Genomic DNA, 57,671 nt, shown 5'->3' on the forward strand with positions numbered 1-57,671 from the left:
CGCAGTGCGAGCCGATCGAGTACCCGAAGCCGGACGGCAAGCTGACGTTCGACCGGCTGTCGTCGGTGTTCATCTCGAACACGAACCATGAAGAGAACCAGCCGGCGCACCTGACCTTGAAGGATGCGAACGTGCCGGTGAACGTGAACCTGCGCACGTATGCAGGGCCGGAAGGACGTTTCTGCCCGGCGGCGGTGTACGAGTTCGTGAAGAACGACGACGGCAGCGATCGCCTCGTGATCAACGCGCAGAACTGCGTGCACTGCAAGACCTGCGACATCAAGGACCCGACGCAGAACATCGTATGGGTCACGCCGGAAGGCGGCGGCGGGCCGAATTACCCGAACATGTAACGCAACGTATCCCCGCGCCTGCGGGCGCGAACGAACCGGAGTGAGACGATGAGCAATGCAGCGAAAGAAGTCGTGGTGGTGAGCGGTGTCCGTACCGCGATCGGTGATTTCGGCGGCAGCCTGAAGGATTTCTCGCCGACCGACCTTGGGGCGAAAGTCGTGCGCGAAGTGCTGTCGCGCGCGAACGTGTCGGGCGATGCGGTCGGGCATGTCGTGTTTGGCCACGTCGTGAACACCGAACCGAAGGACATGTATATCGCGCGCGTCGCGGCGATCGACGGCGGCGTCGCGCAGCACACGCCCGCGCTGACCGTGAACCGCCTGTGCGGTTCGGGCCTGCAGGCGATCGTGTCGGCCGCGCAGACGATCATGCTCGGCGACGCCGACGTCGCGATCGGCGGCGGCTCGGAAAACATGAGCCGCGCGCCGTACACGGTGCCGGCCGCGCGTTTCGGCCAGCGCATGGGTGACGGCAAGCTCGTCGACATGATGCTCGGCGCACTGCACGACCCGTTCCAGACGATCCACATGGGCGTGACCGCCGAGAACGTCGCCGCGAAGTACGGCATCTCGCGCGACGCGCAGGACGCGCTGGCGCTCGAATCGCATCGTCGCGCGGCGCGCGCGATCGCGGAAGGGCGCTTCAAGGACCAGATCCTGCCGATCTCGATCCGCACGAAGAAGGGCGAGGTCGCGTTCGACACCGACGAACACGTGCGTCACGACGCGAGCGCGGACGATTTCACGAAGCTGCGCCCGGTGTTCAAGAAGGAGGACGGCACGGTGACGGCCGGCAACGCGTCGGGCATCAACGACGCGGCCGCGGCCGTGCTGATGATGAGCGCGGACGCCGCGCGCGCGCAGGGCGTGAAGCCGCTCGCCCGGCTCGTCGCGTATGCGCACGCGGGTGTCGATCCGGCATACATGGGCATCGGCCCCGTGCCGGCCACGCAGAAGGCGCTCGAACGCGCGGGCCTGAAGATCACCGATCTCGACGTGATCGAGGCGAACGAGGCGTTCGCCGCCCAGGCATGCGCGGTCACGCAGGAGCTCGGCCTCGATCCGGCGAAGGTCAACCCGAACGGGTCGGGCATCTCGCTCGGTCACCCGATCGGCGCGACCGGTGCGCTGATCACGGTCAAGGCGCTGTACGAACTGAAGCGCATCGGCGGGCGTTACGCGCTCGTGACGATGTGTATCGGCGGCGGCCAGGGGATTGCGGCCATCTTCGAGAACATCTGATAATCGACCGCTCAGCACCCGAACACACAGGAACTACATGGCCATCGAAATTGTCGGCGTCGTGGGCGCCGGAACCATGGGCAACGGCATTGCGCAGACCGCCGCCGTTGCGGGACTCAACGTCGTGATGATCGACGTCAGCGACGCCGCGCTCGAGAAGGGCGTCGCGACGTTGAAGGGCAGCCTCGAGCGGCTCGTGTCGAAGGGCAAGCTCGACGCAGCCGCACGCGATGCGGCGCTGGCGCGCATCACGACGTCGACCGACTACGCGCAGCTCGCGTCGGTCGATATCGTGATCGAAGCCGCGACCGAGAACGTCGAGCTGAAGGGCCGCATCCTGAAGCAGATCGAGGCCGTCGCACGGCCCGACGCGATCATCGCGACCAACACGTCGTCGATCTCGATCACCGCGCTCGCGGCGCCGCTCGCCGATCCGGCGCGCTTCGTCGGCATGCACTTCTTCAACCCGGTGCCGCTGATGCCGCTCGTCGAGATCATCCGCGGGCTGCAGACGAGCGAAGCGACCGCATCGTCGGTGCGCGAGCTGACCGAGCGTTTCGACAAGTCGCCGATCGGCGTGCGTAACTCGCCGGGCTTCGTCGTGAACCGGATTCTCGTGCCGATGATCAACGAGGCGTTTTTCGTGCTGGCTGAAGGCATCGCGTCGGCCGAGGAGATCGACGCGGGGATGAAGCTTGGCGCGAACCACCCGATCGGGCCGCTCGCGCTGGCCGACCTCGTCGGCCTCGACGTGTGCCTCGCGGTGATGGACGTGTTCGTGAAGGACTTCGGCGATCCGAAGTATCGGGCGTGCCCGCTGCTGCGCGAAATGGTGACCGCCGGGCGCCTGGGGCGCAAGACGGGGCGCGGCGTGTACGACTACAGCAAGTAAGCAGCGCACCGGGAAGTCTTCAACGCGGGTGGCGAGTCGTGCCGGATGGAGGTGTTCATCCAGTGCGGTTCGCCACCCGCGTTTTTCATTGGGGGCGGGCAGGAGAGGTGCGTTGCCTTCGAGACCGCTGCGTCAGCTTGAGCCTTGACAATTCTTGAGAATCACGCGGTTTCGTCTGTGCAACCATCATCCGTGCCTGTCGAACAGGCCCGCCATGTGCGGCATCGAGAAGCGGTGCGTTCGGCTGGGAACGCGCACAAGCGGGGATGAGCGTCGACCGTACTCCGTCGAAAGATAAAAGACAGCTGACGCGGCAACGTGAGCGCCATCGAGCGTTTGCCTGGTTCTCCCCGAACATTCGCGCGGCAACCCCGACACGACAGCATCGCAACGGGACCGGATCCGCGGTGGTGCGTCGCCGAGCGCGCGCGCCATTGACAACGCGGTCGCAACACGCGAAGCTGCGCGCGACCGGCGCATCGGTACGGTCCCGGACGTTCGCGCGCTGGATTTCAGGCGAAAGTCCGGGGCGGAATCGCGCTCGGCCGATCAACGCAATCGAATGACGACAAGATGAAAATAAAAACAGGCCTTTTCGGGGTGTTGCTGTCCATCGCGACCGCAACGGCATATGGATTGGGCGTGCAGAGCGCGCCTGCGGAGCCGGCGGTTTCCACGCCAGCGGCGAATCCGGTCATTAACCTGACGCCCGCACAGATCAGTGAACGTGCGCGCGCATATATTGCGCAGATCGGGGTGGATCCAGACTCGGACAACGGGCAGATCCTGATCGCGTGGTTCACCCGAATCGTGCAGGAACCCGGTTATCTCGCGCGATTGACGACACTGCGCAGCAGCTCGCCCGGGTTGGTCGACACGATGCTGCCGCCGGCCGCGCGGCTGAAGGCCCTGCGGGTGACGGCGGATATGGCGCGCGGATCGCGGAACAACTGCGCGATGCCGGACATCGGCGGCAAGGATCTGGCGGCGCTGGCGAAGACGCTCCCGTCGAAGTCGCTCAAGGGTGTGCTGGAGATGATGGACATCCTGTTGAATCGCGATGGCACGGCGTCCGGGGATGAGCATTACACCGTGGCCGAGTTGCTCGACGTCGACGCACGCATGAATACGATCGAGCTGCCGGCGTCGCTTTCGAAGCCCGGCGCGTCGAAGTCCTGCGAGGCGATTGCGTTTGCCGTCGGTATGATCGACAAGCTTCCGGAGCCGGAACAGCAACGCATCACCTACGAACTCTTCAAGATGATTTCCGGCGGCAAGTCGGCGAGCGAGACCGTGCTGGCCGATCCGGACGCGTATCTGGACGAAGTGTTCGACGAGCGGCGCCTGCAGGAGGCGATTCGCAGCCAGTTGCCGCCGGACGGTAGCCGGCCGCTGCCGTATTCGCGCTTGATCGTGGACGGCGAATGGGTGAACAAGACGACGCCGAAGGCCGCAGGGCCGTATGTCGACACCTACGTCAATAGGCGCAATAACGGCGTGGTCGCTGAATTGATGACCACGCGCGATGGTTCCGGCGCGACTGACTGGTCCTACTTCGGGTTGACGTCGGGTATCGCGGAACTCATGGGCCAGAGCGTTCAAGGCCGTTTCGATGCACAGCGGCTCGGCATGCTGAAAGATGCGTCGGCAATCGCGGTGGCGAACGCGCCTTTGGCCGAGGGCAAACGCATCGAGTTCGCTCTGCCCCAACCGTCGAGCCGCGGCCAACTGACCCGGCGATGCGAGATCGGCAAGACCGAACCGGCGTCGACGATCTTCGGGACGTTGACCGGCAATGCCGTCAATCTCGACTGCAGCGAGGTACGCAAGGATGGGACGACGTCTCGGGTTCGTTCCGCATGGCTGGCCGACTACGGGATCGAATTGAGCAAGACGATCGATGACGAGGCCGGCAGAACCGACGTCATCATCAAGAACGTCACGATCGTGAAGCCATGAGGCCGGTGGGCAAACCTCGGCCGCGCGTTCCGGCGGTGCGGCGGTTCAACTGCGTCGGGCCCGCGCTGAAACGGTCGGTCGGAGCCGCAGGGCTGATGGCGGGGCTGACCATCGGGTTCGGCAGCGCCGCTGCGCCTCGGCCCGGGCCGTTGCCTGCCGCGATGCCGGCAATGCAACGCGCCGGGTCCGTTTCCGTCCACGACGACACGACGCCATGCGTAGTGACGCTGAACGCGGGGTTCGACAGCCTCCTGCTGAAGGACAAACCCGCGCAGATTCGCAGCCTTTGCCGGCAGGAAGCCGAGGCCGGCAACCTGACGGCCCGCGCGCTCTACGGACAGATGGTGCTGCATGGCTACGCGGCTCGACCGGACCTGAAACGCGGGATGACGATCCTCGAATCGGCGGCGAGCGACGGTTCGACGCCGGCCAGGCGCGCACTCGGCTACCTCTACTACGACGGTGTCGCGCTGCCGCGGAACTCTGCGGCGGCATACGCGTGGTTCGCGTCGGCGGCGCGCGACGGCGACGCGGCGTCGGCCAACCAGCTCGGCGGGATGCGCGCGGACGGCGACGGGCAACCGGCCGACAACGCTGCCGCCTACCGGTACTTCGTGAAGGCTGCCGAGGGCGGGTCGGCGGCGGGCGCGGCGAACGCGGGGAAATTCGCGCTGGCGGGGCGCGGGGTGGCGCGCGACCCGGTGGTCGCGGCGGCGTGGCTGTCGCGCGCCGCGGCGGGCGGCCAGGCGGACGGACAGTTCGTGCTCGGCCTGATGCTGGTCCGGGGCGACGGCGTGCCGCGCGATGTCGGCCGGGGAACGACGTGGCTGCGCGCGGCGGCGGACCAGAACCACACGGAAGCGCAGGCGGTGCTGGGCAACCTCTATCTCGCGGGCATCGGTGTGCCGCGCGACGCGCAGCGCGGCTTCAGCCTGATTTCGGCCGCGGCGCGCGCCGGCTCGATCTACGCGCAGCGCAGGCTCGGCGAGTTGTACGGAAGCGGGACGGGTGTGCCGCGCGACGACGCGAAGGCGCGCGACTGGTACCGCAAGGCGGCGCTCGCCGGCGATACACGGGCGCGTTACGCATTGGCGAACCTCTATCTGTTCGGCCGCGGTGGTCCGGTCGACCAAGAGGCCGCGTTGGGATGGATGCAGGGCGCGGCCGACGATGGGCTGGCTGTCGCCGAGAACGATCTCGGCGCAATGCTGCAGAACGGCCTGGGGACGCAGGCGGATCCCGTCGCCGCCAAACCGTGGTTCGAAAAAGCCGATGCGCAGGGCAATGGCGCCGCGGCGGCCAATCTCGCGCGTTACGCGGCACGCGGCGACGGTGAGCCGGTGGATATGCGCAAGGCCTTTCGGCTGGCCACGCGCGGCGCGGATCGCGGTGACGAAGCGGCCGCCCTGATGGCCGCCAACATGGCATGGCGTGGAGAAGGCACGAGCGTCGACCGGACGCAGGCGATGAAGTGGTTCCGGTTTGCCGCGGACCACGGCAACATCGAGGCGGCGCGGTGGGTCGGCCATCAGTACCTGACGGGTACAGCCGGCGTGCCGCGCGACGAGCAGACGGGATTGCGCTACCTGAAGCAGGCCGCCGACGCCGGCGATCCGGCTGCCGGCGTATCGGCCGGGTTCTACCTGAGCGAGCACCACACGTCGTTCGCGGGCAGGACGGGGCTTCAATGGCTGGAGGACCTCGCGAGCCGCAAGGTGCCCGCCGCGTATTCGGCGCTGGGCACGGTGTACTGGCGCGGGCAGTCGGGCGGTCCGCAGCCGGCGATCGCATTCGACTGGTTCTCGCGCGGGGCGAAGCTGGGCGACGCTGCGTCGCAGGCGATGCTATGCGCGATGTATCTGGATGGAAATGGCACGCCGCGCCGTCCGGCCGAGGCCGCGCGCTGGTGCCGTACGGCCGCCGGCAGCAATGTCGGCGCGATGCGCGTCCTTGCGTCGGCCGATAGCGGCCTCGTTGCCGCGGACGAGCGGGCGTACTGGCAATGGAAACTCGCGGATCGCGGCGAGCCGGCGTATCAGTCGTCACTCGGCGATGCGTACGATCTGGGCGACGGCGTCCCGGTGGATTTCGATGCGGCGACGTACTGGTTTCGCCGCGCGGCCGAGCAGGGGAACGTGTCGGCGCAAGGTTCGCTCGCGTGGCATCTGTCGACCGGGCTCGGCGGTCGCACCGACGACTACGAAGCGTTCGCATGGGCACTGCGTGCCGCGCCGACGAGCACCGACGCGAAGCGGATGGTGGGAATCGCCTATCTGCACGGTCGCGGCGTCGCGCGCGATCCGAAGGAAGCGTCCACGTGGCTCAACAGTGCGGCGTCTGCCGGATCGCAGTGGGCGGAAAGCGATCTTGCGCTGATGTACGAAACGGGCGACGGCGTGCCCCGGGACGAAACGGTCGCAATGGACTGGCATCGCCGCGCGGCGCGACGTGGCTCGGCGGTATCCGAGATCGCGCTTGCGCTGCGCAGCCTCGCGCCGGCAATGGACACGGACACGGACACGGGGCATTCGGCCGGCGAGCAGCGCTGGCTGGTGCCGGCCGATCCGGCTGCCACGCTATGGAGCGACTCGCCCGCCAGCGCGATCGCGGCTGCCAACCGCCAGTGGGACGGGCTGTCGAGCCTGAACGAGGCGTTGCGCGGGGATCCGTTCATGCAGTATGCGGTCGGCATGCGGTTCCTGACCGGCAACGGTCTGCCGAGAGACCGAGCCCTCGGCGCCGCGTGGATCGCGCGTTCGCGCGCGAGTTTCGATGCGGTGCCGGGTCTGGAGAGGTATGGCGCTGCTGCAGCGATCGTCGAGGCGCGAATCGCCAAGCGACTGGATGACGGGGAAAAACAGCGTGCCGCCGAGATTGCCGCTAATCTGATCTCGACGTTACCGTGAACAGGGCTGGCTACAGATGACCGGATGATGTGTCCCGGAGCATGGGGTGTTTTTTTCGAATGCAATATTCGCGTCAGTCATTCGCCGCGGATCAACCGCTATTGGTTGGTGCCCGCCGCCCATACCGCTACGCGCGGTTCGCAAACCACGAGTGATGCCGATCCGACGCGCGCGCCGATCAGGTCTGGATCGTGTTCATCACGTTGGCCGGCGTGACGAGATCGAACACCACCGTTTCGGGAATCGCGGTGGCGCCCGGATGTGTGCTCAGGTCGTTCGCCGTATCCCTCGCCTGCCGTGCGCCGATCGCCTCACCGGTCTTCACGACATCCCGGTAGTCGTCGCACACGGCGTCCCGCAGCTTCGGGTCGACGAAACCGTAGTTGTCCTGCATGAAATCGATCGAGTGCTCCAGCACGCCGCGCCCCGTCACCGTTTCGGGATAGGGGCCCTGGCCGGTCATCGACGCGTTGATCTGCACGCCCACATGAAGTTCATGGCACCGAGGGTCGGGTAGGTGGCCGTTTGTGACGGCAGGCAGGCCGGCACGTCGGGCGGTGTCCATTGCGAGGACGGCTTGCCCGCCGGCAACGCGTACATCAGCGTCGATGCGTTGGGCACGAACGCCGCATGGTTGTACGCGCCGTCGTTGACCACCGTGTGCTTCACCGAGAACTGCCAGATGACCATGATGCCATCGGCCGGTGCCGAAGTCGGTCAGTAACAGCACGACGCGAAGCGCCTGACGGAATACGGTAGCGGGCTCGGCACATTTCGTCGTCTTCGCATTCGTTTTGAGCGTCGAGCCGACATTCACGAAGCGTTCCTCAAACCTGGTTGCGCGCTCGGCTGCTGGATCAGATTCGAGCATGTCGATTGTATTTTTAAAATAATCTAAGAATATATTTCACTCGCAGTCTCATTCGGATTGGCGGGTTATCCCCGTCAAATTTGACAGGTGATACTTGCTTGAATTTATCCTACGCTTAACCGTCATTTATGGGCGCGATAGAAATGCGCAACATAATGGGGTGGGGTTTATATTCGTGACATTAAATGGGGCGGGCAATCTTATGAAACCGGTTTATACCGAAGGCCTGGCTCGATTTGCTGGATGTTGCTCGGCGCCCGCTAAATAGCACCGAGAGTCGGAAGTGCCGGCGAAGCTGAAAAGCTTGTGCGGCGTTCCGTTGCGTACAGAGGCCCCGAGAGGCCCCATCACTCAGGCTTTGAACTGGAATTCGACGAGGCAGCGTGGCTCGCGAAGGACTGACATTCCCGGCCGGTTTAAATAAAAACGTAAGCATCATTTAATGGCATTGAAATAAAAATGCCTTTTTAGATTGGTAAGGCAAAGCTGGGTGTGGATCTAATGGATGCTGTTGCCTGATATTTTCCTGATTCAGGGTGCGACCAATAAAGGTGATGGCTCTTGTTTGCTTCGATTTCATGGTTAATTGGTGGTTAAGTTTCTCGCAACCATTATTGTTTTGAATTTTTCAACAATAAAGATCGTAAGTTTATTCTGGAGACGCCGTGAGCACGATACAAACCTCGCAGTGCACGACTCGTGAAATGACAGACGAACGCACCTTGCAGGAAGGGAATTCGGCCGGACATGACGCCATTGCGCTCGACGAATCGGTGATCGAGCACGAGCAATTGGTCGCGAAGGCGGCAGAAGTCGCCAGCGTGCTCGCGGAAGAATCGCGCGCTGCCGATACCGGGCGCCGCCTGACCGAGCGTGCCGTCGACGCGCTGACCGAGGCGGGGCTGATGCGGCTCTTCACGCCGCGCCGGCTCGGCGGCTACGAAGCGGGTCCCGCCACGCTGTTCGACGTCTGCTACGAGCTGGGGCGCGGCTGCTGCTCGGCGTCGTGGGTCACGAGCGTGCTCAACATGGGCAACTACATGATCGCTCACTTCCCCGAGAGTACGCAGGACGACGTGTGGGGCGGCAACCGCGACACGCGCACCGCGCTCATCATTGCGCCTTCGCGCGCCCAGGTCGAACGCGTCGACGGCGGTGTCGTGGTGACGGGGGAGTGGGCTTATGCGTCGGGCAGCCTGCATGCCGAATGGATCGGCGCGCTGATCCCGAAAGGCGTCGATGCGGACGACGAGACGATCAACCTGGTCCTCATGCCGATGAGCGCGCTCGAAGTCCGCGACTCCTGGCATGTCACGGGCATGCGCGGCACCGGCAGCAACACGGTCGTCGCGAACCGGCTGTTCATTCCGCGCCATCGCGTGACGCCTTACGCGCCGATCGTGCAGGGCCGGTCGCGGCCGCCGTCGGAACGGCACCGTTTATATAGCGGCGCGTTCTCGGGCTTGCTGTCGATCGGTCTGCTCGGACCGCAACTCGGGGCGATCGTCACCGCGCTGGAACTCGTGCGCGATCAGGCCCACGAGCGCCGTGTCGCCTCGTCCACGTTCAAGAGCCAGGCTGTTTCGCCGGCGTTCCAGACCGATCTTGCCGAAGCTTCGATGATGATCGACGGCGCGCAACTGCATGCCCGCCGCATCGTCGAAACGGTCGAACACCACGCACTGGCCGGCGTCCTGCCCGACGAAGTGACGCGTTCGCGCTTCCGGATGGAATCGACGCGCGTCACGCGCCTGTGCCGCGAGGCCATCGATCGCCTCATGACGGCCTACGGCAGCGCCGCCTTCATGGAATCCAATCCGCTGCAGCTGATCTGGCGCGATCTGAACGTGGCGAGCCGCCACGCGGGCTTCGGGATGGGCATTCCGCAACTTGTCTACGGCCGCGCGCTCGTCGGCCTCGATCCGCGCGAAATCAGCTACCTCGTGTAATCCCACGCGGCCTCCCGGTTCCCGGCGGGGCGGCCCCCTTTGACTTCAGGAGCTTGCATGTCAGACGTCGAATCCCTCGAAAATCACGCGCACGTCGCGGCCCGGCAGCACAACCGGAAGATCGTGGAGCAGTACATGCACACGCGTGGCGAAGCGCGGCTCAAGCGCCACCTGCTGTTCACGGAAGATGGCGTCGGTGGCCTGTGGACGACCGACAGCGGCCAGCCGATCGCGATTCGCGGCCGCGAGAAGCTCGGCGAGCACGCCGTGTGGTCGCTGCAATGCTTCCCCGACTGGGTCTGGACCGACATCCAGATCTTCGAGACGCAAGACCCGAACTGGTTCTGGGTCGAGTGCCGCGGCGAAGGCGCGATTATTTTTCCCGGCTACCCCCAAGGCTATTACCGCAATCACTTCCTTCACTCGTTCCGCTTCGAAAACGGACTGATCAAGGAGCAGCGCGAATTCATGAACCCTTGCGAGCAATTCCGTTCGCTGGGTATCGAGGTTCCCGAAGTGCGCCGGGATGGCCTGCCGAGCTAACGCATAATCAATGGAGGAGACGAATGGCTGGGATCCCGTCGATTCAACCGTACGCGCTGCCCGATTCGGGCAGCCTGCCCGAGAATGTCGTGTCATGGCGTGTCGACCCGTCGCGCGCGTTGCTGCTCATTCATGACATGCAGAACTATTTCCTTTCGCCGTTGCCGCCGACGCTGCGCGAGAGGTTGACGACCAATGTCGCGTCGCTGCGCAAACGGTGCAAGCAGGCCGGTATTCCCGTCGCGTACACGGCCCATCCCGGGCGCATGACCGAGAAGGAACGCGGTTTGCTGCGCGATTTTTGGGGGCCGGGCATGGAGACGACGCCGGCCGATCGGGACGTCGCCGAGGCCGTCGGCCCGTCCCCGGACGACTGGATGCTGACGAAGTGGCGCTACAGCGCATTTTTTCGCACCGACCTGCGCGAGCGCATGCGGGAGAGCGGCCGCGATCAGCTGATGCTGTGCGGCGTCTACGCGCACATCGGCGTAATGATGTCGGCCGTCGATGCGTTCACGAACGACATTCAACCGTTCTTCGTCGCCGATGGCGTGGCGGATTTTTCCGAAGACCATCATCACCAGGCCCTGGAATACGTGGCCCAGCGTTGCGGCAAGGTGGTGAGCACCGAGGAGGCGCTGGCATGAACGCCGCTCCGAACCGCAACCTTTTCGAGCGCGTCCTCCACGGACAAGCGCCGTGCTTCGCGTTGATCGCGCGTTCGACGGGTAGCGCCGGGGAGCGCGCGACGATCGACGTCTTCGCCGGCGCGGTTTCCTATCCATCCTCCCTGGCCGAGCTTCCGTTGGCCGCGCCGACGGCGGCCGGTGCGGGCCGTCAGGAGCTGCTTGTGCTCGTGCCATACCGGCAGCTGCGCGAGCGCGGCTTCACGACTCACGACGACGGCGCTCCGCTCGTCGCCATCACCTGCGACGAGCACGAAACGGTGCCCGCGCAGCTTGCGCTCGCCGCCATTCCCGATGCCGATACCGCGCTCGGCGAGCGTCACTTCGATATCGACGACGAGGCCTACGCCGAGATCGTCGAGCGCGTCATCACCGACGAGATCGGAACCGGCGCGGGCTCGAACTTCGTCATCAAGCGCACGCTCGAGGGCGATCTCGACGACTATTCGCCCGCGAAGGCGCTGGCGGTCTTCAAGCGCCTGATGCGCCGGGAGGTCGGCGCGTACTGGATCTTCGTGATTCATACCGGGGAACGCACGTTCGTCGGCGCCACGCCGGAGCGCCACCTGACGCTGCATGAAGGCTGCGCGACGATGAACCCGATCAGCGGGACTTACCGATATCCACAAAGCGGGCCGACGATCGACGGGATCAACGCTTTTCTCGGCGATCGTAAGGAATCCGACGAGCTGTACATGGTGCTCGACGAGGAGCTCAAGATGATGGCGCGCATCTGCCCGGCCGGCGGGCAGGTCACGGGGCCGCACTTGCGCGAGATGGCGCGGCTCGCCCACACCGAATATTTCATCGTCGGTCACACGGAGGCCGATGTCCGCGACTTGCTGCGCGAAACGATGTTTGCGCCGACGGTCACCGGCAGCCCGATCGAAAGTGCGACCCGCGTGATCGCGCGGCACGAGCGGGCCGGCCGCGGCTACTACAGCGGCATTGCAGCGCTGATCGGCCGCGATGCGCGCGGCGAGCGCACGCTCGACTCCGCCATCCTGATCCGCACCGCGGAGATCGATCGCGCCGGCCACGTTCGCATCGGCGTCGGCTCGACGCTCGTCCGGCATTCGGACGCGGTATCGGAAGTCATGGAGACGCATGCCAAGGTGGCCGCGCTGTCGAACGCATTCGATCCGCCGGAAGCCGGCCCGGCGCTCGCACAGCATCCATCGGTGCAGGCGGCGCTGCGCGAGCGCAACAAAGGCATCGCGGACTTCTGGTTTCGGCCATATGGCGGGCGACAAGGCGGGATGGCCGATGAGTTGGCTGAGTTGAGCGGTTGCCGCGCGCTCATCGTCGACGCCGAAGATCACTTCACGGCGATGATCGCCCAGCAATTGTCGTCGCTCGGCCTCGCCACCGAAGTGTGCGGCGTTCACGACGCGGTGGACCTTGCGCGTTACGACGTCGTCGTCATGGGGCCGGGCCCGGGAGACCCGAGCGACGCCGGCGATCCGCGCATTGCCCGCCTCTACACGTGGCTGCGGCATCTCATCGACGAGGGCAAGCCGTTCATGGCCGTCTGCCTGAGCCATCAGATCCTGAACGCCATCCTCGGCATTCCGCTCGTGCGGCGCGAGGTGCCCAATCAGGGCATCCAGGTCGAAATCGATCTGTTCGGCCAGCGCGAGCGCGTGGGCTTTTACAACACGTACGTCGCACGGACCGTCCGGGACGAAATGGAAATCGACGGCGTCGGCACGCTGGCCATCAGCCGCGATCCGCGCACGGGTGAAGTGCATGCCTTGCGCGGTCCGACGTTCAGCTCGATGCAATTCCACGCCGAATCGGTCTTGACCGTCGACGGGCCGCGCATTCTCGGCGAAGCCATCACACACGCGATACGCCGCGAAAAGCGCCTGACATCGGTGACGGCCTGACGACTCTTCACGCTTTTTATCGAACCCTACAGGACACGCGTTTCATGATTGTCGACATCGTTTGGTGGAACCTCGACGGTTCCGAACAGAGCATCGAATCGCTGAAGGCGCGTGTGGACGACAGCACCCTCGCGCGCTGGTCGAACGTGCCGGGCTTGCGCGAGAAGCATTGGATCGCCGACGAAGACAGGAATCGTTGGGGCGCGATCATGCTCTGGGACGGCGAGCGTCCGCCCGCGCATCTACTGCCGCCGAACGACGCGCAGACGCTGATCGGCTTGCCGGTTGCCGAGCGGCTGCGCTTCTCGGTGGAGGCAAGCGCCGCGAGCGGTGAGATCGCGGCGCGCATGCGCGCGCTCGAACCGGCGGCATCGCACGCGAATACACACGCGGCGGCGCCGATCCATGCGTCGCATCCCGTCGACTACATCGTCGTTGACGCCTTCACGCGCACGCCGCTCGAAGGCAACCCGGTTGCGGTCTTCCTGGTCGACGTTCCGCTGCCGGCGGAGCGCATGCAGCGGATCGCCCGCGAAATGAATCTGTCGGAAGTGGTGTTCGTGATGCCGCCGAAGCAGGGTGGCGACGTGCACGTGCGCATCTTTACGCCGGTCAACGAGCTGCCGTTCGCGGGCCATCCGCTGCTGGGCACGGCCGTGGCCCTCAGGCACGTCAAGGCGCAGGATCGCTTCGTGTTCGAGACGGGCATGGGGCTCGTGCCGTTCGATGTGCGATCCGATGCGCCCGGCGAGGCTTACGTCACCATGCAGCAGCCGATCCCGACGTGGACGCGCTTTGATCGCGCCGGGCGTCTGCTCGAAGCGCTCGGCGTCGAAGCGTCGGTGTTGCCCGTGGAGGCCTATCGAAACGGCCCGCGCCACGTGTTCGTCACGTTGCCCGACGCCTCCGCGCTTTCCGACGTGCATCCGGACCATCGCGCGTTGGCTGAGTTCGAGGATATGTCGGCCATGTGCCTGGCCCCGGCGGGCGACCACTGGCGCTGCCGGATGTTCTCGCCGGCCTACGGCGTCGTGGAGGATGCGGCGACGGGCTCCGCCGCCGGCCCCATCGCCATTCACCTTGCCCGCCACGGACTGATTTCGTGGGGCGAGCCGCTGCATCTTCTCCAAGGCGTCGAGATCAGGCGCCCCTCGCACATGCATGCGCGGGTGAACGGCTCGGAGCACGGCATCGAGGCGGTCGAGGTCAGCGGTCACGGTGTCGTCGTCGCGCGCGGCCGCCTGGGCGTCTAGCGTCGCCCCCGTCTTTTGCCATCAAGAAAACATAGCCATGAACACCAGTCGATTCGAAAGCCTCACGGGACGCGTCGATGTCCTGTTCCCCGAATATGACGACCCGCCGTCCGAGCCGATCACGCTGCTCAAGCGCTGGCTCGCGGCGGCCGATGTCGCGGGCGTCCGCGAGCCCAAGGCGCTCGCGCTCGCAACCGCCACGTCCGACGGGCGCATGTCTTCGCGCATCATCGCGTTCTCCTCGATCGACGACCGCGGCGTGATTTTCTGCACGCATTCGACGAGCCGCAAAGGACGCGAACTCACGGAGACGGGCTGGGCCTCGGGCTTGCTGTATTGGCGTGAAACCGGGCAGCAGATCATGATTTCCGGCCAGGCGGTTCCGCTCGAGGAAAGCGAGAACGACAAGCTCTGGTTCGGACGCTCGGTGCCGATGCACGCGATGTCGAGCGCCTCGCACCAGAGCGACGAGCTCGTCGACCGCGAAGCGCTGCTCGCGCACGCCGCCGAGCTGCTCGCGCTCGGCGTCGCGTTGCCGCGGCCGTCGCGCTTCGTCGGTTATCGGCTCGAGCCTCACGAGATGGAATTCTGGGCCGCCAGCTCCGACCGGCTTCACCGGCGCCTCAGGTACGAACGCAATGGCGACGATTGGAAAACCATGCAACTCCAACCTTGATTCTCTTGCGGATAAGGAACCTGTCTGTGTCTACTTTCGATATTCCGGTTGGCGTCGGCCAAACCGCACTGTTCATTGCCTGGCAACGTCATGCCGAAAGCCTGCGCCCGGATGCCTTGTTTCACGATCCGTTCGCTGCAGCGCTGATCGAGCAACTGGCCGGCACGCCGACGCACGAGCACGTCAGCGAAGTCGCGCGGCGCGCGAACTTTCCGCAATATTTCGTCGTCCGCACGCGCTACTTCGACGATGCCATTCGCGCGAACCTGAGCCGCGGAATACAGCAGGTCGTCACGCTGGCAGCCGGCATGGACGGCCGTGTGGCGCGCCTGGCCTGTCCGTCCGGCACGCGCTGGTTCGAGCTCGATCTCGACGACATCATCACTTTCAAGCGCGAGCTCATGAAACAGGCCGGATTGCCGCTGCAGTGCGATTGGCGGCCTCTCGTCGCCGATCTGACCTCGGATTGGGCGAGCCCGTTGCGCGCGGCCGGCTTCGATCCCGCCAAGCCCACGATCTGGCTCATCGAAGGGCTGCTGATGTATCTGCGCGACACGGACTGCGATGCGCTGATCCATCAGGTGGCCGACCTGTCGGCGCCGGGCAGCGCGCTCATGCTCGAGCATCTCGCCGCGCGCATGATGAGCGACGAGGGCAAGGAAGCCCGTGCGCGCGTCGAATCGCAGGGCGCTCGTTGGCTCTCGTCCCGCGACGATGTGCGCGACTGGCTCGGCCGATACGGCTGGACGGCGACCGTGCATGCCTCGGACGACCCGACGATAGCCTACGGCCGCAGCGTCGCGCGCATCCCGGCGGGCTGGTTCGCTTCATCGACGCGCACGGCGCCCGGCGGGAGCGGATCATGAATCCGTCGATTCCCATGCGGCGCGACGTGCGCTTGAAGGCGAAGCTCAAAGGCCTGCCGACACCGGACGATTTCGAAATCGTCACCGCCGCCGCGCCGGCGGCCGGCCCGGGCGACGTGCTGGTGCGCAATCGCTATTTCCTGGTCTCGGCTTCCTTGCGCGCGATGATCAGCGAAGGCGCGGAAGACGTGCCCGGTGTGCCGTTTCCGTGTTTGTCGGCGGGTGACGCGCTGATGGGCGAAGCGCTCGGCGAGGTGGTGAACGCGCCTGCCGGCAGCGGGTTGTCGTCCGGCGACATCGTCACGCACTTCCACGGGTGGCGAGACTACGCGGTGGTGCCCGCATGGGGCTGTCAGCGCGTCGGTGAGGCGCTGCCGGAGCCCGCCGGTTATCTCGGCTACCTGGGGCACGGCTGGACCGCCTACGCGGCGCTGACGCGCGGCGTGACGATCCGTCCGGGCGACACGGTGTTCGTCACGAGCGCGGCCGGCGCGATCGGCGCGATGGCCGGACAGATCGCGCGGCGGCTGGGAGCGGGGCGCGTGATCGGCAGCACGAGTTCGCGCGAAAAGGCACGACGCCTGGTTTCCGAGCTTGGGTATGACGCCGCCGTCATGCGTGGCGGCAGCACGCCGTTCGCGGAGCAGTTGCTCGAAGCGGCGCAGGGCGGCATCGACGTCCTGATCGATTCGGTCGGCGGCGAACAATTGCAGGCGGCCGTCACGGCCGCCCGCGAAGAGGCGCGCTTCCTGATCCTCGGCGCGCTGTCGGGCCAGCTTGCCGCGACGGGAACGGGGCGGACCGCGCCTGCCGAAATCGATACCGTTCAATTTCTCCTCAAGCGGATCACGATGCGGGGCTACAGCGCCGACGCCAATCCGGAGGCGAAGGGCGAATGGTTCGAGCGTTTCGCGCAGTGGCTGCGCGCCGGCGAGATCGTGTTCCCGCATACGGTGATCGACGGCCTCGATGACGCGCCGGGCGCGTTGTGCGACACGTCCAGCGGACGTTATCTGGGCACGGTGCTCGTCAAGCTGTAGCGGCACGGAGCGTGGGCGTCGCCTGCAGCCAGGCGACGACACCCGTTCGATCGGCAGCATTTCATTTTGGGAGTGGAACCGTGGAATGCAATCTCTCTTCGGCGCGTGTGGCCGAGAATTGGACGCCGGCTTCCTGGAAGACGAAGCCGGCGTTGCAACAGCCGGCTTATCGCGATGCGGCGGCGCTCGATCGCGCCCTGACACAGCTGCAGGCACTGCCGCCGCTCGTCGCCGCATGGGAAGTGCTGACGCTCAAGCGCAAGCTCGCGGACGCCGCGGCGGGACGATGCTTCTTGCTGCAGGGCGGCGACTGCGCGGAAAGCTTCGCCGATTGCACGGCGCCGATCATCGCCAATCGGCTCAAGGTGCTGATGCAGATGAGCCTGGTGCTCGTGCATGGCTTGATGCTGCCGGTGGTTCGGGTCGGCCGCTTTGCCGGCCAGTACGCCAAGCCGCGCTCGGCGGATACCGAAACGCGTGACGGCGTGACGCTGCCTTGCTACCGCGGCGACATCGTCAACGGCAGCGCTTTTACGAAAGACGCGCGCGAGCCCGACCCGCAGCGCCTGCTCGACGCGCATTCCAGATCGGCGCTGACGATGAATTTCGTGCGCGCGCTGAGCGATGCCGGTTTTGCCGATCTGCACCACCCCGAACATTGGGACCTGGCCTGGGCATCGCATTCGCCGCTTTACGGCGAGTATCGCAAGATGACGCACTCGATCGGCGAATCGCTGCGCTTCATGGAGGCGCTCGCGGGCGAGCCCTCCGGCAGCGATGCGAGAGTCGATTTCTACACGTCGCATGAGGTCCTGCTGCTGAACTACGAAGAGGCGATGGCGCGGCAAGTGCATCGTCATTGGGGCTGGTTCAACCTGTCGACGCATTTTCCGTGGATCGGCATGCGCACCGCGCAGCTGGACGGCGCGCATGTCGAATATTGCTCCGGTATCCGCAACCCGATCGGCCTGAAAATCGGGCCCGGGTTGAGTACCGACCAGTTGCTGCGCACGATCGACGCGCTGAACCCCGCGAACGAGGCCGGCCGCTTGACGCTCATCACGCGCATGGGTGCGGCGAAGATCGAAGCGGAGTTGCCGAAGCATCTGCGTGCCGTCAAGACCGAGGGCCGGCGTGTCTTGTGGTGCTGCGATCCGATGCACGGCAACGGTGAAACGACCCCGGGCGGCGTGAAGACACGGCGCTTCGAGAACATTCGCGCCGAGCTCGAGGCTGCCTTCGACATTCATGCCGCCTGCGGCACGCATCTGGGCGGCGTGCATCTGGAGCTGACCGGGGAAGACGTGACCGAATGCCTGGGCGGTGCACGCAACCTGACTGAGGCCGATCTGGCCCGCGCTTACAAGTCGACCGTCGATCCGAGGTTGAACTACGAGCAGTCGCTGGAGATCGCGATGCTGATCGTGCGCAAGTTGGGTACGACGCCGGTTGCCGAAATCGGCGCCGAGCGGCACGCGGCGTATGCGTAGCGGGGCGGCACTCGACAATTCGGTCGATTGAATTGTTTATAAAATCGATTTAAATCATCAAATAGTTAAGCTAATTAATGACGATATCTTTCATATCGATTAAATTGACGTTTCAATATGTAATGCTATATCTTGGTTGCCCAAAAACAACCGGCATAAAATAAAGTGACGATAAACGAGGTGCTTCAGAAAAACCGCCGCTGGCCGGCCGTCGTCGTGTGGTCGGTATTCGCCGGACTGGCCGGCGCCGCATCGGCCAGTACCGAGCCGGCGCAGCAGATGCAACCCAGGCAGGCGCGCATGCCTCGCGTGCCGCAGAATCTGCCCGTGTCGCCCGAGCAGGCGCAGTACAACCTGCCGCTCAGCGAGCAGGATCGCGCGGCGCTGACCAAACCGTCGCAGCTCAAGCAGCCGGCCACGCGCAGCAAGCGCAGCACGTCGGGCGCCGATTGCCATGATATGTCGGTGGTGACGCAATATCGCGGCGCGGCACTCGCCGATTACATCGCGAATCTTCCCGATTACGAATGCCATTACGGCCTGTTCTCGGTCGATAAAGCGCAGGCCGCACAGATCTTCAATGCCGAAAACGTGCACGCTGTCGCGAGTCGTTTCGTGCAGGAAATCTATCAATACGACGCGAGCAATTTGATCCTGGTCAATTTGCTGATTTATCTGCGTGCCGCTTATTACCAATATGATGTATCGGGCATGGCGAACCCGATTCCGAATCTCGCGGTGTCGCTGCGCCCGTATATCAAGCAAAGCCTGGAGGGCGATGCGCTCTATCGCGACAATTCGCGTGCGCCGAGCACCGCGAACGAGCTGATGAAGCTCATCACGAACATGCGGGACGAAGCGTACTACCTGCCGACGCTGAAGAACCGCATCGCGTCGTACACCGTGAGCGCGGCGAATCCGCAGGCGGCGGCGCCGCTGCTGCAACGCAGTGCGGCGGGCGGCTTCACCGGTTTGCTCACGGTGTTCTTCTACGCGCACCAGCGCAGCGGCGCGCAGCCGATGCTCGACAGCGACGCGACGCTCCCGGAGACGCTCAACCGCTTCGTCACCGCGAACCGCGCGAGCCTGTCGAACACGAGCGCCGCCTATCAGTTGGCCGACGCGGCGCGCGAAACGTTTCGCTTCCTCCGCTATCCGACGCAGAAGCCGCGCGTGAAGAAAATGATCCAGGACATGCTCGCGTCGACGAGCATGACGGGCACGGACAGCGATCTCTGGCTCGCGGCGGCGGAAGCGGTCGACTACGGCGATCCGGGCAACTGCGCGGACTACGGAACCTGCGACTACAAGAAGCGGCTGTCCGACACGGTGCTCCCGAATCGCTACGCTTGCAGCACGGGCGTGCGCGTTCTCGCGCAGGACATGACGAGGCCGCAGCTGCAGTCGGTCTGCACGGCGGTCGCGCGGCAGGACGACTACTTCCACCGGATGATGAAGACCGGGCGCAAGCCGGTCGCGGGCGATCGCAACGACACGATCGAACTCGTCATTTTCGACGACTACGCGAACTATCGAAAATACGCGTCGGTGATCTACGGCATCAGCACCGACAACGGCGGCATGTATCTCGAGGGCGATCCGTCCGCGCCCGGCAACCAGGCGCGCTTCATCGCGCACGAGGCATCGTGGCTGCGTCCCGAGTTCAAGGTGTGGAACCTCGAGCACGAGTTCACGCACTATCTCGACGGCCGCTACGACATGGCGGGCGACTTCTCGGTGAGCACGGCGAAGCCGACCGTGTGGTGGATCGAAGGCGTTGCCGAGTATCTGTCGAGAAGGAACGACAACCAGGAGTCGATCGACGCGGTGCGCGCGGGCGCTTACCGGTTCTCGGACGTGCTCGGCACGCGTTACGCGTCGAGCGACTACGTCACGCGCGCGTACCGGTGGGGCTACATGGCGACGCGCTTCATGTTCGAGCGCCATCGCGCGGACGTCGACACGATCGTGTCGCGCTTCCGGGTGGGCGATTACGACGGCTACGCAAACCATGTCGCGTACATCGGCAATCGCTACGACACCGAGTTCGCCGACTGGGCGCGCAACGCGACGACGGCCGGCGAGCCGCCGGTGCCGGCGAAGCGCTGACCGGCACGGGCCGGCGCCGCGTGATCGGACGCCGGCCAGCGTGGCGCCCAACCCGCCAGGGCAGGGAGCAGGGAGCAGGGAGCGGCCCTCGAGTGCAGGTTCGAGGGCCGCGGCGCGTCGGCATCACGCGCCGCCACCGCGCTAGCGATCCGTGCCGGTATCGGCAACGTAGTTCGCGATACTGAAGAACCGATAGTCGCTCAGCAGGTCCGGCGCCGGGAACCCCTCCGGATGAATCCGCCCGTAAATCGGGCTGTCGGGGCGCAGGCCGGCCAGGGTCAGCGCGAGCGTGAATTCGTTGAACGGCGCCATGAACTGGCGCGACACGAAATGCATGCCCCAGTTGAACACCGACGGAAGCTGCTCGGTGCGCAACCACGTGTCCGGGCCGCCCGGCGCCCGCGCGCACAGGTTCTCCGCCCACGGGCTATGTCCTTCCACGATGAGAAAGCCATGCTTCGCGTGGCGCTTCCAGCGGGTCAGGAAATCGATCAGGTCCGCAGCCGCCACGTAACCGGGAACGAGCCCTTCCGCGTCGCTGTACGCGACCTTGAACGCGCGCTTGATCTGTTCGAGCCCGATCGGCAACGCTTCCTGATCCGATACCGTCAGGGCCCCCGCATAGTGCTGGTCGATCACCGCGCGCAGGCGTGCCCGATCGACGGTGCGAAGATGGCGCTCGAGGATCGCCTCGGCGGCGTCCTTGCGCCGGACGCCCAGCCGACGGTTGTGGACCAGGAACATGAAGGTGTGCAGCAGGTCGCTCAGCCGCGCCGGGCGCACGCTGCCGTCCGGCTGCGTGACGGTCAGGCCGCTGTCGGCCACGGCTTCGTCGTAGCGGTCGGGCTGGGAGATGTCGGCGGCGATCACGCGTACCTGCACGCCGGGGATGTCCTTCAGCGCGGATAGCGTCGCGGTGGCGCGGCCGCGCGCGGATTCGTTGTAGTCGGCGCCGATCACGAGCAGCGGATAGTCGGCGAGGTGCCGGCCGCGCCGCGTCGACGTGATGACGTATTCCGCCAGGCGCTTCACCGCGCTGCCGTCACCGCAGCCCATGTCCGCGATGCCGGCGGGCTGGCGGTCCAGCGGCGTGTCGTCGAACAGCTCGCGCAGGATCTTCGTCGTGATTTCCTGCGACGCCGGCCCCGACCCGGCGCCGCTCGACGCATACACGTTCATCACGCGATCGATGTGGCCGTCGCTGTCGATATCGAGCGGATCGGGGTCGCCGAACAGGAGCTCGTCGAGCAGCGCATACGAACGCAGATACGAAGCGGGCAGCCCCGCATAAGGCGCGGCGATCGGACGGTGAATGCGGCCCGACTCGGTGAGCCGCACCTTCCCCTGGTCGATTTCCACCATGCCGAACTTGCCCATCAGCGCCCATGCCGCGTCCAGGGCGACCGGGTCCGCCTGTGTCCAGGCACCCACCGCGACCCCGCCGGGCTGCTCGACGAGCTTGCCGAGGATGCCGGGCGCCGACTGCGCGTACTGGCCATCAGGCTGCCTGTCGAACACCGGCATGTCGAGCGCGACCCAGGTCGGGCCCAGCAGCAGGCCGTCCATCGCCGTGCGCAGCTGTCCGTTCGCCTGGCGCTCCAGGTCGGTGGTCGGCGGCGCGAGCTCCGGCCAGCCCGCCACGCAGGCCCGCACAAGCCGCGCATACAGCAGGCTGTCCTCGGCCGCCACGCGCGTTCGATGACACAGTGCGTGCAGATGCTGGAGCACCGACGTTGCATCGGCCAGTTGCTCGAACAGCGGCCGGGCGTGCTCGACGCACGCGACGACATATTCGCCGGCGGGCGTGAGCGCATAGTCGGCGTCTTCGTCGCCGCGATCGAGGGTCAGCCAGCCGGCCAGGCTCAGCAGGTTGAAGGCGCCCCACAGAATCCCGAGGTTACGGGTCGGGTCGGGCTGGCGGGATGCCGCGAACGCGCGCATCGCGCGGGGCGCTCCGGCCCGCAGGCCGTCGAACGCGCCGGCAAACACCAGGCGCGCCAGCGTCGGCACCAGCACGATGCCGTTGGCCCAGTTGCAACTGCGCGTGTAGGCCATCACGCGCTGTGCGTCGTGCCGGCCGATGCGCAGCGTGGCCGCGTGCGTGTGTTGTTCGAGCCTGACGGGCAGTTCCTCGTCGAGCACCTCGACGCCGATCGCGGCGCCGGCTGGCAGGCCGAGCAACGTGCGCGTTTCGTCGGGATAGGCGTCGAGATAGTGTTCGAGCTGCCGGGCCAGCGCGGTGGTGGAATCACCAAGGTCGTATCGGGCGTATCGGGCGTGCATGTTGGACGGTCTCACAGGATCGAAGGTTGGGCTGCATGGGATGAAGGGGCATCCGGATCGGCGTGCGCCACGACCGGCGCCGGCGCGGTGCCGCGAGTACGGGGCGCGAGATGGGCGGCAAGCGCGCGAATGGACGGGTAGTCCCAGACCGCGGACGGATCGACGCTCACGCTGAACGCCTCGCTGAATACGATCGTCATTTCGACGGCGAGGATCGAGTCGAAGCCGATCTCGGCGAACGTCGACTCGCGCGTCAAGCGAAGCTTGCGGTGCTTGAGGCGCTCGCCCAGCCACGCGATGAGCCATTGTTCGACGGCATGAACCTGCTGGCGATCGAGCAGGCTCGTCGGCTCGCCCGCGATCGGGGCCGGCGCCGATCCGGCGTCTTCGCCCGCCGGCGTGTCGGGTGTGTCGGGGGTGTCGGGCATGCCGGCGGCCGCGTGCTCGCCGGGATCGGCGTCCAGCAACGGATCGACGAGCTGGCTGGCGCCCGGGACCGTTTGCTCGATCGCGCCGATCTCGAGCCCGATCTGCGCGGCCCAGTCGTTCAATTGCGCCGACGTGGTCAGTGCGGATCGCAGGCCGACCTGCCGCTGCGCCGCCTCGATCGCGAGTTCGTACCGGCGCTGCGCCCAGCGCAGCGCGCCGTCACCGACGCGCTGCTGCGCAGCCGCACGTTCGGTCACCGCGAGCAGCAATCCCCATTGCGCGATCGTGCCGAGCCAGTAATTGACCCAGACGGCGGCATGCGCGGCGCCGCCGAGTTTCGCCGCATTGGCGAGCCCGTCCTGCGACAACCGGGCGCCGAGCTCGCGCAGCTCCGTGGCCAGCACGCCGGCGCCCAGCGCGCTTTCCAGATAACGCGGAAGCTCGTCGCTTCCGTTCAGCAGACGGCTGCCGAGGTGAACCAGCAGCGTTTCGGTCGGCCCCTCGAAGATGCGGGTCAGGCGCGCGTCGCGGAAGATCTGCGGCGCGAAGTTGGTCTCGATGTAACCGCGGCCGCCCAGGAACTGCATCAGCTCGTCGGCGGATTGCGACAGCAGCTCGGAGCCGAGAATCTTCGCGATCAGCAGGCAGTCTTCAGGCAACGCGACGCCGAGGTCCAGCTCGGTGGCCAGGTGCTCGACCAGCGCGTCGAGCCCGTCGATGCGGTCCCGCAGCTCGCCCAGGCGCAGGCGGCTCAGCGGATTGTCCAGCAGGAGCCCGGTGGCGACCTCGCGCCGCGCCCCGTAGCGATGCATCAGCTGCGCACAGCGCTTCATTCCGCCCACGCTGACGGCGGCGATGCCGAGGCGCGCGATGTTCATCGCATGCTGCGCCACGGACATGCCCTGGCCGATGTCGCCGAGCCGGCATGCGTCGCCGATCCGCGCCCGATCCAGATGCAGCGAATTCTGGATCATGCCGCGCACGCCCATCGTCAGCTCCTCGGCGCCGATCCGCACGCCCGGCGTGCCGGGTCGCACCGCCAGGCCGACCATTCCCGTGCCGTCGGCCTGCTTCGCGAACACGTTGATGATCCCCGCCCACGCGGACGAGCCGCTCCAGCGCTTGGTGCCGCTGACCAGCCAGTCGCCGGACGCGGTGCGCTGTGCGCGGGACGCGATCGCGCGGACATGCGAGCCCGCGGCCGGCTCCGTGATCGCGAATGCGGCGAGCATCCGGCCGCTCGCGAGGCTCGGCAGCAGTTCGTCGCGCAACGCGGGCTGCGCGTGCCGCATGATCGGCACGATGCCGAGCGTATTGTTCAGGGCAACGAAAAAAGCCAGCGTCGAATCGATCGCGGCCAGTTGCGCAAACACGCGCGCCATGTCGCGGTGGCCGAGCCCGAGCCCGCCATGCGAACGGTCGATCGGCATGCCGAGCAGGCCCCGGTTGCCGAAATCGAGCACGACGTGCGGCGGTATGGTGCGTCGCTCGTCGATGGTGCGCGAATCGATCCGCGTGCGGGCGTAGTGCCTGAGCCAGTCGTTCAGTTCGTCGACGGTGGCGCCGTCGTCGCGCCGGCGATCGTTGGCCGCCGGCTGGTCGACACCGGCGGCCGGGCGCGCGGGCTGCCCGCGATCGGGCGCCGGCGTTTGCGTGCCGGCGTCGACGTCCCACTGCGCGAGGATCGTCAGCGCGCCGTCGTGCAACTGCGTGCGGCACGTGCTGCGGCGCACCTTGCCGCTCGACGTCTTCGGCACGCTGCCGGGCGACACCAGCACGATCCTGCTCGGCCCGATGTCGAGGCGGTTCCAGATCGCCTGGCGAATCGCGTCGATGAAGCTGTCGAGATTGCCCTTGCGCTGCGTGCGCTCGACTTCGGCCACGACGATCAGGCGCTCCGCGTCGGCCTGGTCGTCCATGAAGGCCGCGCAGCCGTTCGGCACCAGTTCCGGCACGCCGACGATCAGCGCGTACTCGATGTCTTCCGAGTAGTAGTTGCGGCCGGCGAGGATCACCATGTCCTTGAGCCGGCCGGTCACGTACAGTTCGTCATCCAGAATGAAACCGAGATCGCCGGTGCGCATGAATGCCTGGTCTCGGTCGCCGGCCAGCGTGTGCCGGAAGGTCGAATGCGTCTGCTCGTCCAGCCGCCAGTAGCCGGCGGCGACGCTCGGGCCGGCCACGCAGATTTCGCCGATGGTCCGGTCGTCGCACCGGGCGTTGGTCTCCAGGTCGCGCACGATCACCTGCTGTTCGCCGTCGGTGCGGCCCACGCCGACCAGAACCCGCTCGCCCGGGCGGTCCAGCGGCTGCGGCGACACGCCGAGGGTCTCGTTGCGCAGCACCACCGATTGCCGCTGGAGCGCGGCCTGGTCGACGCACAGCGTGCGGACCGGGTGCCGTTCCGTGCGGCCGGCGACGTACAGCGTGCCCTCCGCGAGCCCGTAGCACGGCAGGAACCCGTCGGCGGCGAAGCCCGCTGCCGCGAAGCGTTGCGAGAAATCCGTCAGGGTGCTGGCGCGCACCGACTCGGCGCCGTTGTACGCGGCGCGCAGGCACGACAGGTCGAGCGTCGCCAGCTGTTCGTCGGAGATTCGCCGGCAGCACATCCGGTACGCGAAATCGGGCGCGCCCGTCAGGTCCGCGCGGTACTGGCTGATCGCGCGCAGCCACAGGTACGGATGCTGGATGAACCGTTCCGGGGCCATCAGCACGCTGCGGAAGCCGCCGTACAGCGACGTCAGGATCACGCCGATCAGGCCCATGTCGTGATACGGCGGCAGCCAGCTGACGATCGTGCTCGACTCGTCATAGGCAAGCCATTCGCGTATCAGCCCCAGGTTGTGGATCAGGTTCGCGTGACTCACCATCACGCCTTTCGGTGTGCCCGTCGTTCCCGACGTGTATTGCAGAAACGCGATGTGGGACGGCTGCACGCCGGCGGGCGAATCCACGGGAGCCAGCGCCTGCGCGCCGCCGACGTCGAGCAGCGTGCTGCCGGACGCGTCGGTATCGGCGAGCCAGGTCGAGCAGCGCGCGTGGTCCTCGGCCGAGCACAGGATCGTGTCGGCGCCCGCGTTTTCGACGATGCCGGCGATCCGCACCATATGCTGCCTGTTGCGCGGCGGGTAGGCCGGCACCGCGATCGCGCCCGCATACAGGCACCCCATGAAGGCGCCGACGTAATCGAGGCCCGGCCGGCACAGCAGCAGCACCCGGTCGCCGATGTCGACCGCGTTCTGCCGCAGCAGCGCGGCGACCCGGCGGGCGCGCACGTCGAGCTCGGAGAAGGTCATCGATTCGGCCCGTTCCTGTTCGGGCGGCCCGCTCAGGAACACGTAGGCGGTGTGGTCGCCGCGTGTGGCGGCGCGGTTCTGAAGCAATTCGCCAAGCGTAGTCGGCAAGGTCGCAGTGGTCATGATGTCGTCGGAAGAGGAATGAAAACAGCGAGCAGGGGCGTCGCACCGGCCGGCGCCCGTGCGTTGCCGCGGCGGACATCCGGATACGGCTATTCGGCGCGATGGAACAGGTCGATCATGTGCGTCATGCTTTTGAGGTGCAGGAAACGCGGCACGACCTTTTCGCTTCTTGCCGCGTAACGGGCCGTCCACTGATGGGCCAGTGCCTGCGTGGCGGCGGCGTTGCCGCGAACCGCGCGTGCGTCGGCCTCGCGTGCATCGAGGCACGCGCGCGCATGCCGTGCGGCCGACCGGGCGAGCTCGCCGGTGAGGATGCCGTGGTGCCCCAGGGCAAGCCGCGGTGCATGCAGCTGTTCGATGACGTCCAGCGAGTGCCGGTACGCAAACAGATCCTGAAAGACCAGCGGCAGCCAGTGGGTGGCGTCCTGAAACTCGCCGAGCGCATCCGACACGAAACCGATGTCCAGCTGCGGGCAGTAGTAGCCGAACTGGCAGCGGCTGTGGCCCGGCAGCGCGATCGTGCGAATCTGCATCCCGTCGCCGATATCGAGCTGCGCGCCCGGATTGACCGGGTAGAACGGCAGGTCGGCCAACTCGGTGAAATCGGCGCCGGCGGCGGGTTCCCACGACCGTGACGCGTGCTCGTCGAGCTGGCGGATGGTGCGGCAGGCCGACGGGCTCTGGAACGCATCGAACGCGTCGGGCGAACCGGACACATGGAGCCACGGCATGCGCGACTTGAGCGTCATCAGCAGGCTGCAATGGTCATAGTGCGAGTGGGTGATCAGCCAGTAGCGCAAATGCCGGATGCCGCCGAAGTCCCGCAGCAGATCGTGAAGCTGCTGCCATACGAGCGCCGTCATGCCGCTCAGGCCGCCCTCGATCAGCGTCGCGGCCTCGTCGTTGACGATCACGTACAGCGGCACGTCGGCGGTGCCGATCAGCGCCAGCCGCGGCTCGATCCACCCGGGGGATGCGTTCAGCATGTCGTTCAGCTCCGATAGAGCGCACAGGCCCATGTCGCGCCCGCGCCGTAGGTCACGAGGAGGTTGAGCTGGCCGGCCGGCATGCGGCCTTGCTCGCGGGCGAGGGAGAGCGCGACCGGAAACGCCGCGCTCGCCATGTTGCCCAGTTGATCGACGGAAATCATGCAGCGCTCGCGGGGCAGCCCGAGCCGCTCGATGACCGCGTCGAGGATGCGCAGGTTCGGCTGGTGCGGCACGACCAGGCCGATATCGCCGATCGTCAGCCGGTGCTTGTCGAGCATCTGGCGGCACGCGTCGACGATGCGGCGCGTCGCGTCCTCGAACATCGGCGCGCCTTTCATCCGGAAGTGGTGGCGGCCGGCCGCGATGTCGTCCGCGTCGATGAAGCGCGGGCGTCGCGCGCCGGGCGCCTCGGTGGCGAGCAGGTCGAACTGGGTGCCGTCGGCGCCGAGCGTCAGGTCGATCAGCCCGCGCGCCGGCTCGTCCGTCGCCTGCAGCAGCAGCGCGGCGGCGCCGTCGCTCAGCAGGATCGACAGGTTGCGCCCGGCGTTGCTCGTGTCGATGCGCCGCGACAGCGCCTCGGCGCAGACCAGCAGCACGTTGCGATACAGGCCGCTCGCGAGGAAGTGGCGCGCGATCTCGATCCCGTAGAGCCCGCCGCTGCATTGCGCGCGGATGTCGAAGCACGGCACCTCCCGCAAGCCGAGCCGGGGCTGGATGTAGCACGCCTGCGACGGGTCGTGATGATCGGGCGACAGCGTATTGACGATCAGCAGGTCGACGTCGTGCGCCGTGACGCCCGCGTCGGCCATTGCGCGTTCCGCGGCCGGGCAGGCGAGATCCGCCAGATGCCGATCGGGGCCGAGATAGCGTCGCGCGACGACACCGGTGCGTTCGCGAATGAACGCGTCGCTGGTGTCGATCATGCCGGCGACTTCGTCGTTGCCGACGATCCGCTCGGGCAGCGCATGGCCGAACCCGGCGATGACGAGACGGGCGCTCATGCCTGACCCTCCTGTTCCGTCACGACGGCGACCGTGCCGCCCGCATCGGACACGACGGTTTCGCCCCAGCGCCACAATTGCGCACCGAAGCCCCAGCCCGCGCCCGCGCCGGCAATCACGACCTTGGACCCCGGCCGGATCACGCCCTGCCGGATCGACTCGGCCAGCGCGAACGGCACGGCGGCCGACACGAGGCACGCGCAATCGGCCACGCGAATCACGTACTGATCGGGCCTCAGCCCGAGCCGCTGCGCCCATGAGCGCACGAGCAGCGCCGACGGCTGGTGGAACACCATCGCATCGACGTCGGCGATGCCGGTGCCGCTCCGGTGCAGCAGGCGCTCGACGATATCGGGAATGGCCACCGGCATGAAGCGCGAGATCGCCTCCTGCGCTTCGGGCTTGAGCGTGAAATACACGCCGAACGGGTTGTCGGCGCCGGTTTCCGCGTCGTCGTCGGCCGTGGCCTGCGCATTGCGCCACTGCATCGTCACGAGGTCGTAGCGGGTGGCGTCGCTGTGATACGCGGCATCCAGCCAGTCGGCGCCGTCGGGGTCGGCCGGCTCCGCGACGAGCACGGCCGCGGCCGCGCCGTCGCCGAAGTTCGTCGACGACTTGCTCGTGTAGTCGACCACCGCCGACATGCGCTCCGACGAGCACACCAGCGCCCGTTTCACGCGCCCCTGCTTGATGAGGTTGGCGGCGAGCTGCAGTTGCAGCACGAAGCTCGCGCATTCCATCTCGATATCGGCATCGAGCGCACGCGTGGCGCCGAGCCGGTCGCGCAGCGCGCGCGAGAGCCGCGGCGCGAACCGGCGCCGGCCGTCGTCGAGCGACACGAACGGCGACGTCATGTTGAACAGCACCAGGTCGAGTTCGGCGGGTTCCACGCCGGCACGCGCGAGGGCGTCGCGGGCCGTGCGCTCGGCCAGCGCGAGTTCGGATTCGCCGGCATCGGGGTCGATCATGTGGCGCGATTCGATGCCCCAGAATTGCCACCATTCCGCCGGAATGGGCTCGACGCCCGCGAAGACGGGATCGTCGTTGGGAACCTGGCGGGCCGGCAGGCGGCAGGCGAGACTTGCGATTCGGACGTTGTGCACTGTCAGACCTCCATCGTGCTGCACGCGATGCGCGGCCGGAACGGGTCCAGTGTCATGGCGATCACCGTCCGTTCATCGTCACGCAACGAAATCGAATCTGCGACGCGCGACGCGAGCCACGCGGGCAGCTGGAACGGGTTCGGAATCTCCGCCGCACCGGTGACGACGTCGACGCGGAAAGCATCCCGCGCGCCGGTGGCGATCGACGGCCATCCGCCCAGCCACGATTCGCAGAACAGCGTGGCGGCACGCCGGTCGATGCGGCTTTGCGCCGCGTCGAGCATCGCGTTGACCGCGGCGCCCGCATTGGCCGGTTCGGCGTCGAAGCGGCCGGTGGCGCGATCGAACCGGCTTTCGAAACGGGCCAGCGACAGGCTGCCGTTCACGCGTCGGGGCGCAAGCGCGTCGAGCGTCGCGAACGGCGGGGAATCGAGATCCGCGTAGCGGCTCGCATAAGCGCGGTCATGGCCGGACGGCGTCAGCACGATCGCGCCCGCACCGTCGGCGAAGCCGCTCTCGGCCACCTGCTCGACGTCCGCGAGCGCTTCCGCGCGAACGACGAGCGCGCGCCGATAGCCGAGCTGCCGGCAATGGCTTTGCGCGAGATCGAGTGCGAGCGTCCAGTCCGCATCGAGCAGGTCGAACACGGCCGCATGTCGCGCACGCAGGTCGCGCTGCACGGGGTGCGCCAGCCGCGGGCCCGCGATCGACGGCGCATCCGCCATCCGGCTGGGGGAGATCGACAGGCTGACGATCAGATCCAGTTCCGACGGCAGGCAACCGGCTTGTTGCAGCGCCTGCCTGGCCGCCTTGATCGCGTAGTCGTTCGCGCAGGATTGCGCGGTGGTCGCGGGGGCCGGAATGGCCGCCGCGGCGCCGAGAATTTTCATAGGATTTCTTCGCTTTGGACTGCTTGATTCAGGGAACGCGCCGCGCCATGACCGGCCTGCCGGAGCACGGCACGCCGCAATTTGCCCGATTCGTTGCGCGGCAAACCGGCGGCGTGATAGGCCACGCGATGCGGGCACTTGTATGGCGCAATCACGCTTTTCACGTGCTGCTGAAGCTGCATCGTCAACGCATCCGAGCCGTCGACGCCCGGGCGCAGCACCACGTGCGCGCAGATGAGCGTGCCGCCCCGTTCGTCGACGTGCCCGACGACGCCGCATTCGGCGATATCCGGATGGCGCAGCAGCGCCTGCTCCACTTCGCCGGGCGACACCGTGTAGCCGGAGGTGATGATCATGTCGTCCGCGCGTGCCTGGTAGAACAGGTAGCCGTCCTCGTCCAGGTAGGCGCTGTCGCCCGTCAGGTTCCAGCCGTGCTTGACGTAGTCGCGTTGCCGCGTGTCGTTCAGGTAGCGGCATCCGGTCGGCCCCTGCACGGCCAGGTAGCCGATCTCGTAGGGCGGCAGGCACTGGCCGTGCTCGTCCACGACGGCAAGGCGGTAACCGGGCACCGCCTTGCCGATCGCGCCGTCCTTCGCGCCGGTGTCGCCGGTCGACGCGAAGATGTGCAGCATCTCGGTCGACCCGATGCCGTCGATCAGGTGCAGGCCGGTGCGGATCTGCCACGCATCGCGCGTCCATGGCGGCAACGCCTCGCCCGCCGACACGCATTTGCGCAGGGACGAGATGTCGCACGGGTCGCGCTGGTCGAGATGGTCGAGCATGGCCCGATAGGCCGCCGGCGCCGTAAACAGGATGCTGACCCGATGCCGCTCGACGGCGGCCAGCAGCTGTTCCGGGCCCGCTTTCGGCAACAGCACGACGCTTGCGCCGACGCTGACCGGAAACAGCAGCAGCGCGCCGAGGCCGAACGTGAACGCGAGCGGCGGCGATCCGCAGAAGACGTCATCGGCCGTGGGCCGGAGCACGTGCTGCGGAAAGCAGTGGCAGGCCGCCATCACGTCGCGATGAAAATGGACGGTTGCCTTCGGTTCGCCGGTCGTTCCCGACGTGAACGCGATCAGGCAGGGATCGTCCGCGCGTGATTCGGCGGCCGCGAATGCCGCCGAATGGCCGTCGAGCCAGCGCGCGTGCGGATGCGTGTCGTCCGTGTCGTAGCGTCGAACGTCGCCGCGCCACTGCAGGCTCGCCATCGCCGCGTCGAGTTCGGCGGACAACCCGGCTTCGCAGATGACGTGCGTGACCCGGGCCCGCTCGATGATGGTCGACAGTTCTCCCGCGCGCAGCTTCGGCATCGTTGCGACGGCGATGCCGCCGGCCTTGACCACGCCGAACCACGCGGCGGCCAGCATCGGGTGATTCGCGCCGTGCAGCAGCACCCGATTGCCGGCCACGAGGCCGCCGTCATGGACGAGCAGGTTGGCGATCCGGTTGGCGGCATCGCGCAATTCGCGATACGACCACGTGATGCCCGACCCGGTCGTGATCGCCACCCGATCGCCCCAGCCGCGCTCGTCGACGGCGGTATCCAGCAGCGCGGCGGCGCAATTGAGAAACGGCGGAAACTGCAGCCCCGGCAATTCGAAGACGAACGTCGGCCAATCCTCGGCAGGGGGCAAATTCGCGCGGCAAAAGTCGTCCATCGTCAGCGCTCGCAAGAGTGTGAGTTCGAAGTTCGTGATAGCAGTGCGGTGCCGCGCGGGCCGTGCGCCATGACCGGGCGCGGCCCGCGCAGCCTGAGCCGCGATGCCAAAGAGATGTGGTCGGGGCGGCAGGCATCTGCCGCCGAGCGACGCACGGCGCGCCGGGTCAACCGGATGAAGGCTGGCCGGTTTCGGTGGAGTGATATCGTCTCATTTGATTTTCAAAATAAACAATAATCGATCGGTTTAATTCAAATGCGCCTGGATCTGAAATTCATCGATCAATCTGGGTGGTGTCAAAAAAATATTGGCGCAAGCTTAACGGAATAAATATTGAAAAGTAAATGGAAGAATCGAAGGGCGATTGTCGTTATCGATTGAAATCGATTCCATTGATCATCGTCATTTTTTAATTAATCTGTTCCGGTAAATCATCTGGCGATTTGTTGACGCCGGCGGAGTCTGGCTGCCGCAATGCTGAATAAAGCGTCGCGGAGTTCATCGGCGCGAAACGCACGTCGCTTCACGAAGCGGATTGCGCTGCGCAAAAAAAGAAAGCCCCGCGCTTTCGAGCGTAGCGGAGCTTTGGGTCGGTTTGAATGGGGAATCAGGAATGCAGGCGCCGCGGTCTCGCGCTGCGCCCTTGGGGATTCTTGTAATTATATTGTCGAATATTCAATAACGAGCGGGGAATGGGAATTTCCCGGTTATGAAATTCGTGCGCGGCCTAGCTGTCAAGCACGGAAAGATTTTCCGGCAATGTTTGCTTGAACATCGCGAGAATCCTGCGCGCCGCCTTCGGCGGCAACTCGATCGCATGTCGCACCGCCGCGGCGATCAACACCATCGTCAATTCCGAGAACGCGGCCAACTGCACGTCGGGCACCGCCGGTGCGAGTTCCCGCAGCGCATCCGCCAACAGCCCCGCCAGAAACTCGCCGTCCGCCCGGTCGAGCGCCTGCAGTGCGCGGTCGGCCTGCGTGGCCCGCCAGATGTCGCGCATCAGCGGCTCGTCGACGAACATCCGGTAATAGCTGTCCGTGATGCGGGTGAGCGTGGCGTGCAGGTCGTCGAGCGACTTCATCGCGGCGAGATCGCGCCGCACGCAGTCGTGCCCGGCTTCGTTGTAGCGCTCCGCGAGCGTGCCGATCACGGCCGCCTTGTCCGGGAAGTACTGGTACAGCGAACCGAACGAGATGCCCGTGCGCTCGACGATGTCGCTCATCCGGAACGCGTCGCAGCCTTTCTCGATCATCACCTCCGACGCGCTCGCGAGAATGCGCTCGAACCGCTCGCGGCTGCGCTGCTGCGTCGGTACCAGCCGCGCGCGCGCCGGCGCATCCGCTGCCGCCGCGTCGGGCTGGTCGTTTTGCCCCGATTTTTGTCGGCCCATGCCGCCTCCAGAAAAACTTGACGTTGCTAATGCGAGAGTCTATCGTGTTTTCAAAATGCGAGAAGTTCTCGTATTTAGTCAAAGGAGACGGTCATGTCGGCACTTCCCATCCTCATCGTCGGCGGTTCGGGCAAGACGGGCGCCCGCGTCGATGCACGGCTGCGCGCGCGCGGCATCGCGACCCGGCCCGTGTCGCGCACGTCGGCCGTCCGCTTCGACTGGACGGCGCCCGAGACGTGGCCCGCCGCGCTCGCGGGCGTGTCGGCCGCGTACGTGACCTACCAGCCCGATCTGGCGGTCGCGGGCGCGGTGGACGCGATCGCCGCGTTCGCGCGGCTGGCGCGGGAAAGCGGCGTCGAGCGCGTCGTGCTGCTGTCCGGGCGCGGCGAGCCGCGCGCGCAGGCTGCGGAAGCCGCGCTGCAGGCGTCGGGCGTGGGCTGGGGCGTGGTGCGCGCGAGCTGGTTCAACCAGAACTTCTCCGAGGGCTACCTGATCGACGGCGTGCTGGCCGGCGAAGTCGCGCTGCCGGCCGGCGCGGTGCGCGAGCCGTTCGTCGATGCGGACGACATCGCGGACGTCGCGGTGGCCGCGCTCACCGAGGCGCGCGTCGCGAACCGCGTGATCGAGGTCACGGGCCCGCGCGCGCTGACGTTCGCCGAAGCGGTCGGCGAAATCGCGCGGGCCGCCGGCCGGCCGGTCGTCTATCGCGAGATTCCGGCCGATGCGTTCGTGGCCGGATTGCGCGAGGCCGGCGTACCGGAGCCGGTCGTCGCGCTGCTCGACGATCTGTTCGGCGTGGTGCTCGACGGGCGCAACAGCGCGGTGACGCACGGCATCGAAGCGACGCTCGGGCGGCCGGCACGCGACTTCGCCGACTATGCGCGCGCGACGGCCGCGACCGGCGTGTGGAGCGCACGATCATGATCGCGTTCGTGACGCCCGTCCTGCTGTGGGGCTCGGCCGTCGGCTGCGGGCTGATGGCCGGCGTGTACTTCGCGTTTTCGGCGTTCGTGATGACGTCGCTCGGACGGATCGCGCCGCAAGCCGGCGTGGCCGCGATGAACGCGATCAACGTCGACATCGTGCGTTCGCCGTTCATGCCGCTGTTCCTCGTCACGACGCTGATGGCGCTGGCACTGGTCGTGATCGCGCTGCTCGATCGCGGCCAGCCGGGGGCGATGGCCGCGCTCGCGGGCGGCGTGCTGTACGTGTTCGGCATGTTCGCGGTGACGATGGCCGTCAACGTGCCGCTCAACGATGCGCTCGCCGCGGCCGATCCGTCGACCGCGCACGGCGCCGCGCTGTGGACGCGCTACGTGCACGACTGGACGAGGTGGAATCACGTGCGCACGGTCGCGTCGGCCGCCGCGTGCGTGTTCTTCATCGCGGGGATCGCGGCGCGGTAGCGCCCCCGCCGCGCACGGCCACGCGCTACGCGTAAAACGCCGACGGCGACACCCCGAAATGGCGCTTGAACATCGCCGAGAACGCGCTCTGGCTGCTGTAGCCGTGATCCATCGCGACGGTCAGCACCTTCTCGCCGTGCGCGAGGCGCTTGAGCGCGAGCAGCAGCCGCGCCTGCTCCCGCCAGCGGCGGAAGCTGAGCCCCGTCTCGCGCCGGAACGCGCGATGCAGCGTACGGACCGACAGGCCGAGCCGGTCGGCCCATTCGGCGATCGTGCGCGGATCGTCGGGCGCGGCGACGAGCGAGTCGCAGATCGTCCGCAGCCGTGCGTCGTGCGGCCACGGCAGGTACAGCGGCAGCAGCGGCGCGACCGTCACCTCGGCGAGCAGCAGGTGCATCAGGTGATCGTGGCGCGAGCCCGGCGCGTAGTCGAGCGGCACGTCGACCGCGGCGAGGATCAGCTCGCGCAGCAGCGGATGCACTTCCACCACGCAACTGCGCGCGGGCAGGTGCTCGACCGTGCCCGGTTCGACGAACACGGTGCGCATCTGCACGTCGCCGCTCATCTGCACCGTGTGGTCGAGGCCGGCTTCGAGCCACACGCCGCGCGTGGGCGGCACGACCCACGACGCGCCCTCGGACTGCACGTGCATCACGCCCTCGATCGCATAGAGCAGTTGCGCGCGGCGATGGCAGTGCGTCGGTATCGACGTGCCGTGCGGGTATGCCGCCGCCATCGCCGACACGGGCATCGGCGTCGATTCGTAGCGCAGGTGCGCAAGCGGCGGGGTGGGCTCGAGTGTCCGATTGGCGATAAGTCCTGACATTTTGGCGTGAGACAGGCAGTTGGGCGGGCGGGCACGATGGCGTTCCGATTCACGCCCGCACCCTGTCACGATATTAATCCGTCAAACGCGATGAACAAGCCTCCTTTTCTGTTTCCCTTCTGCGCGATCGCGCTGTGGGCCGGCAACGTGGTCGTGTCGAAGCTGTCGGCATCGACGATCGACCCGTCGGCGATCACGTTCTACCGGCTGCTGCTCGCCGTCGCGCTGATGAGCGTGTTCACGCTGCGCCCCGCGTGGCGCAACCGCGCGGCGCTCGTCGCGCACCTGCCGAAGCTCGCGGTGCTCGGTTTTCTCGCGATGGCGCTGTTCCAGAGCCTGTCCTACGAGGCCGCGAAAACGACGAGCGCGACCAACATGGCGATCATCACGGCGCTCGTGCCGCTGATGACGATGGCGCTCAGCTCGCTGCTGCTCGGCGATCCGCCGGGAGCCGGCATGATCGGCGGCGGGGTGCTGTCGCTCGCGGGCGTCGTCTACCTGATCGCCGAGGGGCACCCGACGACGATCGCCGCGCGCGGCGTGCATGCGGGCGACCTGCTGATGCTGGCCGCGTCGGCCGCGTATGCGCTGTACGGCGTGCTGCTCAAGCGCTGGCGCATCGGCGCGCTGCCGGCGTGGCAGTCGACCTACGTGCAGGCGCTCGCCGCGCTCGTCTTCATGGTGCCGATGCTGCTGCGCTTGCCCGCGCAGGCGGCGTGGCCGACCCGCGCGAGCGTGCCGCTGATCCTGTATGCCGGCGTGCTGGCGTCGGTCGTGCTGCCGTACCTGTGGATGCAGGGCGTGCGGCTGCTCGGCCCGAGCCGCTGCGCGATGTTCATGAACCTGCTGCCGGTGATGACGGCCGGCGGCGCGATCGTGCTGCTCGGCGAATCGCTGCGGCTGTATCACCTGATCGGCGGCGGCGTGGCGCTCGTCGGCGTGGCGATCGCGCAGCGGTTCCGGTTCCACGCGAGTGCGTCGCAGGGAGTACGGCAATGAGCGGCGACCGCGACATGCAGAACCTGATGGCCGCGCTGCCGGACGCGCGCGCATCCGTCGACGGTCAGGCGCTTGCGCATCAGCTCGAACGGATCGCGACCGCGCTCGAGGCACTCGCGGGCACCGGCCGGCCGGCGGCCGTCGATTTCGACGCGGCCGTCGCGTTCCGCTGGCGCGGTTTCGACGGCGGGCCGCGCACGGCGCCGCTCGAACCGGTCGCGGCGCCCGCGCTGACAACGTTCGATGCGCTGCGCAACGTCGAGCGCCAGGTGGCGATCGTCGAACGGAACACGCGGCAGTTCGTGCGCGGGTTCGCGGCCAATCACGTGCTGTTGACCGGCGCGCGCGGCACCGGGAAGTCGTCGATCGTGAAGGCGTGCCTGCACGCGTTCGCGCCGCACGGGCTGCGGCTGATCGAGGTCGGCAAGGAGCGGCTGAGCGATCTGCCGGCGATCGTCGAGCTGGTGCGTGCGCGGCCCGAGCGGTACATCGTGTTCTGCGACGACCTGTCGTTCGAGGCCGGCGAGACCGGTTACAAGGAACTGAAGACGGTGCTCGACGGCTCGGTCGCGAGCGACCTGTCGAACGTGCTCGTGTACGCGACGTCGAATCGCCGCCACCTGATGCCCGAGCAGGCGAGCGACAACGCGAACGTGTCGCGCGCGGAGAACGGCGAGCTGCATCCGGGCGACGCGGTCGAGGAGCGGATTTCGTTGTCCGAGCGCTTCGGGATCTGGGTGACGTTCTACGGGTTCACGCAGGATGCGTACCTGGCCGTCGTCGAAAGCCGGCTCGTGGAAGCCGGGTTCGATGCGGAGCAGATCCGCGCGGCGCGCGAACCGGCGCTGCAGTGGGCGCTGGAACGCGGTGCGCGGTCGGGGCGGATTGCCGGGCAGTTCGTGCGGGATTACCTCGGGCGGCTGGCGGACGAACGCGACGCGGACGAACCCGCGAACGCGCGGCGCGCGGGTTGAGCGGGGCGTTACAGCACCCGTTCCGACAACACGCGGAACGCAACATCCGGCACGACGAAGCACAGCGGTTCGCCGGTCGCGCCGATCCGCGCGAGGAAGGCGCCGCCGCCGACCGGTTCGACCGGTTTCAGCGGCCGGACCGCGTCGATGTCGATCGGCAGGTCGATCGACGCATGGGCGAGGCCGTCGCAGTCCGCGACATGCGCGACGGCCGCGTGCTGCAGCGACAGGTAGGCGACGGCGTCGCGCCAGTTGCCGAAGAACGGCGCGAACGCGGCGGGTAGCGTGTCGTCGTTCGACACGGCCGCCGAGCAGTGGAAATCGGGCGCGCTCCCGGTCCCGCCCGACAGCAGCGTTCGATAACGTCCGTCCTGCACGGCATGGGTGAAGCGCGCGGCGAGATGCGACGGCAGCGCGTCGCTGAAGAGTCGGCTGCCGAGCGCATAGAGCGGATGATCGAACACGTTCTTCACGAACAGCACCGTGCGATCGGCCGGCACGCCGCCCGGCAGCGCATCGACGTAAAGCCGCCAGTTGCTTTGCAGCGGCGACGGGAACACGCGTCGCAGCGGGCCCGCGATACGCGGGCCGAAATGGCGGTGCGCATAGGTGAGGATCGTGAACGGCGTGCGGCCGTCGCGGCTCGCGAGCGTGACGCCGCGCGGCACCAGGTGCGCGACGGCCGCGACATCGACGAGCCACGTGCAGTACACGACGTTCTCGACTTCGCTCGCGAGTTGCAGGAACGGCAGCCGCGACAGCAGCGCGCGGCGTGCGCGCAGCAGCGGGCGGCTCGCGACGAGCCGGTTGGCGAGGCGGCCGACGGGGCCTGCGGACGGGTAAACGAAGGCGTTGTCTTGGCGCATGACCAGCATTGTGCCGATGTCGCGGAGCGGGCGGAAGAGGCGCCTTCGTCGAAACGGTCGGTGCCTGCTTTGCCGATCGGAAATCATGCCGTTGAAGGCAGGTTCAAGGTCGAGCGGTCACGGCCTCGAGCGCAACGTCACATCGGCATTCGGTGTCGCGCCGACCTTTTCCAGTGCGGCCACCGCGGCGTCGTTGCCTTGCAGGATCGCGTTCTGCAGTGCGGTGCGCCCGAGCGCATCGACGTGATCGGGGTTTGCGCCGTGTGCGACGAGCACCGGCAGCATGTCGAGGCGGCCGAACAGCGCGGCGAACGACAGCGCCGTTTCGCCGGCGTGATTGGTCTGGTCGATCGGGCAGTGCGTATCGGCCAGCCGCTTCGCGATCGCGGTCTCGCCCTTGAACAGCGCGCCCATCAGGGCCGTGTTGCCGTGACGATCGCCGAGACACGGGTCCGCGCCGTTGCGCAGCAGATAGTCGAGCGTTGCAGGCTGGTCGCGATAGGCGGCCAGGATGACCGCCGTATAACCTTCGCGTGTCGTCGCGTCGATCGGATAGCGCGCGTCGACGAGTGCCTGCAGGATGTCGATGCGACCGAGGCGCGCGGCGGCGAACCATGCGTCGTCGTAGCGGCGCAGGTCGGCGTGCGCATCGGGGTGCGGCACGGCCGCGGGCGGTGCGGTTGGTGCGCAGGCCGCGAGCACGACGGCTCCGGCGATCGCGAGCGCGCGGGAGAGGGCGGTTCGGAGTCGATTCTTCATCAGCAATGCGCGCCGCGCATGGCCGCGCGGCGCAATCGGATCGATGGGTCGGGACGCGAAGGCCGCACCGGCAGCCTTCGCGGGATTGCCCGATCAGTTCTCGACGAGTTTGTCGGCGAGCGATTTCACGCGGGTCAGGTCGGCGTGCGTGGCACGCGCCAGGCGCGTCCCGTAGTCCGCATCGGCCTTGTAGAAGTACGACAGCATCGCGTACTTGTTCGCGTCGTTCGTCACGTGGTTCAGGTCACCCGACAACGCGGTCACCAGATCCTGCCGCTCCTGCGCGGGCAGCATGCGGTAGTACTCGCCCGCCTGCCGGAAGTTCAGCGTCTTGCGGATCGCGGCTTGTTGCGTCGTGCCGGCAAGCGGCGTCTGGACCGACTTGTACCGCGGGTTCTGCGCGAGTTCGTTCAGCGCCGACGGCTCGTAGTTCACTTCGCCCTTGCGGTCGCCGAAGTTCATTGCGCCGTCCTGGTTGTTGTTCGTGACGGGCACGCGCGGCCGGTTGATCGGCAACTGGTTGAAGTTCGCGCCGAGGCGGTACATCTGCGTATCGGCGTACGAGAACATCCGGCCCTGCAGCATCCGGTCTTCCGACGGCTCGATGCCCGGCACCATCCGCGACGGGGCAAAGGCCGATTCCTCGGTCGACTCGAAGTAGTTGTCCGGCACACGGTTCAGCGTCAGCGTGCCGATCTTGCGCTCCGGCACGCCGGTCCATACCTTGGTGTCGTCGAGCGGGTTGAAGTCGAACGCGTCGAGCTCGGACGGCTTCAGCACCTGGATGTAGAGATCCCACTTCGGCGCGTTGCCCGCGTTCAGTGCGCCGTACAGGTCGTTCGTCATCAGGTTCCAGTCGGCACCGATCGAACCGGGAATGTCCTTCGGGCGCAGCCCGTGCATCCCTTGCGCGCTCTTCCAGTGGAACTTCACGTACGTGTACTTGCCGTCGGCGTTGACGAACTTGAATGCGTGCACGCCGTAGCCGTCCATGTTCCGGTACGAATCGGGCATGCCCTCGATCGAGTACAGCCGGGTCAGCATGCTGGTTGCTTCGGGCGCGTGCGCGAAGAAATCGAACGCGAGGTTCGCATCCTGCACGCCGGTGACCGCGCTCGGCTTGTTCGCGTGGACGAAGTCCGGGAACTTGATCGCGTCGCGGATGAAGAAGATCGGCAGGTTGATCCCGACCAGATCCCAGTTGCCCTGTTCCGTATAGAACTTCACGGCGAAACCGCGCGGATCGCGCGCCTGCTCGGGCGAGCCGCGATAACCCATCACGGTCGAGAAGCGGACGAACACGGGCGTTTTCGTGCCGGGCGTGAAGACCTTGGCCGTCGTCAGGTCGCTGATGTCGGCGCTCGGCACGAATTCACCGAACGCGCCGGTGCCGCGGGCATGCACGACACGCTCGGGGATGCGTTCGCGATCGAAGCGCTGGAGTTTTTCGATGAGATGCGAGTCTTGCAGGAGCACCGGCCCGTTCGGCCCGGCTGTCTGCGAATTCTGGTTGTCGCCGACGGGCGAGCCGTTGTCGCGCGTCAGTTCGGCAGCGTGTGAGGAAGAGGCCAATGCGACGCAGGCCGCGGCAATCATGCTCTGCAAGAAGCGATTCGCGGTGTTTGACATATCGATGAGGTTCCTTGGATGAAATTCGGGGGAAGACCCCGCCGAACTGTAGTCTCGTCGACATGCGCGATGCCAATTGAATCTCTCTAATTGAGTGATAGGGGATCGTTGGTTCTTGCGGATGATTCGGTTAACTAAGTTATTTTGTGGCCGGCTACCAGGTGGCAGACTAACGCAATACGGGCCGTGGGTGCTCCATCGGTCTGAAGCCGTGCGGTTCGTGCATGGAACCGGATCGACGACGCGACGACCATGCCGACTGCCACGCCGCTGAAAATGATCGACAACGCGCGCGGTAGCAGCGGCGGCGGCACGATGCGCACCACCGCAGCCGTCAGCGCCCCGCGTCGTCAATACGCCGATTCGCCGCCGCCCTGGTCGGTGACGATCGCCACCCCCGAGCTCGTGCCGAGCCGCGTCGCGCCGGCCTCGATCATCGCCAGCGCGGCCGCGCGGTCGCGCACGCCGCCCGATGCCTTCACGCCGAGCACGGGGCCGACCGTGCGGCGCATCAGCGCGACATCCGCGAGCGTCGCGCCGCCGTGGCCGAACCCGGTCGACGTCTTCACGAACGCGACGCCGAGATCGCGGCACATCTCGCACACGCGCACCTTCTCGTCGTCGGTCAGCAGCCCCGTTTCGAGGATCACCTTGAGCGGCACCGCACCGCAGGCGCGGTGCACGGCTTCGATGTCGGCCTTCACGTCGTCGGCGCGGCCGCTCTTCAGCGCGCCGATGTTGATCACCATGTCGATCTCGCCGGCGCCCGCCGCGATCGCGGCGGTGGCTTCGAATGCCTTGGCGGCCGACAGCCCCGCGCCGAGCGGAAAGCCCACCACGGCGCAGACGAGCACGCCGGTATCGGCCAGCTCGCGCGCGGCGAGCGGCACGTTCGCCGAATTCACGCAGACCGAGTAAAAGCGATGCTCGGCCGCCTGGCGGCAGAGGTCGCGGATCTGTGCGTCGCTCGCGTCGGGCGCGAGCAGCGTGTGATCGATGGTTTGAGCGAGTTGGGCGTTGGAAAGCGGCATGTTTCAGGACTCCACGGATCGTGTGCCGAAAGGGCACACGGAAAGTTGATGTTTTCACATCGGTTTGTTACAAATACGACATTCCGGCCGGGCCCGCGCGCCCGGCACGACAAGCGACGGACGCGGCGCGCACGCAGGATACTGGCATGGAAACGAAGAAGGGCGAACGAATCAAGACGCTGATGAACGTGCTGCAAGGGCAGAACGCGATTCATCTGAAGGAAGTCGCCGAGCTGTTCGGCGTATCGGAAATGACGATCCGCCGCGATCTCGCGGACAACCCGCACGGCCTCAGCCTGATCGGCGGCTACGTGACCCGCCACTTCGCCGCGCAGCGCAGCGACATCGGCGAGTACGTGGTCAGCGCCGAGAACAACCGGCAGACCGAGGAGAAGCGCCGCATCGGCAAGCTGGCCGCGCAGTTCGTGACGACCGGCGACACGATTTTCGTCGACTGCGGCTCGACCACGCCGTTCGTCGTCGATTTCATTCCGGACGACCTCGAATTCACCGCCGTCTGCAATTCGCTGAACGTGTTCGCGAAGCTGCAGCAGAAGCCGCATTGCAGCGTGATCCTGTGCGGCGGTGCGTACCATCGCAAGAACATGGTGTTCGAGTCGGTGGCCGAGACGGGCATCCTCGATACCGTGCGCGTGTCGAAGGCGTTCATCTCGGCGGCCGGCGTGAGCGACCGCTGCGGCGTGACCTGCTTCAACTTCCACGAAGTCGACGCGAAGAAGAAGGTGATGGAACGCGCGCAGAACCGCTTCCTGCTCGTCGACCACACGAAGTTCGACGAAGTGCGCGCGGCCTATTTCGCCGAGCTGACCGACTTCAACTACGTGATCTCGGACGGGCAACTGAGCGGCCGCTACGAAACGGCGATCCGCGAACACGGGATCGCGCTCGTGACCTGACGCCGCGCGGGCGGGCATCGCGCTTCGCATCGCCTCAGGCATGGCGGGCTTCCGCCGCGCTCAGGTAGCCGGTGACGACTTCGAAGCGGCGCGTCGCGCCCGGCGCGAGGGTCGCGACATGGCCCTTGCGGCGCTCGGCCTGATACCCCTCCGGCTCGCAGGTCGACGGCAGCGCGAACGCGGCGACCTGCTGGTCCGCGTTGTGCAGGATCCACCGCGTCGCATGCGGGAATTGCTCGGGGCGGTACGCGGTGTGGAATGCGCCGCCGTCCGGATGCTCGAGCCGGAAATGCGCGACGCCGCCGGCATCCGTTTCCGCATCGTTCATGAAGAACACGATCTCCGGGTCGTACAGCGCGGGCGCATCGAGCGTGTGAAGCCGTTGCGGGTCGCGCGCTAGCGTGGCCGTGTAGTCGCGCCACGCGGCGGTCGGCTTCACGTGCGCGGGCACGCTGTCGCGCAGCCGCAGCCCGTTGTGCGGCAGCGACTGCACGAAACGGCCGCCGGGCACGTACGCGTAGTTCAGGTGCGCCATGTACATCAGGTCCATCGGCATGCCGCCGAGATTCGTCACGTCCATCGAGATCGTCATCTGCGCGTCGTGCTCCGTAAGCCGCACCGACGGACGCGCCATGTAGTGGCTGCCGAAACCCTGCACGTATTCGTACTCGCCGGTCACTTCGACGAACGCACCGCGCGCATCCGCGCCGATGACCAGGCTCGCGCGGTCCATCGGCGCACACGGCATCTCGCCGTGCAGCGCATGCATGTCGTCCGGCCCCGGGCAGCCGTTGCGCAGCAGCCCGCTGTGGAACATGAAGCAGCCGTAGGTATCGAGGATCGAAGCCGCGCGTTTCGGTTGCCGGAACATGTGCTTCATCGTCAGGTCGCGGCCGTCGAACGCGGCGGCCCAGATCATCTGGCCGAGATACGGCAGCACGACGAGATGGCCGCGCCGGTTCTCGAGCTTCAGCGCCTCGACGCCGGACGGATACGCGAACGCGGTGACGGTCAGGCCGTCGGTGCGGTACAGCGTGCGCGGCGTGTCGCGGAAGTCGTCGCGCCGCAGTTCGATTTCGCCTCGCATGCTCATGCCCCCGACGTGTTGCGCGTGGCGGCGTAGCGCGCGGATGCGTGGCCGTCGGCGGTTGCGTCGGGCGTCGCGGCCGGCAGGTGGCGCAGGCAGTAGAAGCCGTAGTAGACGATCACGACGAAGCAGGCGAGCGGCACGACGAACGCGAGCTGCATGTTGCCGCCCGTGTGGTCGGAGATCAGCCCCTGGATCAGCGGCACGACCGCGCCGCCGACGATGCTCATCACGAGGATCGAGCCGCCGTATTCGGTGTCCTTGCCGAGCCCGTCGATCGTGAGGCCGTAGATGGTCGGCCAGCACGGGCCGAGGAACACGCTCACGCCCACGGCCGCATAGACGGCCGTGATGTTGTGCACGCTGATCGTATACGCGAGCAGCGCAATGCACAGGATGCCGTAGACGATCAGCACCTTGGCGGGGCCGACGCGCTTCATCACGAGCGTGGCGACCAGCTTGCCGACGAAGAACGCGAAGAACGTCGCGAGCAGGTAGTGCGACGCGCCGCGCTCGGTGAGGCCGCCGATCTGCATCGCGAGCCGGATCGTGAAGCTCCACACGCCGACCTGCGCGCCGACGTACAGGAACTGCGCGACGACGCCCGCGACGAAGCGCCGGTTGCCGAACAGGCGTGCGAGCGTGCCGCGCGCGTCGATCCGGTGCGTGGCCGCGCCGGGGCCGTTGCCCTTGCAGGCCGGGTACGGCGTGAGCGCGAACACGATGAACACGGCGACGAGCACGACGATCAGCCACTTGTACGGCTCGAGCGTGGCCTGGATCATCGCGAGCTGGTGCACGTGGGCTTCGGCCGCCGACATCGCGGCAAGCTGCGCGTGCGACGCATCGCCTTCCTTGAAGATCAGGAAGCTGCCCATGTAGACGCCGGCCATCGCGCCGAACGGATAGAACGTCTGCGAGATGTTCAGCCGCCGCGTGCTGGTTTCGCGCGGGCCCATCAGTGTCGAATACGAGTTCGACGCGGTTTCGAGGAACGACAGGCCTGCCGCGATCACGAACAGCGCGACGAGGAACATCCCGTACTTCGCCATCGACGCGGCCGGGAAGAACAGCAGGCAGCCGGTCGTGTAGAGCAGCAGGCCGACCAGGATCGTCGTCTTGTAGCTGAACTTCTTCACGACGGTCGCGGCCGGAATCGCGAGGAAGAAGTAGCCGAGATAGAACGCGGACTGCACGAACGCCGATTCGAAATCGGACAGGAAGAACGACTTCTTGAACTGTGCGATCAGCACGTCGTTCAGGTTCGCGGCGGTGCCCCACAGCGCGAACAGGCAGCACAGCAGCGTGAAGGCGAAGAGCGGCGTGCGGTTCAGGTAATAGCCGTCGGGTGTGTGTTCGATTCTGGCTCGGCCCATGGGTGTCTCCTTCCTGGTTGTCTCGTCGATGAAGGCGCCGTTCAGATGCCGGCGTCGCGGAGGAAGCGTTCGAACGTCGCGGTGTCGGCGTATGACTTCTGCGTGCCGAGGCCCGTGACCGAATGCGCGGCATACGCGGACGCGTAACGCATCGCGTCGAGCGCGTTGCGCGATGCGGCGTAGCAGCGCGCGAAGCAGCCGATATAGGCGTCGCCGGCGCCCGTCGTGTCGCGCGCGTCGACCGGCACGCCGGGCACGTGCCGCACGCCGTCGCGCGAGACCAGCAGCGAACCGTCGCTGCCGAGCGTGACGAGCACGTGCTTCAGCCCGCGCGCGACCAGCGCTTCGGCGGCGCGTGCCGCGGTGTCGCGCGAATCGACCGGCATGCCCGACACGATCGCGAGCTCGGTTTCGTTCGGCACGAAGAATTCGACGGTGCGGATCCGCTCGAAATCGAGATCGGCGACCGCGGGCGCGGGGTTCAGCAGCACCGGAATGCCGTGGCGTGCGCCGAATTCGATCGCGTGATAGACGGTGCCGAGCTCGATCTCGAGCTGCAGCACGATCAGTGCGCATTCGGCGAGCTGCGGCGCGGCCGCGTCGATGTCGGCCGGCGTCAGGTGGCGGTTGGCGCCCTTGACGATCAGGATGCTGTTGCTCGAATCGGGCTCGACGAAGATCGGCGCGACGCCGCTCGGCACGCCGGCGACCTTGCGCACGTGCGTTGTGTCGATGCCTTCGCGCGCAAAGTTGCGGATCGTGTTGTCGGCGAACACGTCGTCGCCGACCTTCGTGACCATTACGACGCGCGCGCCGAGGCGGGCGGCCGCGACCGCCTGGTTCGCGCCCTTGCCGCCGCAGCCCAGTTCGAAATTCGGCGCCTCGAGCGTTTCGCCCCGGGCGGGCATGCGTGCGACGTAGGTCACGAGGTCGACCATGTTGCTGCCGATAACGGCGATTGTCTCCATCTGCGTCTCTTCCTTGGTATGGGGTGCGCCGCGCGGGGGGGTAGGCGGCGGCATGCACGATGTGATAATAAAATCACATTGAATGTGAAAATGCAATCACATGATGTTTGAAGGGTTACGCATCGGCGCGCGATGTGCGATGTGGATGGGATGGTTTCTCGGGGAAATCGACGTGTTGGCCGGTTTTGCCGTCGGATGTCGGATGAATTCGACGCGGCAGGGCCCGGTGCTGCGGATCGCCGCAGCAGGAATGCCGTTCGGGTGTGGGGAGGGGCGCCGGGGGTGACGGGCCGGCTCGACCGATCCGGCGGTGGTTATGCGGGCGCTTTCGCGTGTTCTTGCCCGGCGCTTACGCGTACTCGGCGATCAGCGTATCGAGATTGCGCTGCGCGAGCGGTGTGAGCGGCGCGAATTCCGTCGATTGAAACAGCGGAACCTGCGCGCGCAGACGTTCAAGCGCCTGCTTGCGACCCTCGCGGAATGCAGCCGACGGCGCATCGGGGTCCTGTGCCCACTCGCATGCGATTGCGCGATCGTATTCGCGCAGTCGATCGGGCGCGGCCGCGAGGATCGCGAGATCCGCGTCGAGAAAAAGCCGCCCGGCACGCTGCAGGTCCGGGGCGGACGCGAACGCATCGGGCAGCCGGTGCGATTTCGTCGCGAGTACGAGATCGTGCGCAACGGATACATGCGATGCGTGCGCACGCAACCAGGATGCGCTGCAGTGTGCGTTCGTGATCTGCACGAGCCATTGCGCGCTGCGTGCTTCGTTGTCCGCATGATCCGGCAGCGTCGTCGCGTAGACGAAGTCGTGCGCCCATACCGCAAGCTCGATCGCCGGCCACAGCGGTTCCGCGCGATATGGTGCGAGATGCGCGAACAACTCGGCCAGGTGCGCGAGCGTGTGGTAGTGGCGTTGCGGTTCGCCATACGCGTGCTCGACGAGCGGCCAGACGGCGGCCGTGCCGAAGCAGGTATCGCAGGCGGCGTGCAGCGTGCGGGCGAGGTCGGGGGCGAGGGCGTTCATGAGCGGCGATCGGCTCGGGCTGGCGATGCGCGCAGCATAACAAACGCGGCGGCGTGTGCCGTGCTTGCTGCGTATCGATCCGGCGATAGCCGCGGACTTTGTCGCCGGCATATCGCGGCGTGGCGGGCGGGGCGGCCGCACCGTATTTCCGATCCGGCGGTGGCCGGACGGTAGCGGCCGGTTCGTCGTCGCAACGGGTTGCCCGCGCGCAGCGCGATGCTGGCGATCGCGACGATATTTCAGCACGGCGCGTCTACACGTTGACGACGCCGCGCCCGAGTTCGATCACGCGCCCGCCGACACCGATCTTGCCGTCTGCACTGACCGACAATCGCAGCAGGCAAGGCCGACCGACGGCTTCGCCTTGCTCGACCCGAAACGCGGCGGGCAGGTCGCGGTTCATCGCAAGCAGCCACCCGGCCAGGTTCGCGCAGGCCGATCCCGTCCCCGGGTCTTCCGACACGCTGCCTTGCTTCACGAAGAAGTAACGCGACACCACCGTGCCCGGCCGCTCGGCATCGAACGCGAATACATACGCGGTCTTGCGGCCGAGGCTGCTGGTCGGCCAGATGCCGATGCCCGCGCTGTCGGGCTGTGCGCGGCGCACGGCGGCGGGGTCTTTCAGCGCGACGAGCAACTGGTCGGCGCCGGTATCGACCCAGATTGGCGGGGCGAGCAGGTCGTCTTCCGTCAGCCCCAGCAGGGCCGCCGTCCGGGCATCGGACAACTCGCAAGCCGCCGTCTTCGGCATGCCGGCATGCGGCGCGGTAAACGTCCACACGTCGCCGTGCGCGCCGACGTCGACCACGCCGGCCTTGAATTCGAGCGCGAGTTCGTTGCCCGCGCCCAGAAGGTCGCGCACGACATGCGCGGTGCCGAGCGTCGGATGGCCGGCAAAGGCCATCTCGTAGCCCGGCGTGAAGATGCGAACCCGCGCATGCGCGCGCTCCGATGGCAGCACGAAGGTCGTTTCGGACAGGTTGAACTGCACGGCGAGCGCCCGCATGGTCGCGTCGTCCATGCCGCGCGCATCCTCGAATACGCAAAGCGGGTTGCCGCCGAACGTCGATTCGGCGAATACGTTCAGCAGGCGGAAGGCATAGGCGGTCATTGGACGTTCGCGTCAGTGTGGTGATTCACGTACCGGGGTGGAGTGCGCGCCGCGCGATGCACTCCGCGCGGGCAGCCGTGCAGGGTCGCATGGGTCAGCTCGCCTTGTCGAGCGGCGCAAGCATCGCCTGCATGTCGGGATGCTTCAGGACTTTCCGGTACTCCGCCGGGCTCATCGCGTCGATCAACACGCGCCCGCTCACGTCGGCCTTGATGTACTCGACCGCGAGCAGCGCAATGACCGGGTTGGTCGTCAAGGTGGCGTGATCGGGCGAATGATCGCCGAATTCCGCCACCACGGCCTCGGTGTTGTCCGCCACGGCGACGGCGAGCCGGCGGCCGGACAGCCTGAGCCGCGCGCTGGCACCGCATTTGGCCATGTCGTAGTGGCGCGGCCCGTTGAGCGTGCGATTGCCGTAAATCGCCACGTGCGTGTCGACGCCGCGTGCCGCGGCGGCCTCGAGCAGCGGCCCGAGGGCGTCGATCTCCTCGTCCCAGACGCCCGCGAAGATCTGCGTTTTCGCATTGACGATGACGCGCGCGAAGGCGCTGGCGATCGCTTCCCGCCCGCTCAGCGACCAGACGAGCCCCGGCTCCTGTTGAACCGGCAGCCGGTCGAGCGCGCCCGCGGCCGTTTCGAGATCCGCATTGAAGCGCTTGCGCAAATCCTCGAGCAACGACCGGTGGGGCACGGCCGCGTAGCGGACGGGCTCGGAACGGTTGACGAGCACCGCACCGCGCGCCTCCAGGCGACCCAGCGTTTCATAGATCTTCGAAGGCGGCATGCCGGCGCGCCGGCCGACTTCCGCCCCCGTCAGCGCGGCCTGCCCGACGAGGGCCGCGTAGGCCTGCGCTTCGTACTGGGTGAATCCAAGCCGGATCAACGACGTGATCAGCTCCGTGTTTTCGCTCATGTGTATCGGCTCCGGCTCTTGCGCCCACGGCGACTTGCATGGGCTTGCTTGATTAACTACTGGAGTAGTATACAATCGCTCGAACTTACTACCCAAGTAGTAGGCGACGCTTCTTAACCTGACTGGAGAGATCTTCAACATGCGAAAACGGATCAGCACCGGCTCCCCGTGGGAGCCCAAGGTCGGCTACTCGCGCGCGGTGGTCGTCGACAACACCATCTACATTTCGGGGACGGCCGGCAAAGGCGCGGACGTGTACGCGCAGACACGCGATGCGCTGGCGACGATCGACCGGGTGCTGGCGGACAGCGGGTTCTCGTTGTCCGACGTCGTCCAGAGCCGCCTGGTGGTCGCGGACTTCGACAACTGGGAAGCCGCCGCACGCGCGCACGGGGAGATCTACGGCGATATCCGGCCGGCGTTTTCGCTGGTGCATGCGCTTCCGTTCGTCGATCCGGAGATCCTGGTCGAAGTCGAGGCGATCGCGGTCAGGCCCGCGGCATGACCGACGCCGGCAGCCGCGGGCCGCTGTCCCGCACCGCGACGGCTGCGCTTGCGCTGGCGGCCGGCGTGGCGATCGCCAACGGTTATGCGTTGCAGCCGTCGCTGTCGGCGATCGCGAGCGAGTTCGGGGTGGCGGCGTCGCGCATGGCGGCGCTCGCGTCCGTGACGATGCTCGGTTATCTGGTCGGCCTCGCCGTGCTGGTGCCGCTGGTCGACCGCTTCAGCCCGCGCGTGCTCGTCTCGATGCAGATGGGCGCGCTCGCGTTGTTGCTCGCGTGCGCGTCGTTGTCGCCCGGGCCGCTCGTGCTCGATGCCGCGTTTTTCCTGGTGGGCGCGGCAACGACGGTGGCGGCGCAATGCAGCGCCGTCGCCGGAAAACACGCGGATCCGCAACGGCGCGGCGTGGCGATGGGGGCCGTGTCGGCGGGCATTTCCGCGGGAATCCTGCTGAGCCGTTTCGCGGGCGGCGTGTTGTCGCAATGGTGCGGATGGCGCGGCGCATTGCTCGTGCTGGCCGGATGCGTTGCGCTGGCCGCCGTCGGCGGTGCGGTGCTGTTGCCGGGCGGCCGGCCGGAAGGGCTGCCCGGCCGTGCGAACGCGATCGGTGCGCTTCCGCGGTTGCTGCGCGACAGTGCGCCGTTGAGGCGTCGTACCTGCGCCGGCATGCTGTGGTTCTTCGCGTTCAACCTGGTCTGGGTGGGGCTCGCGCTTCGTCTGGCCGAGCCGCCGTATAACCTGGGTGCCGCCGCGATCGGTGCATACAGTCTCGCGGGCGTGCTGGGCCTCGGCGTGACGCGCGTTGCCGGAAAACTCGCCGATCGATTCGGCGATCGCGCGGTCATCCGGGGCGGGCTTGTCGTGGCGGCCGTGTCGACCTTGCTCCTTGCCGTTGCGCTCGGTCGTCCCGGATGGCTGGCTGTCGGGCTGGCGTTGTTCGATGCCGGTTGTTTTGCCGCGCAGGTCGCGAACCAGACGCGTGTCGTCGCGATTCAGCCGGCCCGGGCCGGGGCCTTGAGCGCAGCGTACCTGACGCTGTACTACGCGGCCGGTGCCGGCGGTGCCGTCGCGGCCGGGCTGCTCAACGCGCGGGTCGGGTGGGGCGCGATGATGATCGTGGCGGCAGCGGCCATCGCGGCGGCCGGGTGGATCGGTACCGCATCGGCGCGCATCGATGCGCGGAGCGAGCCGAGATCCGTCGCCTGAGCGAGGACGCGACGTGCGCGCGCGGTCGAACGGAATCCCGCCTTTTCGTGCATGATCGGTTTCTCCGTTGATCGACGGCGATCGGGTTTCGGCATTCAATCATTCGCAACGCAGGCGGATATCTTTAAGCCGGAGCAGACAGTCGCGCACCCGCGCGTGTCATTTGCGATCGCATGCGAACACCGGTTCATCGGATTGACCGCAACGACGCCGCGCCCATGCAACACGTGTCGGGTTCAGTGTCGTGCAGCGTGTGCAGGTGCCGCACGCAGGAGGCAGACATGGAACCAGACAGAGGCGTCGTGAATACCGGCGCCGGGTTGGCAAGCGCGCACGCGGAAGCCGGCTCGCCGCAGGCCGCGCTGGAAGCGATCGTCCGTGGCGTCGAAGGTCACGGCATTCCTGCCGGCACCGACTGGCCGACGGCGAAGCAATTCCTCGCGGACAACGACGGGCAGTGGAAATTCTCGGCGGTGCTGGTCGCGATCGTCGCGCGGCGCGAGCCGACGATCCTGTTGACCCGGCGCGCGTCGAATCTCAGCGAATACTCGTCGCACGTGAGCTTTCCGGGTGGACGCCCGGCGGAAGCCGACCGCGATATCGGCGCGACCGCGTTGCGCGAGGCGTTCGAAGAGATCCGCCTCGCGCCCGGCGCGGTCCGCGTGGTCGGCAGCTTGCCGATCCATAAAACCAGAAAGCGCCACCACGCGATCTTTCCCGTGATCGGCCTCGTGCCGGAAACGGCGACCTGGGAGGCGGCGCCCGCGGAAGTCGCGGAAATCTTCGAGTTTCCGTTCGCCGCGCTGCTGAATCCGGATCTGCCGCGTCAGTACACGGACGGCGAACGCATGGGCGCGTGGTATTGGGCGGAGCAGACCCAGGACATCTGGGGCGTGACGGCCTTCATCCTGAATTCGCTCGCGGGCCTGGCACGCGATGCCGCGCACGGCGAGCCGGCGCGCCGCGACTAGTTCATGCATCGGGCCTGCGTCCGGCAAGGGTGATTCATGGAGATCGCGGAAACGTTCGGCGACGAAGGATTCGACATCCCTCGCCGCTATTTTGCGGCCGTCGCGATTCTGGTCGGCGTATTCATGTCCGTGCTCGACAGCGCGATCGCCGCGCTGTCGTTCTTCGCGAGCGTCGCGCGCATCTATCGGCAGCGGGGCTAGACGCGGTCGACGGAAATCCGCGCGCGGGCCTGGCGCGGTGCCCGATTCAATGCGACGACACGAACACCGCATCGTCGAATGCCGCCGGAATGGCGAAGCTCTCGCGCATGCGCTGCGTTTCCTTCGCCGGCGTCAGGCCGAACAGGCGTTTGAATTCGCGGCTGAACTGCGACGGGCTCGTATAACCGACCGCGTAACCGGCCGCCTCCGCCGTCAGGTCCTCGCGCACCATCAGCAACCGCGCCTGATGCAGCCGTGTCGACTTCAGGTACTGCATCGGCGATACCTGCGTGATTGCCTTGAAGTGGCTGTGAAAGCTCGGCACGCTCATGCCGGCTGCGTCGGCCAGTTGCGGCACGTCGAGCGGTTGCGCGTAATCGGCGTGAATCACGCGTAGCGACCGGCCGATCCGGCCGAACTGCCCGCGCATCGCCAGCGCGCTGCGCATCGCGCTGCCCTGCGCACCGGTGAGCACGCGGAAATACAACTCGCGCAGCAGCGCCGGGCCGAGCACCGCGGCATCGAGCGGCCGGCCCATCGCCTCGACGAAACGCAGCACCGACGCGTGCATCGTTGCATCCATCGGCGTCGACATCATGCTCCTGGGCGCCTGCACGGGCTCCGCGATGCCTTCGCGGTCGATCTGTGCCGCGAGTTCGGCGGCCATCGTGAAATCGAGGTGCAGATACAGCGCGAGCAGCGGGCGCTCGGGCGTGGCGTCGGTTTCCATGCTGAACGGCACGGGCACGGACACCGCCAGGTAGTGATGCTCGTCGTACAGATAGCGCTCGCCGCCGAAGTAGCCGCGCTTGCAGCCCTGGCACACGATCACGATGCCCGGGTCGTACAGCACCGGCGTGCGGGACAGCGCGCGGTTCGAACGCAGGATGCGCACGCTCGGCAGTGCCGTCAGGTTGTAGCCTTCGTCGGGCGCCAGCGCGCGCAGCAGCGTCACCAGGCGCTTTCGGTCGCGCGGCGGCAGCGACAGGGATCGGGCAGAGGCTGGCTGGAGGCTCATAGTTTTGTGCAAGAAAATCAGCGGAATCGGGCTTATTCGACGGGGTTCGTCAGACTAGTATGCATGCTCCAATCGACATTCGGGAGAAGCTCACATGGCATCCGCAAACCTCATGCTCATTACCGGCGTCAGCAGCGGCTTCGGCCGCGCGCTCGCGCAGGAGGCGCTTGCCGCAGGTCACACGGTGGTCGGCACCGTGAGAAGCGCGCAGGCGGCGCAGTCTTTCGAAGCGCTGTCCGCGCGGGCATTCGCGCGCGTGCTCGACGTGACCGATTTCGATCGCATCGACGGTGTCGTGGCCGAAATCGAGGCGAACGTCGGGCCCGTCGACGTGCTGGTGAACAACGCCGGCTACGGGCACGAAGGGATCATGGAAGAAGCGCCGCTCGCGGAGATGCGCCGGCAGTTCGACGTGAACGTATTCGGCGCGGTGGCGATGATGAAGGCGGTCGTCCCGTTCATGCGCGAGCGGCGGCGCGGGCGCATCCTCAACATCACGTCGATGGGTGGCCACATCACGATGCCGGGCATCGCTTACTACTGCGGCAGCAAGTTCGCGCTGGAAGGCATTTCCGAAGCCGCCGGCAAGGAACTCGAGCCGTTCGGCATCGCGGTGACGGCCGTGGCGCCGGGTTCGTTCCGCACCGACTGGGCCGGCCGGTCGATGGTGCGCACGCCGCGCTCGATCGCCGATTACGACGCGATCTTCGACCCCATTCGCCAGGCGCGCGAGGAGAAGAGCGGCAAGCAACCGGGTGATCCGGTGAAAGCGGCGCGGGCGATACTCGCCGTCATTGCGGCACAACATCCGCCGGCCCATCTGCTGCTCGGCAGCGATGCGCTGCGGCTCGTGCGCGGCAAACTCGCGGCGCTGGACGAGGAAATCCGGGCGTGGGAGGCGGTGACGGTATCGACGGATGGTTGAAGGGCGTAAGTCGAGATGTGAGCTGTCAGGCAGTCGGCGTCGGGTCGGGTCTGGGATTGCTTCGTTGTTGCTTCGTCAAGGGGCGGGATCGGCCAGTAGGAGACAGTCGACACGCTCACGACGATCGCTGACAATCGCGATGAAACCTACGGTTTTGCACGTTCCCAACACCTTGGCGGATACATGCTCGCTATAACTCGGCTGAAAGCGCTTCCTCCAGAGTTGGTCGACCTTGAGCGCGAGGCCTCGAAGCAAGGGTTTAACTTTTTGGGTCGTCTGATCGACGAGTGGCACACCGGTAGTAATAGGTTTGACAAGCCGGGAGAGTGTCTTTTAATGGCTTCGGTCGCCGGAAACATGGTTGCTATCGGCGGTTTGAACGTTGATCCCTATAAATCGATCGGCGATACGGCTCGACTGCGTCGTTTGTATGTCGCAAGTAATTTTCGGCGTCGGGGCGTTGGCGAAGCGTTGGTCTGTGCGCTTCTCAAAGAAGCATCCGGAACATTTCGTGCAGTTCGGCTTTCGACAGATACCGAAGCCGCTGCCGCCTTCTATGTGCGACTCGGCTTCAGCGCAATCGAGGATGAGACCGCTACGCACATAAAAATCTTTTGAGGAGGTTGCTTCGAAGGATGTGGGCGGAAACTCAGGGTCAGCCGGAGCCGACCGCTGCCGGACTGAGTTCGGCCACAAAGAGGCATTCGACGGTCGAGGCTAAATCGCTCACAATTATGACCGGCACGCCAGTCACGATGATGTGGCGTTGTTCGATGAAACCATACAAAGCGATCACAACAATGAAAATGCTGGGTCTAATGCTTTGCGTGCTGGGGATATGTTTCGGCGTGGTGGCACTCTCGATCACGTACATTTATTGGCTGGTTAGTCCCGTCGGTTTGCCGTGTCATTCCGCAAGCTATGACGGGACACTCGATATAGAGAATCGATTCATCGGGAAAGAAGCGTTCTTTCTCAGCAATGGATTTTCGATCCCTTTGGTTGGAAAATCGATCCTCTTGGCGGGGGGGGCGGCACGTTCTCACGGGCCATTTCCGATGACGTTGTTCGACGGATTGCCAGCTGGGACTCCCATGCGTCTGGAATTTTGTGGCCCCGCGATCGTACGGGTGAAGTTAGATGATCGTGAAATCTTCACACGCACTCAGAAGAACGCAGACGATAATCGAGCGACGGGCATGCAGCAGTGGGGAGAAGGCGCAATACTTGCGATTTTGGCTGTGATAGTGGGTCGTTGGTTAGTGCGGCGCGCATCCGATTCGTGATCAACTGACCGCCTTTTCAATCATTGGCCATCTCGATTTGCTGAAACGAATGTCTGCTCTGGAGGGGCTGCAATGTCTGATCCGGGTCGCGAGGCGCTTTTCGCACGGCTCCACAACGGCCACTCGGTGTCGCGCGTGGCTGTTTGCAGACATTGCCGGACAGCATGATAACGAGATAATGACATCTTTCCTTCGCAAACGGTGACAACTTTATTTTGGTCTACGCGTTTGGCTACACGATCTGTCTCAGGTCACTTGGTCGGCTGACCTCCAACACCTCTCGTTGTAACCGCAGATGCCAAGACTCTCCAGGTCTTGGCTTTTTTATACCGCTGGCCATCGTATCCCATCGGAGATAACTGGCTTGTGCCGGAATCGAAGTCCGGGCGCGGGGCCGCAATCCTGACCTTCAAACCCTCTGCAAACGAAGGTTTGGCACCGCGGAGGCGTCCATGCGTGCTCGACGGAAGGCGAGCAGGACCTCAAGGCCGCACGGACGGCGCAAGCGCCAGGGCGGTTTCGAGCACGGCCCGTCCGAATGTGCGGGCGTATGCGGTCGCATCGGCGTCGTCACGCGGTCGGTCGGCGCTCTCCTTGAACGGCAATTCGATGGTCATCGCCAGCGCATCGAATTGCTCCGCGACCCACGGGATGCACTTCCTTGGGCTCGCGTGGTCAGGTCGGTCGACGGAATAGCCGCGCGCTGTCTGGAACACGGGGGAGCGTCGCAGCAGGTCCTCGTCGAACGTGCGGCGCAGGGCCTGCAAGCGTGGCGTCCAGGCGGGGCTGCCGTCGGCGCCCACCGAGAAGACGTGGGGCAGGACCTCGTCGCCATGGAAGTCGACGAGCAGGTCGAGTCCGAGCGCTTGCATGCGACGGCGCACGGCGGCCGTCTCGGGCGCATCAGGATACTCGCGGTCCCAGCAGCGGTTGAGGTTGGCGCCGCGCGCGTTCGTGCGCAGGTTGCCCAGGCGCACGCCGTCCGGATTGGCATTGATGACGACATGCACGGCTGAGCCACCGTTCTCCCAAACAGGACGCAGCTCGCCGCACAGCCCCTGCACGAGGCCCTCGAGGCAATAACCGCCCTGCGATTCGCCCGGATGCTGGCGAGCCATGAACCAGAGGCGAGTGCGTGGCGCATCGCCCTCGAACGAGAGCATGCGGATCGGCTCGCCGAGCGCGGAGGTTCCGAGGGTCTCCAGCGTTGCGCCTGCCTGCGTCGCCTGAGCGACGAGGTTGTCTTCGGCGACGCGGTCGAAGGTCGGAAAATAGGCAAAGCGCAGGCGCCGGGCCGGGCCGGGCGCGTGGAACGCGAGCGCATCGCCATCGAAGTCTGTTGGCAGGCGGCGCCAGGCCGCCGCCTCGCCGCCATCGGCGCGCATGCAGACGCGGTAGTCGACCCAGCCTTTCGGGTAGGACGAGCCGGCCAAACCCTCGATGCGCACGTCGACGCCGCCGGGCGGCAGATCGACCAGCTCGAACGCGAACCATTGGGCGAATTCGGCGGCGTTGTCGCTGCGCAGACGCAAACGCAGGGGGGAGCCGCTGGTGGGAGAGGCAACGTGATCGATGGCGGCGGCTTCGAAATCGGTGTCGATGTGCATAGGTCTGGTGTTAGGACAGTGTCAGGGCCTGCAGGCTTACAACGCGACATTTTGCGCGCCGTTGATGCAGGCGTTTGTGGCACGGGACGAAGGTGCCGCAGCGGACGCGAGATCCGCCAGCAGCAGACCATTACCGAAACTGGGTCGGCCCCGGCTTCGACGCCGAACTGTTCGA

Annotated in this window: 48 protein-coding genes and 2 pseudogenes (1 of these 50 running past the window's edge); 29 read left to right on the forward strand and 21 right to left on the reverse strand. The window is 66.6% G+C overall.

The annotated features are described in order from the left end of the window. From DPV79_RS35850 to DPV79_RS35930, 16 genes and pseudogenes are all read left to right on the forward strand, one after another. Positions 1-353 (forward strand): 4Fe-4S dicluster domain-containing protein (locus tag DPV79_RS35850; RefSeq protein ID WP_208866764.1); only part of this gene is annotated, 353 nt, incomplete at its 5' end. A gap of 48 nt (positions 354-401) precedes the next feature. Then, positions 402-1,595, forward strand: coding sequence for a beta-ketothiolase BktB (bktB, locus tag DPV79_RS35855; RefSeq protein WP_048028343.1), 1,194 nt, complete (start codon positions 402-404; stop codon positions 1,593-1,595). 37 nt (positions 1,596-1,632) lie between these two features. After that, a complete protein-coding gene (locus DPV79_RS35860) occupies positions 1,633-2,487 on the forward strand; it encodes a 3-hydroxybutyryl-CoA dehydrogenase (RefSeq protein WP_113047628.1) in 855 nt (284 codons plus the stop codon). Positions 2,488-3,060: 573 nt separating this feature from the next. Beyond that, a complete protein-coding gene (locus tag DPV79_RS35865; protein ID WP_063803102.1) occupies positions 3,061-4,446 on the forward strand; it encodes a hypothetical protein in 1,386 nt (461 codons plus the stop codon). Between the two features lie 170 nt (positions 4,447-4,616). Then, the gene (locus DPV79_RS35870; RefSeq protein ID WP_244321858.1) at positions 4,617-7,352 is read left to right on the forward strand and encodes a tetratricopeptide repeat protein; all 2,736 of its coding nucleotides are present in this window, start codon (positions 4,617-4,619) and stop codon (positions 7,350-7,352) included. A gap of 733 nt (positions 7,353-8,085) precedes the next feature. Then, positions 8,086-8,250, forward strand: a pseudogene (locus DPV79_RS35880) (IS5/IS1182 family transposase); the annotation flags it as partial. 677 nt (positions 8,251-8,927) lie between these two features. Next, a complete protein-coding gene (locus DPV79_RS35885) occupies positions 8,928-10,172 on the forward strand; it encodes an acyl-CoA dehydrogenase family protein (protein ID WP_244321859.1) in 1,245 nt (414 codons plus the stop codon). A gap of 57 nt (positions 10,173-10,229) precedes the next feature. Next, positions 10,230-10,715: a phenazine biosynthesis protein gene (locus tag DPV79_RS35890; RefSeq protein WP_059555908.1), complete on the forward strand. Its 486-nt coding sequence runs from the start codon at positions 10,230-10,232 to the stop codon at positions 10,713-10,715. Between the two features lie 89 nt (positions 10,716-10,804). Next, positions 10,805-11,362 carry an isochorismatase family protein gene (locus DPV79_RS35895; protein WP_279636637.1) on the forward strand — a complete coding sequence of 186 codons (558 nt, stop codon included), beginning with the start codon at positions 10,805-10,807 and terminating at the stop codon, positions 11,360-11,362. Continuing rightward, complete coding sequence (locus DPV79_RS35900; protein ID WP_113047631.1) at positions 11,359-13,290, forward strand: anthranilate synthase family protein; 1,932 nt, start codon at positions 11,359-11,361, stop codon at positions 13,288-13,290. The genes DPV79_RS35895 and DPV79_RS35900 overlap by 4 nt, the downstream gene beginning before the upstream one ends. Before the next feature lie 44 nt (positions 13,291-13,334). Continuing rightward, entirely contained in the window at positions 13,335-14,543 is a 1,209-nt protein-coding gene (locus DPV79_RS35905; RefSeq protein ID WP_081064803.1) for a PhzF family phenazine biosynthesis protein, read from the forward strand. Then, a complete protein-coding gene (phzG, locus tag DPV79_RS35910) occupies positions 14,509-15,219 on the forward strand; it encodes a phenazine biosynthesis FMN-dependent oxidase PhzG (RefSeq protein ID WP_244321860.1) in 711 nt (236 codons plus the stop codon). Before DPV79_RS35905 ends, phzG begins: the two co-directional genes overlap by 35 nt. Further along, complete coding sequence (locus tag DPV79_RS35915; RefSeq protein ID WP_244321861.1) at positions 15,192-16,085, forward strand: SAM-dependent methyltransferase; 894 nt, start codon at positions 15,192-15,194, stop codon at positions 16,083-16,085. The genes phzG and DPV79_RS35915 overlap by 28 nt, the downstream gene beginning before the upstream one ends. Then, entirely contained in the window at positions 16,082-17,125 is a 1,044-nt protein-coding gene (locus DPV79_RS35920; protein WP_059856077.1) for an MDR family NADP-dependent oxidoreductase, read from the forward strand. The genes DPV79_RS35915 and DPV79_RS35920 overlap by 4 nt, the downstream gene beginning before the upstream one ends. Next, positions 17,074-18,615 carry a class II 3-deoxy-7-phosphoheptulonate synthase gene (locus DPV79_RS35925; protein ID WP_482764118.1) on the forward strand — a complete coding sequence of 514 codons (1,542 nt, stop codon included), beginning with the start codon at positions 17,074-17,076 and terminating at the stop codon, positions 18,613-18,615. Before DPV79_RS35920 ends, DPV79_RS35925 begins: the two co-directional genes overlap by 52 nt. A gap of 171 nt (positions 18,616-18,786) precedes the next feature. Next, positions 18,787-20,724: a collagenase gene (locus DPV79_RS35930; protein WP_113047658.1), complete on the forward strand. Its 1,938-nt coding sequence runs from the start codon at positions 18,787-18,789 to the stop codon at positions 20,722-20,724. A 141-nt stretch (positions 20,725-20,865) separates the two neighbouring features. Here DPV79_RS35930 and DPV79_RS35935 read toward each other — a convergent pair whose 3' ends face one another. The 8 genes from DPV79_RS35935 to DPV79_RS35970 all read right to left on the reverse strand — a co-directional run bounded on the left by DPV79_RS35935 (position 20,866) and on the right by DPV79_RS35970 (position 33,892). Then, on the reverse strand, positions 20,866-23,007 hold the full coding sequence (locus DPV79_RS35935) for an AprA-related methyltransferase (protein WP_113047635.1): 2,142 nt from the start codon (positions 23,005-23,007) through the stop codon (positions 20,866-20,868). Positions 23,008-23,018: 11 nt separating this feature from the next. Continuing rightward, positions 23,019-26,855, reverse strand: a complete 3,837-nt coding sequence (locus DPV79_RS35940) for an AMP-binding protein (RefSeq protein WP_113047636.1) — start codon at positions 26,853-26,855, stop codon at positions 23,019-23,021. A gap of 89 nt (positions 26,856-26,944) precedes the next feature. Then, positions 26,945-27,841 (reverse strand): MBL fold metallo-hydrolase, encoded by an 897-nt coding sequence (locus tag DPV79_RS35945; protein ID WP_042973145.1) that lies wholly within the window; start codon positions 27,839-27,841, stop codon positions 26,945-26,947. Between the two features lie 5 nt (positions 27,842-27,846). Further along, the gene (locus tag DPV79_RS35950; protein ID WP_113047637.1) at positions 27,847-28,845 is read right to left on the reverse strand and encodes a ketoacyl-ACP synthase III; all 999 of its coding nucleotides are present in this window, start codon (positions 28,843-28,845) and stop codon (positions 27,847-27,849) included. Then, positions 28,842-29,972 carry a 3-oxoacyl-ACP synthase III family protein gene (locus DPV79_RS35955; protein WP_165843611.1) on the reverse strand — a complete coding sequence of 377 codons (1,131 nt, stop codon included), beginning with the start codon at positions 29,970-29,972 and terminating at the stop codon, positions 28,842-28,844. The genes DPV79_RS35950 and DPV79_RS35955 overlap by 4 nt, the downstream gene beginning before the upstream one ends. Continuing rightward, positions 29,951-30,838: a beta-ketoacyl-[acyl-carrier-protein] synthase family protein gene (locus DPV79_RS35960; RefSeq protein ID WP_059651437.1), complete on the reverse strand. Its 888-nt coding sequence runs from the start codon at positions 30,836-30,838 to the stop codon at positions 29,951-29,953. Before DPV79_RS35960 ends, DPV79_RS35955 begins: the two co-directional genes overlap by 22 nt. Further along, positions 30,835-32,499 carry an AMP-binding protein gene (locus tag DPV79_RS35965; RefSeq protein WP_113047639.1) on the reverse strand — a complete coding sequence of 555 codons (1,665 nt, stop codon included), beginning with the start codon at positions 32,497-32,499 and terminating at the stop codon, positions 30,835-30,837. Before DPV79_RS35965 ends, DPV79_RS35960 begins: the two co-directional genes overlap by 4 nt. 727 nt (positions 32,500-33,226) lie before the next feature. Next, positions 33,227-33,892, reverse strand: a complete 666-nt coding sequence (locus tag DPV79_RS35970) for a TetR/AcrR family transcriptional regulator (RefSeq protein ID WP_113047640.1) — start codon at positions 33,890-33,892, stop codon at positions 33,227-33,229. Positions 33,893-33,985: 93 nt separating this feature from the next. Between DPV79_RS35970 and DPV79_RS35975 the strand changes: the two genes are divergently transcribed. Continuing rightward, positions 33,986-34,816, forward strand: a complete 831-nt coding sequence (locus DPV79_RS35975; protein ID WP_113047641.1) for a Rossmann-fold NAD(P)-binding domain-containing protein — start codon at positions 33,986-33,988, stop codon at positions 34,814-34,816. Then, the gene (locus DPV79_RS35980; RefSeq protein ID WP_060375905.1) at positions 34,813-35,298 is read left to right on the forward strand and encodes an anthrone oxygenase family protein; all 486 of its coding nucleotides are present in this window, start codon (positions 34,813-34,815) and stop codon (positions 35,296-35,298) included. The genes DPV79_RS35975 and DPV79_RS35980 overlap by 4 nt, the downstream gene beginning before the upstream one ends. A gap of 25 nt (positions 35,299-35,323) precedes the next feature. On the opposite strand, the gene DPV79_RS35985 is transcribed toward DPV79_RS35980, so the two are convergent. Beyond that, positions 35,324-36,124, reverse strand: coding sequence for an AraC family transcriptional regulator (locus tag DPV79_RS35985; protein WP_059687483.1), 801 nt, complete (start codon positions 36,122-36,124; stop codon positions 35,324-35,326). A 90-nt stretch (positions 36,125-36,214) separates the two neighbouring features. Between DPV79_RS35985 and DPV79_RS35990 the strand changes: the two genes are divergently transcribed. Together DPV79_RS35990 and DPV79_RS35995 are read left to right on the forward strand one after the other, a co-directional pair. After that, complete coding sequence (locus tag DPV79_RS35990) at positions 36,215-37,123, forward strand: DMT family transporter (protein WP_113047642.1); 909 nt, start codon at positions 36,215-36,217, stop codon at positions 37,121-37,123. Between the two features lie 26 nt (positions 37,124-37,149). After that, complete coding sequence (locus DPV79_RS35995) at positions 37,150-38,097, forward strand: ATP-binding protein (RefSeq protein WP_208866766.1); 948 nt, start codon at positions 37,150-37,152, stop codon at positions 38,095-38,097. Positions 38,098-38,105: 8 nt separating this feature from the next. Here DPV79_RS35995 and DPV79_RS36000 read toward each other — a convergent pair whose 3' ends face one another. From DPV79_RS36000 to deoC, 4 genes are all read right to left on the reverse strand, one after another. Next, positions 38,106-38,972 (reverse strand): DUF2071 domain-containing protein, encoded by an 867-nt coding sequence (locus tag DPV79_RS36000; protein WP_113047644.1) that lies wholly within the window; start codon positions 38,970-38,972, stop codon positions 38,106-38,108. Between the two features lie 108 nt (positions 38,973-39,080). Further along, a complete protein-coding gene (locus tag DPV79_RS36005; protein WP_059856122.1) occupies positions 39,081-39,722 on the reverse strand; it encodes an ankyrin repeat domain-containing protein in 642 nt (213 codons plus the stop codon). Between the two features lie 93 nt (positions 39,723-39,815). Further along, complete coding sequence (locus tag DPV79_RS36010) at positions 39,816-41,318, reverse strand: catalase (RefSeq protein ID WP_425267372.1); 1,503 nt, start codon at positions 41,316-41,318, stop codon at positions 39,816-39,818. Between the two features lie 383 nt (positions 41,319-41,701). Continuing rightward, positions 41,702-42,382 (reverse strand): deoxyribose-phosphate aldolase, encoded by a 681-nt coding sequence (deoC, locus tag DPV79_RS36020; RefSeq protein WP_059585868.1) that lies wholly within the window; start codon positions 42,380-42,382, stop codon positions 41,702-41,704. 146 nt (positions 42,383-42,528) lie between these two features. Here deoC and deoR point away from each other — a divergent pair, with 146 nt between their 5' ends. After that, positions 42,529-43,299, forward strand: coding sequence for a DNA-binding transcriptional repressor DeoR (deoR, locus tag DPV79_RS36025; RefSeq protein WP_104766998.1), 771 nt, complete (start codon positions 42,529-42,531; stop codon positions 43,297-43,299). Positions 43,300-43,333: 34 nt separating this feature from the next. Here deoR and DPV79_RS36030 read toward each other — a convergent pair whose 3' ends face one another. The 6 genes from DPV79_RS36030 to DPV79_RS36060 all read right to left on the reverse strand — a co-directional run bounded on the left by DPV79_RS36030 (position 43,334) and on the right by DPV79_RS36060 (position 49,781). Then, complete coding sequence (locus DPV79_RS36030; protein ID WP_113047659.1) at positions 43,334-44,386, reverse strand: aldose 1-epimerase family protein; 1,053 nt, start codon at positions 44,384-44,386, stop codon at positions 43,334-43,336. 2 nt (positions 44,387-44,388) lie between these two features. Continuing rightward, positions 44,389-45,762 (reverse strand): L-fucose:H+ symporter permease, encoded by a 1,374-nt coding sequence (fucP, locus tag DPV79_RS36035; protein ID WP_021157864.1) that lies wholly within the window; start codon positions 45,760-45,762, stop codon positions 44,389-44,391. A 41-nt stretch (positions 45,763-45,803) separates the two neighbouring features. Beyond that, positions 45,804-46,730, reverse strand: coding sequence for a ribokinase (gene rbsK / locus DPV79_RS36040; protein WP_113047647.1), 927 nt, complete (start codon positions 46,728-46,730; stop codon positions 45,804-45,806). Between the two features lie 349 nt (positions 46,731-47,079). Beyond that, positions 47,080-47,757, reverse strand: a complete 678-nt coding sequence (locus DPV79_RS36050) for a hypothetical protein (RefSeq protein ID WP_113047649.1) — start codon at positions 47,755-47,757, stop codon at positions 47,080-47,082. A 253-nt stretch (positions 47,758-48,010) separates the two neighbouring features. Then, positions 48,011-48,868, reverse strand: a complete 858-nt coding sequence (locus tag DPV79_RS36055; protein ID WP_113047650.1) for a PhzF family phenazine biosynthesis protein — start codon at positions 48,866-48,868, stop codon at positions 48,011-48,013. A gap of 94 nt (positions 48,869-48,962) precedes the next feature. Continuing rightward, the gene (locus DPV79_RS36060; RefSeq protein ID WP_059687477.1) at positions 48,963-49,781 is read right to left on the reverse strand and encodes a TrmB family transcriptional regulator; all 819 of its coding nucleotides are present in this window, start codon (positions 49,779-49,781) and stop codon (positions 48,963-48,965) included. Between the two features lie 139 nt (positions 49,782-49,920). Between DPV79_RS36060 and DPV79_RS36065 the strand changes: the two genes are divergently transcribed. The 4 genes from DPV79_RS36065 (at position 49,921) to DPV79_RS42885 (ending at position 52,660) form a co-directional block, all read left to right on the forward strand. Further along, positions 49,921-50,286 (forward strand): RidA family protein, encoded by a 366-nt coding sequence (locus DPV79_RS36065; RefSeq protein ID WP_027792402.1) that lies wholly within the window; start codon positions 49,921-49,923, stop codon positions 50,284-50,286. Continuing rightward, positions 50,283-51,488, forward strand: coding sequence for an MFS transporter (locus tag DPV79_RS36070; RefSeq protein WP_113047651.1), 1,206 nt, complete (start codon positions 50,283-50,285; stop codon positions 51,486-51,488). Before DPV79_RS36065 ends, DPV79_RS36070 begins: the two co-directional genes overlap by 4 nt. A 281-nt stretch (positions 51,489-51,769) precedes the next feature. Further along, positions 51,770-52,459 carry an NUDIX hydrolase gene (locus DPV79_RS36075; RefSeq protein WP_113047652.1) on the forward strand — a complete coding sequence of 230 codons (690 nt, stop codon included), beginning with the start codon at positions 51,770-51,772 and terminating at the stop codon, positions 52,457-52,459. Positions 52,460-52,495: 36 nt separating this feature from the next. Further along, positions 52,496-52,660 (forward strand): hypothetical protein, encoded by a 165-nt coding sequence (locus DPV79_RS42885; RefSeq protein WP_165843610.1) that lies wholly within the window; start codon positions 52,496-52,498, stop codon positions 52,658-52,660. 46 nt (positions 52,661-52,706) lie between these two features. On the opposite strand, the gene DPV79_RS36080 is transcribed toward DPV79_RS42885, so the two are convergent. Continuing rightward, positions 52,707-53,678 (reverse strand): AraC family transcriptional regulator, encoded by a 972-nt coding sequence (locus tag DPV79_RS36080; protein WP_060228728.1) that lies wholly within the window; start codon positions 53,676-53,678, stop codon positions 52,707-52,709. Positions 53,679-53,772: 94 nt separating this feature from the next. Here DPV79_RS36080 and DPV79_RS36085 point away from each other — a divergent pair, with 94 nt between their 5' ends. The 3 genes from DPV79_RS36085 to DPV79_RS42325 all read left to right on the forward strand — a co-directional run bounded on the left by DPV79_RS36085 (position 53,773) and on the right by DPV79_RS42325 (position 55,889). After that, positions 53,773-54,603, forward strand: coding sequence for an oxidoreductase (locus tag DPV79_RS36085; RefSeq protein ID WP_113047653.1), 831 nt, complete (start codon positions 53,773-53,775; stop codon positions 54,601-54,603). 183 nt (positions 54,604-54,786) lie between these two features. Further along, positions 54,787-55,221 carry a GNAT family N-acetyltransferase gene (locus DPV79_RS36090; protein ID WP_113047654.1) on the forward strand — a complete coding sequence of 145 codons (435 nt, stop codon included), beginning with the start codon at positions 54,787-54,789 and terminating at the stop codon, positions 55,219-55,221. A 155-nt stretch (positions 55,222-55,376) separates the two neighbouring features. Further along, positions 55,377-55,889, forward strand: coding sequence for a hypothetical protein (locus DPV79_RS42325; RefSeq protein ID WP_133295754.1), 513 nt, complete (start codon positions 55,377-55,379; stop codon positions 55,887-55,889). A 482-nt stretch (positions 55,890-56,371) separates the two neighbouring features. On the opposite strand, the gene DPV79_RS36100 is transcribed toward DPV79_RS42325, so the two are convergent. After that, entirely contained in the window at positions 56,372-57,496 is a 1,125-nt protein-coding gene (locus DPV79_RS36100) for a M14 family metallopeptidase (RefSeq protein ID WP_059650144.1), read from the reverse strand. Between the two features lie 122 nt (positions 57,497-57,618). Between DPV79_RS36100 and DPV79_RS36105 the strand changes: the two are divergent. Next, a pseudogene (locus DPV79_RS36105) lies at positions 57,619-57,671 on the forward strand (plasmid pRiA4b ORF-3 family protein) (its annotated part continues 61 nt past the right edge of the window); the annotation flags it as partial.

The sequence above is a fragment of the Burkholderia reimsis genome (assembly GCF_003294055.1).
Lineage (GTDB): Bacteria > Pseudomonadota > Gammaproteobacteria > Burkholderiales > Burkholderiaceae > Burkholderia > Burkholderia cepacia.

Excerpts from the sequence above, each read along its gene's own strand:
- DPV79_RS36075 (WP_113047652.1), top strand. The coding sequence starts at position 51,770 with ATGGAACCAGACAGAGGCGTCGTGAATACCGGCGCCGGGTTGGCAAGC.
- deoC (WP_059585868.1), bottom strand. The coding sequence starts at position 42,382 with ATGCCGCTTTCCAACGCCCAACTCGCTCAAACCATCGATCACACGCTG.
- DPV79_RS35890 (WP_059555908.1), top strand. The coding sequence starts at position 10,230 with ATGTCAGACGTCGAATCCCTCGAAAATCACGCGCACGTCGCGGCCCGG.
- DPV79_RS36005 (WP_059856122.1), bottom strand. The coding sequence starts at position 39,722 with ATGAAGAATCGACTCCGAACCGCCCTCTCCCGCGCGCTCGCGATCGCC.
- DPV79_RS36055 (WP_113047650.1), bottom strand. The coding sequence starts at position 48,868 with ATGACCGCCTATGCCTTCCGCCTGCTGAACGTATTCGCCGAATCGACG.
- fucP (WP_021157864.1), bottom strand. The coding sequence starts at position 45,762 with ATGGGCCGAGCCAGAATCGAACACACACCCGACGGCTATTACCTGAAC.
- DPV79_RS35920 (WP_059856077.1), top strand. The coding sequence starts at position 16,082 with ATGAATCCGTCGATTCCCATGCGGCGCGACGTGCGCTTGAAGGCGAAG.
- DPV79_RS36050 (WP_113047649.1), bottom strand. The coding sequence starts at position 47,757 with ATGAACGCCCTCGCCCCCGACCTCGCCCGCACGCTGCACGCCGCCTGC.
- DPV79_RS36010 (WP_425267372.1), bottom strand. The coding sequence starts at position 41,318 with ATGATTGCCGCGGCCTGCGTCGCATTGGCCTCTTCCTCACACGCTGCC.
- DPV79_RS36100 (WP_059650144.1), bottom strand. The coding sequence starts at position 57,496 with ATGCACATCGACACCGATTTCGAAGCCGCCGCCATCGATCACGTTGCC.
- DPV79_RS36060 (WP_059687477.1), bottom strand. The coding sequence starts at position 49,781 with ATGAGCGAAAACACGGAGCTGATCACGTCGTTGATCCGGCTTGGATTC.
- DPV79_RS35960 (WP_059651437.1), bottom strand. The coding sequence starts at position 30,838 with ATGAAAATTCTCGGCGCCGCGGCGGCCATTCCGGCCCCCGCGACCACC.
- DPV79_RS36030 (WP_113047659.1), bottom strand. The coding sequence starts at position 44,386 with ATGCGAGGCGAAATCGAACTGCGGCGCGACGACTTCCGCGACACGCCG.
- DPV79_RS35870 (WP_244321858.1), top strand. The coding sequence starts at position 4,617 with ATGCAACGCGCCGGGTCCGTTTCCGTCCACGACGACACGACGCCATGC.
- DPV79_RS42885 (WP_165843610.1), top strand. The coding sequence starts at position 52,496 with ATGGAGATCGCGGAAACGTTCGGCGACGAAGGATTCGACATCCCTCGC.
- DPV79_RS35860 (WP_113047628.1), top strand. The coding sequence starts at position 1,633 with ATGGCCATCGAAATTGTCGGCGTCGTGGGCGCCGGAACCATGGGCAAC.
- DPV79_RS35905 (WP_081064803.1), top strand. The coding sequence starts at position 13,335 with ATGATTGTCGACATCGTTTGGTGGAACCTCGACGGTTCCGAACAGAGC.
- bktB (WP_048028343.1), top strand. The coding sequence starts at position 402 with ATGAGCAATGCAGCGAAAGAAGTCGTGGTGGTGAGCGGTGTCCGTACC.
- DPV79_RS35970 (WP_113047640.1), bottom strand. The coding sequence starts at position 33,892 with ATGGGCCGACAAAAATCGGGGCAAAACGACCAGCCCGACGCGGCGGCA.
- DPV79_RS42325 (WP_133295754.1), top strand. The coding sequence starts at position 55,377 with ATGAAACCATACAAAGCGATCACAACAATGAAAATGCTGGGTCTAATG.
- DPV79_RS35980 (WP_060375905.1), top strand. The coding sequence starts at position 34,813 with ATGATCGCGTTCGTGACGCCCGTCCTGCTGTGGGGCTCGGCCGTCGGC.
- DPV79_RS35945 (WP_042973145.1), bottom strand. The coding sequence starts at position 27,841 with ATGCTGAACGCATCCCCCGGGTGGATCGAGCCGCGGCTGGCGCTGATC.
- DPV79_RS35975 (WP_113047641.1), top strand. The coding sequence starts at position 33,986 with ATGTCGGCACTTCCCATCCTCATCGTCGGCGGTTCGGGCAAGACGGGC.
- DPV79_RS36080 (WP_060228728.1), bottom strand. The coding sequence starts at position 53,678 with ATGAGCCTCCAGCCAGCCTCTGCCCGATCCCTGTCGCTGCCGCCGCGC.
- DPV79_RS36000 (WP_113047644.1), bottom strand. The coding sequence starts at position 38,972 with ATGCTGGTCATGCGCCAAGACAACGCCTTCGTTTACCCGTCCGCAGGC.
- rbsK (WP_113047647.1), bottom strand. The coding sequence starts at position 46,730 with ATGGAGACAATCGCCGTTATCGGCAGCAACATGGTCGACCTCGTGACC.
- DPV79_RS35935 (WP_113047635.1), bottom strand. The coding sequence starts at position 23,007 with ATGCACGCCCGATACGCCCGATACGACCTTGGTGATTCCACCACCGCG.
- DPV79_RS35950 (WP_113047637.1), bottom strand. The coding sequence starts at position 28,845 with ATGAGCGCCCGTCTCGTCATCGCCGGGTTCGGCCATGCGCTGCCCGAG.
- DPV79_RS35985 (WP_059687483.1), bottom strand. The coding sequence starts at position 36,124 with ATGTCAGGACTTATCGCCAATCGGACACTCGAGCCCACCCCGCCGCTT.
- DPV79_RS36085 (WP_113047653.1), top strand. The coding sequence starts at position 53,773 with ATGGCATCCGCAAACCTCATGCTCATTACCGGCGTCAGCAGCGGCTTC.
- DPV79_RS35900 (WP_113047631.1), top strand. The coding sequence starts at position 11,359 with ATGAACGCCGCTCCGAACCGCAACCTTTTCGAGCGCGTCCTCCACGGA.
- DPV79_RS35990 (WP_113047642.1), top strand. The coding sequence starts at position 36,215 with ATGAACAAGCCTCCTTTTCTGTTTCCCTTCTGCGCGATCGCGCTGTGG.
- DPV79_RS35865 (WP_063803102.1), top strand. The coding sequence starts at position 3,061 with ATGAAAATAAAAACAGGCCTTTTCGGGGTGTTGCTGTCCATCGCGACC.
- DPV79_RS36090 (WP_113047654.1), top strand. The coding sequence starts at position 54,787 with ATGCTCGCTATAACTCGGCTGAAAGCGCTTCCTCCAGAGTTGGTCGAC.
- DPV79_RS36070 (WP_113047651.1), top strand. The coding sequence starts at position 50,283 with ATGACCGACGCCGGCAGCCGCGGGCCGCTGTCCCGCACCGCGACGGCT.
- DPV79_RS35995 (WP_208866766.1), top strand. The coding sequence starts at position 37,150 with ATGGCCGCGCTGCCGGACGCGCGCGCATCCGTCGACGGTCAGGCGCTT.
- DPV79_RS35965 (WP_113047639.1), bottom strand. The coding sequence starts at position 32,499 with ATGGACGACTTTTGCCGCGCGAATTTGCCCCCTGCCGAGGATTGGCCG.
- DPV79_RS36065 (WP_027792402.1), top strand. The coding sequence starts at position 49,921 with ATGCGAAAACGGATCAGCACCGGCTCCCCGTGGGAGCCCAAGGTCGGC.
- DPV79_RS35885 (WP_244321859.1), top strand. The coding sequence starts at position 8,928 with ATGACAGACGAACGCACCTTGCAGGAAGGGAATTCGGCCGGACATGAC.
- DPV79_RS35940 (WP_113047636.1), bottom strand. The coding sequence starts at position 26,855 with ATGACCACTGCGACCTTGCCGACTACGCTTGGCGAATTGCTTCAGAAC.
- deoR (WP_104766998.1), top strand. The coding sequence starts at position 42,529 with ATGGAAACGAAGAAGGGCGAACGAATCAAGACGCTGATGAACGTGCTG.